Source organism: Gallaecimonas xiamenensis 3-C-1 (assembly GCF_000299915.1).
Classification (GTDB): domain Bacteria; phylum Pseudomonadota; class Gammaproteobacteria; order Enterobacterales; family Gallaecimonadaceae; genus Gallaecimonas; species Gallaecimonas xiamenensis.
Genome location: NZ_AMRI01000019.1, coordinates 1 through 53,852, shown reverse-complemented (window position 1 = coordinate 53,852; position 53,852 = coordinate 1). Strand labels below are relative to the sequence as shown.

The window sequence follows — 53,852 nt, the reverse complement described above, 5'->3', positions numbered from 1 at the left end:
TCAGTATCAGGTAGTTGTCTAGCACCTGCCGGCCGTCAAAGCCCTCTGCCCAGTAAAACCAGGCGGCCATGGCCAGCATATGGGCCACTAGGGCCAGGGCGGCATTGAAAAAACCGGTACAGAAGAAGTAGACGAACAGGTGGTGGGGCAGGTAGCGGGCCACCCCTTGTCTTACCGCTTCCGACACCAGCACCGGCAGGGCCAGGCCAAAGGCACAGTTGGGCCCCAGGTGTTGCCACTGTTCCAGCCCCGTTAGGGTCAACAGCCCCAGGGGCAGGAGCCCGGCCAGCAGCGCCAGGCGCCAGCCAAGCACCAGGGTGACCGTGGTTAGCCCTAGAAAGTGGACCTCCAGGCCGTCTTCGATGCCGGCCTGGAGTAACCAAAGGGCCAGCAGCGCCAGGCCCGATCCAAAAAAGAGCCCCTGTAGCCAACTGCGGCTTCGCAGCAGCCGCAGCTCGGCTCCCTGCTGCGCCCAGGCGCTAAAACACAGGAAGCCGACCAGGAGCCCCCAGGGGATCATGGGGCAAAGGTGGTCCAGATCGGGGCGTGGTCGGACGGCTTTTCGATACCGCGCAGTTCGTAGTCGATACCGGTTTCCACCGCCTTATCGGCCAGGTTCTGGGTGGCCAGTACCAGGTCGATGCGCAGGCCTCGGTTGTCGTCAAAGCCTTTGGAGCGGTAGTCGAACCAGGAGAAGCGATCGCTCACGTCCGGGTGCTGGGCGCGGAAGGTGTCTACCAGGCCCCAGCCCAGCAGCTTGTCCATCCATTGGCGCTCTTCGGGCAGGAAGGAACACTTGCCTTCCTTGAGCCAGCGCTTGGCGTTGGCGTCGCCGATGCCGATGTCCAAGTCGGTGCTGGAGATGTTCATGTCCCCCATCAGCACCAGGGCTTCGTCCGGGTTGTGCTCGGTCTCGAGGTAGTGCATCAGGTCGGCGTAGAACTTTTCCTTGGCCGGGAACTTCACTTCGTGGCTGCGGTTCTCGCCCTGGGGAAAATAGCCGTTCATCACCGTCAAGGGGCGGCCATCGGCCAGGGTGAAGCGGCCGATGATCATGCGCCGCTGGGCTTCTTCACCGTCGCTGGGAAAGCCCTTTTGTACCGATTGGGCCGGCAGCTTGGACAGCAGGGCCACGCCGTAGTGGCCTTTTTGGCCGTGAAAGTGCACCTCGTAGCCCATGGCCTCTACGTCGGCCAGGGGAAACTGCTCGTCGTGGACCTTGGTTTCCTGCAGGCCGATGATGTCCGGCTGGTGCTTGTCGATAAGGGCTTGCAGTTGGTGAAGGCGGGCACGCAGGCCATTGATGTTAAAAGAGATGATTTTCATGGTCTGGAGAGTCCGGTTAACGATGCCGCTATGGTAGCACGGACACCAAGGCCCGGGGGCCGGCATCAAAAAAAGCGGCCTTGGCCGCTTTGTTGTTAGCCGCCGTAGGCGACCGCTTCCACTTCCACCAAGGCGTCCTTGGGCAGGCGGGCCACTTCGACACAGCTGCGGGCCGGCTTGTGGTCGTCAAAGAAGCGTTCGTAGACGCCGTTGATGGCGGCGAACTGGTTCATGTCCTTGATAAAGACCGTGGTCTTGACCACATGGTGCTTGTCAAAGCCGGCGGCCTTGAGGATGGCCAACAGGTTGCTCAAGGCCTGCTCGGTCTGGGCCTCGATACCCTGCACCATCTCGCCGGTTTTCGGGTCCAGCGGGATCTGCCCCGAGGTATAGAGGAAGGGACCAACCTGGCGGGCCTGTACATAGGGGCCGATGGCAGCAGGGGCGTCCTGGGTGTTGATAATGGTCTGGGTCATGAACAGTTCCTCCTTCACAATGGCCGCCAGAGTAGCAGCTACGGCTGCTGGCTGCGAGAGCGCAGCTCGCGCTTTTCTTCGCTGCTCAGGCACTTGAGTTCTTCGTTGGAAAAATCGTCCTGGTAGTAGAGGAAATCCACGCACTCGGCTTCATAGCGCTGCTTGGCGGCGCTGTAGAGTTGCGGGTTGGTTTTGAGCTTGTCCATGTTGCGCCGCATCATGTCGCAGCGGCGGGCCTGCTCTTTCATCTCGACGATGCGGTCACAGGGATCGGTGCTGGTACAGGCAAATTGCAGCAGGGCGCTGCAGACCACGGCGGTGCGAATGAGTCGTTTCATATTACCCCCTGGTTAAGTCCCTCTCATTGTTGGACTTTTAACCAGGGGGCGCAAGGGGACTTTAGTGCAGGCGACCCATGGGGGCTTTTTGGGGCTTGCCCATGGCTTCGGCCAGCATCTCCAGACGCTGGGCGGTGAGCAGGGGATTGCAGAACCGCTGGATAAAGGTCAGCAGGCGCTGGGCCACGTAATCCTGGTCCAGTACCGTCATTTCCACCAGCATGTCTTGAAGTATGGCGGTAGCGCCCAGGCTGGGTTGCATCAGGTCGGTGTTTTCCGCCACGTACTGGGCGGCAAAATCCACGGCCCCCGATTGCAGGGTGTCCATCAGGCAGACAAAGGAGTCGCCATGGTGCTGGTGGGGTTCGGGCACGGCGTCGGCCAGGCTTATCAGGGTGTCGATCATGTCCCGAGCTTCGTCGGGGATGAATTCGCGCAGCTCGTCCCCTTTGGGGTGGTCGAAGGTAAACCCCTGGGGCAGGGCACGGCTCAGGGCTGCGGTCATTTCCGACTCGCTGATAAGAGCCGCCACATCCATCTGGGTGCTTTCTGGCAATACGCTAAAACCGGGGAATTCAGAGGCCAGGCGCACCATGGCCGCCACTTCCAGGCAATAAACAAAGCATGCCAGCCAGCTACCTGGCTCGGTGGTGGTCAGGGTTTCCCAGTCACGGTGCACCAGAAAGCTGGCCTGGAACTGGCCGGCTTCGGTCTCGTGGTTGTCCTGCCAGATCTCCAGGCCTTCCTGGTAGCGGGCAATCAACTGATCGGTAAGTTCCTGCAGTTCCACGTGGCGGCGGCCTCAATAACAAAGGGCGGGAAGTATAACCCAAAAAAAAAGCCGCCTGAAAGGCGGCCGTATATGGTGGTGGGGGAAGGATTCGAACCTTCGCAGGCTGAGCCGTCAGATTTACAGTCTGATCCCTTTGGCCACTCGGGAACCCCACCGGGTTCGGTATATAGAAAGCCGCGCTAGGCCACTTTCGTTGTAAAGGATGGTGGTGGGGGAAGGATTCGAACCTTCGAAGGCTGAGCCGTCAGATTTACAGTCTGATCCCTTTGGCCACTCGGGAACCCCACCAGCGATGCGGCGCCATAATACCAAAATCCGATCTCGTGTAAAGGAAGAAATTTGCTAAAAATCTGGCTTAAGCTGCCGATAAAGGTCTTAAGCTACTTAATTGATGGTTTTCTGTGCAGATTAAAGGCCTTGCTTTCCTAGATGAACTCGAGCTCTCCCCCCGACTGTCGTCGGCGGTGGCGGCCGGCCAGCGCTCGGACTTTGCGCTGCTGTTGGCCATGCTCGGTAACGATCTCTTGGAAAAACCCGGCCTGGCCAGTCCTGAACCCGGTAAAGGCCTGGGCCCCGGCGCCATCAATACCCCCCCTAAGCGCCCCTGGGGGGCCGATGACCGCACCCCTGGCCGCTCCATCGCCCTGAGCCAGGCCTTTCATCAGGACGGCATCGTCGGTGCCCGCCTGATGGACTGCCTGGACCCGGAGCCGCAGCTGGGCCGCGAAGAAGATCCCAAATTCCTGCCGGAAACCGTATTGGGGGACATGGACCCCAAAGCGGCCTGGCAAGCCAAGGGCAAGGCCCTGCCCGGTTATAAGGGCCTGACCGCCAACGCCGACCTTGGGGACGTGCTCAGCCAGATGCGTCACATCTCCACCACCGCCTGATAAGCCAAGGGACAAAGTATGAAGGGCGCCACAGTCTGGCGCTGGACTTGCCCCTAACCCCTCATTACACTGGCGCCGCCTTGACGTTAACGGAAAGCCAGCTGTGAATATTGCCTCCCTGCGTGACCAGTTTCCTGCCCTGAACCAAGATCTCAACGGCCGTGCCCCCGTCTTTTTGGACGGCCCCGGCGGTTCCCAGGTGCCCCAGAGCGTGCTCGATGCCATGACCGGCTACCTGGGCCGTTTCAATGCCAATCTGGGGGGCGCCTATTTTTCCTCCCAGCGCACCACCGCCGTGATGCAGGCCGCCCGCGAGGCCGCCCGGGATCTGCTGGGGGCCAGGCGCGCCGAGGAAATCATCTTCGGTCCCAACATGACCACCCTGACTTTCGCCCTGTCCCGGGCCATCAGCCGCGACTGGCAAGCCGGGGACGAGGTCATCGTCACCGCCCTTGACCACTACTCCAATGTCTCTTCCTGGATGCAGGCCGCCGCCGACAAAGGGGTGACGGTGCACCAAATTCCCCTCAAGGCCGACGACTGCACCCTCGACTATGAGGCGCTCTTTGCCAAGCTGGGCCCCAAGACCCGGCTGGTGGCCCTGACCCATGCCTCCAACACCACCGGCTCCATGGTCGATGTAAAAAGGGTGGTAGACGCCGCGCACCAGGCCGGCGCCCTGGTGTGGGTGGACGCGGTGCACTTTACCCCCCACGAATTGGTGGATGTTCAGGCTATCGGCTGCGACTTTCTGGCCTGTAGCGCCTACAAGTTCTTCGGCCCGCACCTGGGCATGGTCTGCGGCCGCTACCAACTGCTGGAGGCGCTGACCCCTTATAAGGTGGAGCCGGCCACCGATCTGGTGCCGGGCAAGTTCGAGACCGGCACCCAGAGCTTTGAGGCCCTGGCTGGTTTTGTGGCAGCGGTGGACTACCTGGCCGGCGTGGCAGGGCAGGGCAGCGACTTGCCGCGCCGTGAGCGCTTAAAAGCCAGCTACCAGGCCATCAAGCAGCACGAGATGGCCCTTAGCCAATATTTCCTGGAAAGGGCCGCCACGGTGCCTGGCCTGACCCTCTACGGCATTACCGATCAAACGCGCCTTGCCGAGCGCACCCCTACCTTTGCCTTTACCCTCAAGGGGGTGGCCAATAGGGCGGTGTCAGAGGCCATGGCCAATGCCGGCGTCTGCCTGGGAGACGGCAACTTCTACGCCCTGGGGCTGGTACGCCAGCTGGGGCTGGAGGAGAGTGGCATAGTGCGGGTGGGCTGCATGCACTACAACAGCACCGAGGAACTGGGCCGCTTCTTTGATGTGCTACAAGACCTGGTGAAGTAACATAAGGCAGTCTGAGGACTGCCTTTTTTATTGGAGACACCATGAGCATCGACGCCATGCGCCGGGTATTTCGCCACGCGCCCCTGACCGAGCTGCATGCCGACCCATTGCAGCAATTTGCCCTCTGGTTTACCGAGGCCAAGGACAGCAGCCCGGTGGACTGGCTGGAAGTGAACGCCATGACCCTCTGCACCCAGGGCCTGGACGGCTTTCCCCAAAGCCGGGTGGTGCTGCTCAAGGGCCTGAGCGGCACCGGCCTGCAGTTCTTCACCAACTACGATTCCCAAAAAGGCCAGGAGCTGGCCGCCGATCCCAGGGCCAGCCTCAACTTCTACTGGCCGCACCTGGCGCGCCAGGTGCGGGTCAGCGGTGTGGTGCAAAAATTGCCCCGGCAGGACTCCGAAGCCTATTTTGCCTCCCGGCCCCGGGGTTCGCAGCTGGGGGCCTGGGCGTCCCAGCAATCGGCCCCCATCGCCAGTACCGCCGAGCTGGAGCAAGCCCTGGCGGACGCCGACGCCCGCTACCCAGGGGAGGTGCCCTGCCCCCCCCACTGGGGCGGCTATGAGCTGGCGCCCCAGATCATGGAATTTTGGGCCGGCCGGGAAAACCGCCTGCACCACAGGGTGCGCTATAGCCATGATGGCCAGCACTGGCAGCAACAATGGCTGGCTCCCTGACCTGAAAAAGGCGCCCCTGGGCGCCTTTTTTGATGGTGGCCGCCGGCAGGTGTGGACATTTAGACGTCTAGGCGCTTAAATATCCAGATTGCCCTGCCGGAGAGCCCTATGCCCATTCGTATTCCCGATGCCTTGCCCGCCGCCGAAGTGTTGCGGCGTGAAAACATCTTCGTGATGCACGAAAGCCGGGCCATCCACCAGGACATCAGGCCCATGGAAGTGGTGCTGCTGAACCTGATGCCAAAGAAGATCGACACCGAAAACCAGATCCTGCGGTTGCTGGCCAACACCCCCTTGCAGGTCAACGTCAAGCTGCTGCGCATCGACGCCCGGGAATCCCACAACACTCCCAACTCGCACCTGGAACGTTTTTACCGGGATTTTGACGACATCAAGGACCAGAACTTCGACGGCCTTATCGTCACTGGCGCTCCCCTGGGGCTGGTGCCGTTCGAAGAGGTCCATTACTGGGACGAAATTCGCACCGTCATCGACTGGTCCCGCACCCATGTCACCTCCACCCTGTTTTTGTGCTGGGCCGCCCAGGCCGCCCTCAATCACCTCTACGGGCTGCCCAAAAAAACCCTGGGCCAGAAGCTGTCCGGTGTCTATGAGCACCGCACCCTCTGTCAGGACAACCCCCTGGTGCGGGGCTTTGACGATTACTTCCTGGCGCCCCTGAGCCGCTATGCCGACTTTGACCGCGATGCCATCGCCAGCCAGACCGACTTGCAGATCCTGGCCGACCACCCCCAGGCCGGTGTTTACCTGGCCGCCAGCGAAGATCTCCGGCAGATTTTTGTGACCGGGCATCCGGAATACGACGCCGACACCCTGGCCCAGGAATACCAGCGCGACAGCAAGGCCGGCATCAACCCGGCTCTGCCGTGCAACTACTTCCCCGGCGACGACCCGGCCCAGGAGCCCAGGGCCCGCTGGCGCAGCCATGCCAACCTGCTCTATTCCAACTGGCTCAACTACTGCGTCTACCAGATCACCCCCTACGATCTGGCGGCCATGGAGCCCAAGACCACCCAGGCCAAGCTGGCCGGGTAATAAAAAAGGCCGCGACTGCGGCCTTTTTTGTGGGCGGCTGCCTTAGAGGAAGCTCAGGCCCAGGGCGATGATGACGCCGCTGGCCAGCAGCTGCACCAGGCAATAGCCCATGATGTCCCTGGCGCCAAGGCCGGCGATGGCCAGTACCGGCAGGGCCCAGAAGGGCTGGAGCAGGTTGGTCCAGGCGTCACCCCAGGCCACCGCCATGGCCACCTTGGCCACGTCCACATCCAGCATCTGCGCGGCCGGCAGCATCACCGGTGCCTGCACCGCCCACTGGCCACCACCGGAGGGCACAAACAGGTTGATAAGGCCGGCGGACAGGAAGCTCCACAGGGGCAGGGTGTCGGCGGTGGACACCTTGACGAAGAACTCGGCCAGGTGGGTGGCCAGGCCGGAGCTTTGCATCAGCGCCATGATACCGGCGTAGAAGGGGAACTGAATGAGGATACCGCCGGCGGTGGATACCGCCGGGGCCAGGGCCCCCAGGAAGCGGGCGGCGGTGCCGAACATCAGCAGCGCCAGGGCCAAAAAGCACAGGTTCAGCACATTGAGGTTCAGGCCGCCGCCACCGACAAAGTAGGGCACCAGCCAGGCCAGCATCAGGGCGGCGGTCAGGTACATGGGCCAGCGCTGGTTGAGCATGGGGCCGTGGCCGGCCACCAGGTTGTCCTGCTCTTGGCTCTGCACCTTGGCCAGCTTGCCCTTACTGTCGAGCATCAGCATGTTCAGCAGCGGCATCACCACCAGCAGTACCGCCACCAGGATCAGGTTAAAGGGGGCGAAAATAGTGTCGCTGGTGGGGATAAGGCCAATCTGGCCCTCGGAGAAATGCCCGGGGGTGTTGATGGTCAGGGGAATGGAGCCGGACAGGCCGGCGTGCCAGATCAAAAAGCCCGAATAGGCCGAGGCCACCAGCAGCTTGTAGTCGATGGCGATTTCCCGGGCGATGGCGCGGGCAAAGAAGGCCCCTACCACCAGGCCAAAGCCCCAGTTGAACCAGGAGGCCAACAGCGCCACCAGAGTGACGGCTACGATGGCGCTCTTGGGCCCCGGCAGGCGGCGGGCCAGGGCGGCCAGGGCCTTTTTCACCGGTGGCGTCGACGCCACCAGGTGGCCCAACACCAGGATCATGGCCATCTGCATGGCGAAGGTCAGAAGGTTCCAAAAGCCTTTGCCCCAGGCGTCGATGGCGGCCATGGGGGCCATGCCTTCCACGCCGATGGCCAGGCCGACCACAACCATGGTCAAAAGCATGACCAGGACGAAGGGATCAGGAAGATAGCGCTCAACCAGGCGCACCGCGCCCTTAACGAACCACCCCATAATGTTTTCCTTTTGCTGCTGTCGTTATAACGGCCGGGGTGAAGACCCACAGCCTTGTGGGTCTAGGGTAGCGGATCAGGGGCGGCAACAGCTCTTATACTTTCGTCCAGATCCGCAGGGGCAGGGGCCATTGCGTTCGGGCTCGGGATAGCTGCCGGAATGGAAGTACCAGCGCCCTTCTTCCTTGACGAAGCGGCTCTTTTCCAAGTGAAAGGCCAGCTTGTCGCCGTCCTGGTAGCGGGCCAGGAAGGTGACGAAGCTTTCGCTGGGGCCGGCCTGGTGGCCAAGGATGACCAAGTCGTGCCAGGGCAGGGCCACGAAGGGGGCGATATCCGCCAGGCTGGGCCTGCTGCTGCCATGCCAGCTGTCGAGGATGAACTGGGGCCGGTTCACCACATGGGCACAATAGCGGGCCCGCATCAGCGCCTCGGCATTGGCCGCCTCGGCCCCCTGGTGCAGGGGGCCGCAGCAGCGGTCATAGGGCAGGGCGCTGCCGCAGAGGCAATCAGGCTGCATGGGCGGTCAGTACCACCACGTCCCAGTAGCCAAGGGCCTGGCCCTGGGCTGGGATCACCGGCGCGGCGTTGTGGAAGTATCGGGCGTCGTTAAGGACAACGTACTGGCCGTCGGCAAAACGCTCACAGAAAAAGGGTGCGCTGTCCTTGGCCTCGTAGAGCATCACTTCACCGCCTTCGACGGTGCCAGAACCCATGACGTAGATACCCAGGTAGTCAAAGCCGTCCTGGTGCACCCCTTCCGGGGCCGGGGGGGTGGCGTCACGGGATTGGGTCTTGATGCGGATCTGGTGGATCTCGATCACTGCGTCGTCCCCCAGGCTGCATTGGGCCTGGAAATCCTTGAGCATGGTGGTCATGGCCTGGCTGTGCAGGCTTTGCTCGGGGATCTCCTGGTAGCGGCGTTCCACATCACCCAGGTACTGGTTGATGTTGCTCGACTGCATAAAGGTCTTGGTGGGCTGGCGCAGCACCTGGCCGCCTTGCACCTTGACGTTGGAATAGCAGCGGTAACGAAAATCCCCCTGGATATAGGGGTCGACCGGCAGGTCGGCAAAGCTCTGTGCCAGTTCGGCCACGGCCTGGGCGTTCAGCTGGCCATGGTGAAGGGTAAAGTCGGATGTGGGGGTCTGTAGGGAATGCATAGCCTCTCCAAATACCTCTGTCAGGCAACAGGGGCGGCATTATACAGAGGGGCCATGACAGTGTCATGGCGAAGGATGTGACGTAAACGTCAACTTTGACGTACGGGGAAGAATGAAAAAAACTAATGCGTGCACAGCTAAAATAACTCGTTAGTCCACCGTCTCCTTGCTGATTAGACTTGGCGCACCTTGAACAGACCAGGAGCAGCGCAGCGGTGGACTACGGCATTTACACCCAATTTTTTGTGGCCATGTTAGCCATCGTCAACCCCTTTGGGCTGCTGCCGGTCTTTATGGGCTTGACCTCCCACCAGGATCAGGCCGAGCGGCGCCGCACCGCCATGATGGCCGCCTTCGCCTCGGCGGTGATCCTCTGGGTGGTGCTGCTGCTGGGGGAAGACTTGCTGAAGTTCTTCTCCATCTCCGTGGCCTCTTTCCAGGTGGCTGGTGGCGTGCTGCTGAGCTTCACTGCCCTGTCCATGTTGCAAGGTAAACTGGGGGAAACCCGGCGCACCACAGAGGAAGGGCGGGAAGCGGCGCGCATGGAGTCGGTGACCCTGGTGCCCCTGGCCCTGCCCCTTATCGCCGGTCCGGCCGCCATCACCACCGTCATCGTCTTTACCCAGGCCCATCACAGCCTGGTGGACAAGGGCGCCCTGGGTCTTGCCATCGGCATACTGGCGCTGGTGACCTGGGGGGTGTTCCTGTGCGCCCCCATGCTGGCTCGCTGGCTGGGTACCACCGGTATCAACCTCATCACCCGGGTGATGGGCCTTATCATGATGGCCCTGGCGGTGGAGTTCATGGCCAAGGGCGTCAAGGGGCTGTTCCCGGCCCTGGCCGGTTAAGGCGCGGTTGGGCCCCAGGGCTTACACTTGTCGGGATAACACCTAAACGGAGCTAACCGATGAAAACCCGCTTGCTGCTTTGCCTTACCGCCCTGTCTTTGCTTGCCGGCTGCACCTTGCGTGGCCCAGAAGTGCGGGTCAAAGCCCCGGAAGTGGTGGTGGACGGCCAGGGCACCCATTGCCCCCCAGGCCAGGCCAAAAAAGGCCGCTGTTAAGAAAAAGGCGCCCGATGGGCGCCTTTTTCAATGGGGCTGGCGTTCAAACACCGTGCCTACCTTGGGCAGGAACAGGGTGCCGTAGAGGCGGCTGGCGTACTCGTCGGTCATGCCGGAGATATAGTCGGCGATGACCCTGGGGCTTTGCCCTGCCGCCTGCCAGCGGCCACGGGTGTTGTCTGGCAGCAGCCGGGCCGGATCCGAGGCCAGGGCTTCGAACAGGGCCATGACGATCTGCTGGCCCTTGTATTCCAGCAGCTGCAACTCCGGGCGTTGCACCACGTGCTTGTAGACAAAGTCCTTGAACACCTTGAGGGCGGCGCCGTGGGCGTCGGGCAGGCCGGCATTAACCGCCAGCAGTGGCGCTTCGAAGCCTTCCACCTGATGCAGGGACACGGCGGTAATAAGGCTGTTGACCAAAGCGCCTATGGCCTGTTTGCGAAGATGGTGCTGGCCGGAAAAAAGATGCTGGCTGAGGCTATCCAACTGCGGGCCTACATAGGGCAGGTCCAGGGCTTTTAGGTGCGCGGTGACGTCGCTGTCCCAGGCGTCGCGGCTCACCAGGCCCATGACGATGGCATCTTCCATGTCGTGGATGGCGTAGGCGATATCGTCCCCCAGTTCCATGATGGAACAATCCAGGGACTTGTAGCTGGCCTTGCGGTGGCGCCCGGCTGCCACCGAGGCGGTAAAGCGGTCCCGGTCGGCGGGACTGAGGGGAGCGAGGATCCAGTCCAGGCAGTCCTGGTCTTCGTCGTAGATGGCCTTGGCCGGGTACCAGTCGCCGGCCTTGAGCTGGCGGGCATTGGCTGGCGCCGCAGCCTGCTCGCCTCGCACCTGGCTTTGCAGCACCGGGTACTTCAACACCCCCAGCAGGGTGCGCCGGCATAAATCCATGCCGTGGCCTTCGGTGTAGGGTTCGAGCTTGGCGAGGATGCGCAGGGTCTGGGCATTGCCTTCGAAGTTACCGTCGCTGCGCATCAGGTAGTTAAGGGCCACTTCGCCGCCATGGCCAAAGGGCGGGTGGCCGATGTCGTGGGCCAGGCAAAGGGCGTCCAGCAGGGCGTCTTCCCCCAACAGCTCGCCGTAGGCCGGCTGCTTGCGCTTGAGTTGGCCGAGGATGCCGGTGCCTATCTGGGCCGCTTCCAAGGAGTGGGTCAAGCGGGTGCGATAGAAATCACTCTGGCCCACCCCCAATACCTGGGTCTTGGCCTGCAGGCGGCGAAAGGCCGCCGAGTGCAGAATGCGGGCCCGGTCCCGCTGGAAGGGGGAGCGGTGGTCTTCTGCCCTTTGGGTTTGGGTCTCACTGGCCCTGGCGAGCCAGGCTGTGTTCTGGGTCATCGGCGATGTCATCCAAGGAAAGGGAGAAGCTGGGCACGAACTCGTCCAGGAAGTAGCGGATGGGGTCGTTCATGCGCTGGGCCAGCATGGCTTCCAGGCGACGCTTGGCCTGGCCGAATTCGTGGTTGCCAAAGTTCTGCTCTTGCAGGCATTTAAGGTAGGCGCAAAGGATGTCGGCGTCCTTGACCAGGCTGTGCAGTTCGGCTTCGTCGCTGGAGGCCACAAACAGGGCCTGGTAGGCCGCCTTGAGGGGCGGCGGGGCCATGGCCACCAGCCGCTGTTCCGCTACCGCCTCAATCTTCTTGTATTCGTCGGCGATGGCCGGGTTGTAGTACTTGACCGGGGTGGGCAGATCGCCGGTCAGCACCTCGGAGGCGTCATGAAAGAGGGCCAGGGTCGCTACCCTGTTGGGGTCGAGCTGGCCGCCGAAGCACTGGTTTTTGATAAGGGCCAGGGCGTGGGCCACCATGGCCACCTGCAGGCTGTGTTCGGCGACGTTTTCGGGGTGGACGTTGTACATCAGGGGCCAGCGGCGGATGAGCCGCAGGCGGGCGAGTTGGGCAAAGAGGTGACTGGCCAAAACAGGCTCCTAAGAACTGGCTCACACCAGAGGTAACACTAGTGGCGCCGGGGTGCAAGCTCCGATACCCTTAAGACCAGTATGCCGGCTTTGGCGGCAGGAGGCCCGGATGAGCACCAGTATCAGTACCCATTACGCCCCGTTGGACTTGGACGCCAAGGCGACCCCTAACCCAGCCCTGGCTGGCAACCCCCTGCTGGGGGACAAGGAACAGGAACGGTCCCAGAACCTCACCGCCCAGGCGGTGCCTTCTGCCGCGCAGGCCCAGCAGCTTGAACAGCTCAAGGCCCGGGACCAGGAAGTCCGCACCCACGAACAAGCCCACCAGAGTGCCGCCGGCCCTTATTCCCAAGGTATCTCCCTGCAATACGAGCGGGGCAGTGACGGGCGGCGCTATGCGGTAGAAGGAGAAACCGGTGTCGATACGGCGCCGGTGCCCGGCGATCCCCAGGCAACCCTGGAAAAGGCCCAGACCATATTGCGGGCCGCCCTGGCCCCGGCCGAACCCTCGGCCCAGGACAGGCGGGTGGCGGGGGAAGCCCAGCGCATGATGGCCGATGCCAGGGCCAGTATCGCCGCCCAGCAGCAGGAAGCGGTGCAACAAAAAGGCACGCCGCAGCGTGCCTATGAAAGTGTTGCCAATGTTAAAGGCTCACTGGGCCTGGATCTCCTGGCCTGACATCAGCGCCTTGATGTAGCGCACCGGCGATGAGCCGTAACTCAGGAACTGCTCGTTAAAGGCCTTCAGGTCGAACTTGTCCCCAAGGTCCTTTTTCTGGGCCTCGCGAAAATCGTAAATCTCCCGGTAGCCGGCGTAATAGCTGGTCAGCTGCACCTGTGACAGGCTGACCCGGCGCCACTTGCCACGGGCTTCGGCTTCTTCCTGGAAGGCGTCGTTCATCAACAGATCCAGAGCCTTGTCTTCGCTCATGTTCAGCACATGGACGCTGTAGTCGAGGATGGTGTTGCAGATGGTGCGCAGGTTCCACTTGTAGTACATCAGCCACAGTTCGGGCTCATTGTTGCCGTAACCGGCTTCCAGCATCATGCGCTCGGCGTACACCGCCCAACCTTCCACCATGGCACCGTTGCCAAACAGGCTTTTGACCAGGCTGGGTGACTGGTTGGAGTACACCAACTGGGCATAGTGGCCGGGAATGGCTTCGTGGATGTTCAGCACCTGCAGCATCCAGTGGTTGTACTCGCGCAGGTAGCTCTCGGCCTGGGCGTCGGTCATGCCGTCCAGCGGGGTGACGTTGTAGTAGGTGTTGCCGCCCTTGTCGTAGGGGCCAGGGGCGGAAATGGAGGCGCCGGCCACGCCGCGCATGTATTCGGGGGTTTCCCGCACCACCAGGGGTTTGTTGGGATCCAGGGTCAGCAGCTGGTGCTGGTTGACGAAGGCTTCAAGCTCGGGGATCTGGGCCTTGACCGCGTCGACGAAACCGTCCCGGGCCACGTGGCGTTTGGCCAGCTTGTCGATGAGCTTCTTGACGCCGGCATTGCCTGCCAGGCGCGGCTGGCCGGGGAAGTAGCGGCTCCACAGCTGGTCGGTGATGCGGTTCATTTCCTTGAGCACTGCTGCCTTGTCGGCCAGGGCCTTGTTGTACAGCTCTTTGGCGGTGAGGCCGGACTGGATGTCGAAGGCGAACTTCTTCTCGTAGAGATCTTCACCCAGGCGGAAGGAGCGGGCATTGCCTTGCTCTTCAAGGTCGCTCTCAAGGGCTTGCAGCCAGTCTATCTGGGCTTTGATGGCGGCCTTGGCCTTGTGGTAGGCCTTCTCGAACTGGGCCTTCTCGGCATCGCTAAGGGTACTGCTTTTGGCCTGGGCCAGCAGGTCGTCGTTGATAATGGAAAAAGCGCCCTGGTTCTGGACTACCGCCAATTGGGTGTGTTCCAGGGTGGGGTTTTGAATGTTGCTCCTGGCGGCGGCGTAATAAGCCGGGGTCTTGGCCAGGCGCTCACTGATGGCACGAAGGCGCACTTCCAGGGGGGCAAAGCTGCCGGTGGCCAGTTGGGCGATGCCGCCGGCCACATTGTACTCGGACGGGTCCCACTGCCAGGACTTGAGCTCTTCTATGCCAAAACGGATGCTGCCCAGTTGGTTCTTGATCAGCAGATAGTCGATTTGCTTGGGGGCAGCCAGGGCCTGGATATCGATGGCCGCCAGTTTTTGCTCCCAAAGGGCCACGAAAGCCAGGTCTTTGGCGCGAGCCTGGGCGGTGGGGATCTCCAGATCACCGGCGTGCTCAGCGTGGCCTACATAGAGGCCCCAGGTGGGGTATTGCTGCCAGAAGGCGGGAATGAAGTCATTGACCAGGGCGTCGAAGGCCTGCTGCTGGCCTTGGGTGGCCACGGCGGCGACGGGTTCATTGGCGCTGTGGCTGGCGCAGCCCAGCAGGGCGCTGGACAGGGCCAGGCAAAGGAGGGTTCTTTTCATTGATCGTTATCCCTAAATGAGTCGTCAAAAAGCATCCAGCAAGGCCAGCCCCTTGGCAAGCCTCAGCGGGACGAATGGCCGTTTCCCTGTTTTGAAACGCCACCGGCCACCACCAGGGGCAGCACTTCGGAAGCGGAAAGCGCCAGGGGCGTTACCTTGTCTTTGGCCACCAACACCAGGTTGCCGGCAAAGTTGAAAGACTGGGGCAGGTAAACGGCGACCCGGCCTTCCAGACCAAGCTCTTCCAGGCTGTCGCGGGTAACGAAGCCAATCACTTCGATATCGCCATTGATCCTGACCAGCACCGGCTTGGAAAAGCGCTTGTCCTGGCCCATCAGTGCTCCCAGTACGTCCTTGATGGCGCCATAGAGGAGTTTGACCCCGGGCAGTCGCTCCATCACCTTGTCCACCAGGTTGAACAGCTGGCGGCCAAGGAAGTTACCGGCCAGAAGACCTATGGCCATGATGATGGCAAGGGTCAGCACCAGGCCGACCGGCGCCACCAGCCAATGGGGCAGGGGGCCACCGGTCAAGGGCTCGAGCAGGGCGGCGATGGGCTTAAACAACGCCTCGTTGAAATACACATAAAGGGCCCAGACCAGGTAGACGGTCAGTAGCACGGGGGCGGTGATCAGGAAGCCCTGGATCAGCCAACGCAGGGGTTTGAACATGGTTTCTTCCCATAAAAAAGGGGAGCCTAAAGCCCCCCTTTTGGTCAGGTCAACTGACTTCGTTATTTGGTTTCCGGTACCCGTTTGGTGGCGGACAGCTTGGCTTCGATACGGCGGTTGGCCGCACGGGCTTCTTTGCTGGTGCCTTCCATGGTCGGGCGGCCTTCACCGTAACCCACTGTCTTGATGCGGGCGCGGTCGATACCAAACTGGCTGGCCAGGGCTTCACCGACGGAGGCGGCGCGGCGCTCTGACAGCTTGAGGTTATAGTCGGCGGCACCGGTGTCATCGGTGTGGCCTTCAATCACCACGTCCAGCTGCGGGAAGTCTTTCATAAAGGTGGCTACGCGCTGGAGCTCCGGGTAGTACTGGGGCTTGACGGTAGCGGAGTTGGTGTCGAAGTTCACCAGCAGCTTCTCGGTCACGGTTTCGGTTTCGTACTTGGTACAGCCGCGCTCGTCGACCTTGTAGTTGGCCGGGGTACCGGGGCAGGCATCGCTCTCATCCGGTACGCCGTCTTTGTCGGAATCCACTACCACGGGAGCCGGGGCCGGCTTGGGAGCCGGAGCGGCTTTTTGCGGCGCAGAGCCGAAGAAGTACTGGATACCGACGTTGGCCAGGTAGTCGGTGAAGTTGCTGTCGTCCTGCTGGGCGGCGGCTTCGACTTTAAAGGCCAGGTTATCGTCCAGGAAGGTACGGTAGCCGACGGTCAGGCGGGCGAAGGTGTCGTGCAGCTGCTCGACATTGGTGCGGTTGATACCCAGACCGGTGTAGAAGTTGTCGGTGATGTTGAACAGCACGTCGGCACCGAAAGACTCACCGTAACCGGAAGAGCCGGTGCCGCGCAGGTCGGCCTGCAGGTAGTCGTAGTAACCGCGCACTTCCCAGTTGGGGCTGATGCGGTAACCCAATTCCAGGCCAGGCACGAAGGTTTTGAAGTCTTGTGACGGCTCATAAACGCTGGAGCCTTTGCTCACCATGCGATCCGAGTCCAGATCCATGGCACCAATGTGGCCACCCAAATAAACTCGGCCGGCCAGATCCTCTTTAGTTGCGGACGCATGAGCGCCGAAAGTCAAAGCCAACAGAGTGGCAGCAGCAGACAAACGAAAAGCGCTAACCTTTTTCATAATCACTCCCTGCAAAAAGGAAAAAGCAAAAATATCGTGACTCGGGGTAGTCACGTCGGGGGAAAGTTTAGGCAAGAATTGAAAAAAGCGACAATCTGAAACTGGATAAGGGTTTAGCTGCGATTAAGCGAGCATGGTCTGCTACCCCTGTATCCTTAACGGCGCAGTAACAATAACTCTGACTGGTGCTTTTTTGGCAGGGTATAAAGCACTTCGGACTCGTCCGGTGAAATATCAAATTGTGCCTGGTAACCCTGAGGTAATTTTAATACTTCGGAAATGGTTCCACTGCTGAGATCGTAACGATGAATATGCTGTTCACCCCGGTCGGTTAAATAGTAAATACCGCTTCCGGCTAATTGCCAACCGTCGCAACGTTGCCAGGTGATATTGGTTCCCACCTCGGCCAAGCTACCGTCGGCCAGGTTCATGCGCCAAAGGCCGGGGGTGTGGACCCGGGTCAGGTATAAAAACTGCTCTTTGTCGTCCGGCTGGCCGCAATAGCCGCCAGAGCGGGTGATCTGGGTGGGTTGGTCGCTGGACCTGTCCCAGCGCCAGATCTGCCAGTCGCCGCTGGCATTGGAGGCAAAATAGAGGTGCTTGCCGTCCCGGCTCCAGCGGGGGTTGGCGCCGCCGTAATCGCTCAGCAGGTGGGTTTCACGCCAGCGCGACTCCTCGGTGTCGAACTGCAACAAATCCACGTTGCCGTTGGCCACAGCTACCTGCGGGTTGAAATGCAGCTGGCCGAGGCGATTGTCTTCGTCAAAGTCGGTAAGCTGCAACTGCAGGGTTTCGGTCATCCGCCAGTATTGGCTGCGGCCGGTACGCCTTGAGGCAAAATACAGGGTCTTGCCGTCCGGGCCGAAGCTGGGGGCATACTCTTCGGCGTCGGAATTCACCAGGGCCTGGGCCTTGGCGTCAGGGGTAAAGAAGGGGTTGGCGGTCTTGTAGATATCCAGCTCAGACTCCCCCTGCACCACCACCATTTGGTCGTGACTGGGTTCGTAGACGGGGCCATGAATGGGCAGATCCGAGAGAATGTTCTGGCTGAGCAGGTTGTTGTCGAGCCTTTCCAGGCGCCCGGGTTTCTCTATCAGGAAAAAGTGACTGATGTCTTCGCCCCAGCTGAAACTGTTGCGGTGCAGGCTGCCGGTCATATAGATGGCCAGCAGGTGGTAGCCGTGGGAGGCTTCCATGAACATCAGCACCTGGTTTTGCCAGCGGTTGTCTCTGACCACCATCAGCTGGCTGGCATCATGGGACAGGGCAAAGGCCACGTCACCGGCGCCCGGATCGATAGGGTTGGTCAAGGGCACGGCCTGGCCGGTGGACAGCCGCAGCCGGTATACTTGGTAGGGTTTTTCCGGGCTGGCCCTGTGGTTGTAATACAGGGTCAGGTCATCACCGCCGAAGCGGACCATGGTCTTGTCGTTTTCGTCCAGGCAGGGGGCTACCTTATGTTCCCCACTCAGGGTGGCACTGTCCTTATCTATCTGGGCTACCCGGATCTCGCAGCGGTGTTGTTGGCGCCAGACAAAGGCCAGGCTATTGCCGTCCGGTGACCAGGCCGGGGAGCGGCGATCCGCGTCCAGGCCGGTCAGTGCCTGGGGTTTGGACACAGAGCGGGTACCGGGGGTCGGCAGTCTTTGCAGGTAAAGCTGACGTGGCCCGTCATCCTCACTGTAGGTAAAGGCCAGGTATTGGCCGCCGGGGGAAAACTGCGGCTGGCTTTCTTCCCCGGGCTGGGCGGTCAGCTGCAGTCGCTCGGTGAAATTGGGACTAAAGGCCAGTTCGGCAAAGAGCTTGCCGATAAATGGGGACAGCAACAGCAACACCAGCAAAGTGCCGTATTTGAGGCTGCGATAGGTCTTGGGGCGCTCTTCACTGCCGGGCACCAGGGAAGGGGGCAGCCGGGGGGCTTCGAGCACCACGTCTTCCACCTGTGCCACCAGGCGGTAGCCTTTTTTGGGCACGGTGACAATGTAGCGGGGCTGTTTGGCGTCGTCCCCCAGGGCACGGCGCAGCTTGACGATAAACTGGTTGAGGGCGTTGTCGGAAACAATAACGTCTGACCAGGCTTCGTCCAGCAGCTGGTCACGGCTAACCACTTCCCCGGCGTGGCGGGCCAGCAGGGTCAGTATGGCCATGGCACGGGGTTCCAGGGTGATTTCCTGGCCGTCCTTACTGATGAGATGCAGGCCCGGACGGACCAACCACTCCCCAATCCGGAACGCTGTCTTCACCTCTGCAACCAGAGGAGGGGCACCGTTCGTCAATCTAAGTCCTTGATTTTTATTTTAAAATAAAAAGATCACAAAAATCTCACCTGTTTATCATGCCCTTCCTTGGTCAACAGGGCAACCTGAGATGGCGTTGGCATGAGGCGCCCCAAAGTTCCCGTGCAATTTGGCCGGCCGATTCGTCGGCAAGCCAGGCAAGGGAGAGGGAGACACGGGAACCCAAGGCACCCCAACCAATGTCGCATCGCTATATAACCCTGGACATCCAGCGGTTTTTTGGACGCACCTCGCGGCTTCCTTCGGGAAGCCGTTTTTTTTATCTGAAAAAGGCGCCTTGTGGCGCCTTTTTGCATTTACTTGATAAGGCCGATTTCCCGCAGCCTCTCCATCAGGTAGTCGTCAGAGCTGATGGCGGGGTCTTTCTTGGGCCTGTCTTCGCTGACGCAGCTGTCCAGGGCGTCGATGATGACGTCCGGGTTGAAGTGCAGGAAGAAGGGAATGGAATAGCGGGAGTTGGCGCTAAAGGGCATGGGCGGGTTCACTACCCTGTGGGTGGTGGAGGGCAGCAGGTAGTTGGTCATACGCTGCAGCATGTCGCCGATGTTGCAGATGATGGCCCCTTCGATGATGGACACTTCAATCCAGCTGCCGTCTTTGGCCAGCACTTCCAGGCCCGGCTCGCGAGAGCCTACCAGCAGGGTCAGCACGTTGATGTCTTCGTGGGCGGCGGCGCGCACCGAAGGGGTGCCTTCGTCGATGATGGGCGGATAGTGCAGGGGGCGCAGAATGGAGTTACCCAGGTTGACCTTGTCTCTGAAGAAGTCGCGGGGCTGTTTGAGGTAAACGGCCAGGGCGTCCAGCACCTTGTTGCCCAGGGCATCCAGGGCCTGGTAGAGGTCGAGCATGCGGGTTTTGAAAGCCGGCACTTCTTCGGGCCAGACGTTGGGAGTCAGCTGGGGGTAGGGGGCTTGGCCTTCCAGCTCACGGCCCACGTGCCAGAACTCTTTGAGGTCGACGTGCTTGGCGTCCTTGGCGATCTCGGTGCCAAAGGGAGTGTAGCCACGGGCGCCGCCCTTGCCTTTAAGGTGATATTTTTTCTTGGTTTCTTCCGGCAGGGCGAACAGCTCCCGGCTGATATCCAGGGCGCCGTGGATGATATCGTCGCTGATCCCGTGCTGGGTTAGGGCAACGAAGCCGAAAGACTCGTAACCCTTGCCGATATCCTGCACCAGGGCATCGAAATCGTTGTCATAACGACTCATGTCGATATGAGGAATGGAAGCCATTGTCTGTTCCTTATTATCAAATCGATTGCGTGAAGCCAAAAAAGCCCCGGGATCCTAGTCAGGGATGCGGGGGCTGGCAAGCGGTGTGGGCAGAAAAAAACCGCCTGACGACGGTTTCTTTGGCTTACAGGGCGGCGTTGAAGATGCCGCTGAATTCCTGGGCGTCTAGCGAGGCCCCACCGACCAGGGCGCCGTCTACGTCGTCCATCATGAACAGGGCCTGGGCATTGCTGGCCTTGACCGAGCCACCGTAGAGGATGCGCAGGGCCTGGGCACTGGCCGGATCCTGGGCTGCCACCTGGGCGCGGATAAACTCGTGCACCTTTTGGGCATCGACTGGGCTGGCGGCCTGGCCGGAGCCAATAGCCCAAACCGGCTCGTAGGCGACCACCGCATTGTCAAAGGCCTTGCGGCCACAGCGCTTGACCACGGCTTGCAGTTGGTGGCCGATGACATCTTTGGTTTCGCCGTTGTTGCGCTCGGCCTGGGTTTCGCCAACACAGAGCACCGGGATAAGGCCGGCGGCCTTGACCGCTTCAAACTTGCGGGCCACTAGGTCGTCGTTCTCATGGTGCATGGCGCGGCGCTCGGAATGGCCAACCAGCACATAACGTACCCCAAACTCACCGAGCATGTCGGCGGCAACTTCACCGGTGAAGGCACCCTGGCGGTTGACGTCGATGTTCTGGGCGCCCAGGGCTATTTGACTGTAGCGCAGCAGGCGTTCGGCCTGGCCCACAAACACCAAGGGCGGGCAGACGGCTATCTCTACCCCTTCGACTTCATTGGCCTTGACCATCAGCTCGACGAGCAGTTTTTCCACAGAAGCCTTGCTGCCGTGCAGCTTCCAGTTTCCCATCACCAGTGGACGTCGCATCCTGAGTGATCTCCTTAGCTTGTAGGGTCTTGGTCTTTATTATGGCGCGAGAGGATACCACAGCTTAAAGCAGGGCTTGGCGCCATTGGCCGTTTTTGAGGCTTGCCGCAAAACTGTCGGCCAAACGATTGCCTGCATCGATCACCTCCTGCCAATAACGGATACGGCTGTCATCATCCAACTGCTCGAAATCCTTGCGGTCGCTGATCTTGCCATAGGGCAGTTCGGCCACCAGGGCCGGCGACGGCGCCACCATCACCACGTTGTCGTAATGGGCGGCTTTGGGCTTGCGCCACTTGAGGCCCTTGTCGAACCAGCCTGGAATGGCCTGGGGATAGAAATGGGGGTAGAGCACCAGGCCTTGGGTGTGAAAGGGCAGGTCGAAGTGGTAGTCGATGATGCCACCGTCCCGGTGCACCTTATGACGGCTGCCATCCAAGGCGACCCCTTCCAGCACCAGGGGGATGGCGCCGGTGGCTTCCAGGGCCTTGGGCAAATTGCGTTGGGTCAGGGGCAGGTATTCGGTGGGCAGATCGCCGGTGCCAAACCAATGGGGCTGGCTGCCGGTGTGGAAGATACTGCGGCTAAAAAAAGCCCCCAGGCTACGCCTGTGCAGCACATTGCCAAGGGCTGCCAGGCCCAGGCCCAGCATCTGCGGACCTTTGCGCTCGCTTTGCAGCAAGCCTTTGCAACCGGCAGTCACCAGGTGCAATTGTTTGAGGGGGTTGGCGACGATCTCCTCGGCGCCACGGCTGCCCAGCAAGGTGGTCACCATGGCCCGGCTCGAATCGGAGATATGGCGGGGTGTGGCACCTTGTGCGTAGGACAGGTGATGGTAAAAGTCGCGAAAGCGCACTATGGCTGCCACCGGATCGGCGCTGGCATGGGCTGCCATGCGCCAGCCTCCCACCGAACTGCCCAGCAGGTCCAGGGATCTGCCCGCCAAAAACTCCCCACCTAGAAACTGGTCAAGGCCGGACAGCACAAACCATTTGGGGCCCCCGGAGGCCCCCAGCATGGCGCTGAAAAGTTCAGGGGCAAAGTCCTGCTCCAGCAGGCGCTGACGGGCGCTGGCGCCAGCTTTGATGACAAAAGGAAGGCTCATGGAATGTACAGGCCGGTAATGACAAAGGCCCAAGAATGCCAAAGGCCGACGACAGGGACAACGGCTTGACGGGGTGATAAAGTTCATATAGATATCTAATTGATATCAATTTGGAGGATTCTAGGATGAAAGAACAACGTCGCAAGGTTGCGTCCGGTTACCTGATGCTGGTGGTACTGCCCCTTTTGATACTGCTGTCCTTTTTGGCAGCGGCGGCTATGCCAGGCCTGGCCTGGAAGCTGTTGTCGGCCCTGGTGGGCCTTTGTGCCATCGTCAGCCTGTTCGGCTTTTTCATGGTGGCTCCCAACGAGGCCAAGGTATTGCAGCTGTTTGGCAGCTATGCCGGCACTGCCATAACCCCTGGGCTGCGCTGGGCCAATCCCTTCTACAGCAAGCAGCGGGTGTCCCAGCGGATCCGCAACTTCGAGAGCGACAAGCTCAAGGTCAATGACGCCGCCGGCAACCCCATTGAGATCGCCGCCGTTGTGGTATGGCGGGTGGTGGATACCTACGAAGCGGTGTTCGAAGTGGACGACTTTGAGGACTTTGTGTCCATCCAATCGGAAGCGGCGGTGCGCAACCTGGCCAGCTCCTACCCCTATGACCAGCACGAAGAAGGGGAGGTGGCCCTTCGCAGCCACACCCAGGACATTGCCGAGCAGCTCAGAACCGAGATCCAAGACCGGCTGGACAAGGCCGGAGTGGAGGTTATAGAAGCCCGCATCTCCCACCTGGCCTATGCCCCGGAAATCGCCTCGGCCATGCTCAAGCGCCAACAGGCCGCTGCCGTGGTGGCCGCCAGGGCCAAAGTGGTAGAAGGAGCCGTGTCCATGGTGCAGATGGCGCTGGAGCAGCTGAAAAGCCAGGGGATAGTAGAGCTGGACGACGAGCGCCGTGCCCAGATGGTGTCAAACCTGTTGGTGGTGCTGTGCGGTGAGAGCCACACCCAGCCGGTGGTCAACGCCGGTAGCCTGTACTGAGTCATGGCCAAGAAAGCCTATCCCTTACGGATTGACGACAAGGTGTTGGCGGCCCTGCAAGGCTGGGCGGACGACGAGCTGCGCTCCATGAACGCCCAGATTGAATACCTGTTGCGCCAGGCCTTGTACCAGCAGGGGCGACTAAAGCCGCCCCTGCCAAAGGTGGTGCAGGAAGGGGACGATTAAAGGGGCAGCACTTGCGGTGCTGGCAGGCCCAGGGCCTTGGCCAACTGGGCCGTGCTTTCTTTGAGATCCACCTTGCCTTGGCGCTGGGCCAGCACCAGCCGGCTGGCCTGCCAGGGAATACCGGCCATGGCCGCCTGGATAAGGGCCCCTTGCAAAGGCGGCAGGGAAGGATTGTAGGCGGCATTTTCAAGATAGGTGCCGGTCACTACCTGACTGCCCATCTGCAATGCCACTCCGGCCAGGGTGCCGGTGTAAGGGGCATGGCTTTGGCTGGCGGCTTTGGCGGCGGCTTGGTGCAGGGGATCGGTACTGGTGGTGGCCAGGCTGTGCTGGCGTGGCGCCAGCAGCCGCTCTTCCTTGTCCAGGTCCCAGGGCCCGAAGGCGTCCGGCAGGTAATCGGCCAGGGTCAGGGCCGGGCGGCCGGGCAGCAATACCCGCAGGCTCAGATCCTGGGATATCTCGCTCATAAATTGCCGGCAATAACCGCAGGGGCTGTAGTTGACTGCCAGGGTCACCAACTGCTGCTCACCTTGCTGACGGGCATGATTGATGGCGCATTGTTCGGCGTGAATGGTCATGCCCAGGGTGGCCCCGGCAAATTCCTGGTTGGCCCCGAAATACCAGATACCGCTTTGGCCCTCGACTATGGCCCCCACGTAGAAGTCGGAGATGCTGGCATGGGCAAAGCAGCGGGCCAGGGGCAGCAGGGCCAGCATCAGCTGATCTTTGTCCAGGCCGCTGAGGGCGCACCAATGCTGGACCTGTTCTGGAGCCAGGCGGGCAGCGAAGGGGCGGGTGGCCAGCCAGTCGGTTGCCGGCTGTTGCAGGGCCGACGGCAAAAGCGGCAATGAAGCCGCTAGCAGTGTGTTGTTCATCCAATTAAGCCTTGGTCAGTTCGTTGCCGCTGCGTTTGTTCTGCCCAAAGGCGTCGAGGTTGTCGACAGTGGTAGACGCGATGGCACTTAAGGCTTCCTGTGTGAAATAGCCCTGGTGTCCCGTGATCACCACATTGGGGAAGGTCAGCAGCCGCTGGAACACATCATCCGGGATGATGCGGTTGGAGAGATCCTCAAAAAACAGGTCTCCCTCTTGTTCATACACATCCAGTCCCAGGTACCCCAATTGCCCCGTCTTCAGAGCATTGATGGCCGCCTGGGTATCCAGTAGAGCACCCCTGCTGGTGTTAATCAACATCAAACCCGGCTTCATCAGCCCCAGGCGCCGGGCGTTGATCAGGTGGTAGCTGTCCGGGGTCAAGGGGCAATGGAGGCTGATGACATCGGCCTGGGCGAGGGCTTCATCCAGGGGCATGAACTGACCCCCAAGGGCGGTGAAGGCCGGGTTGGGTTTGGGATCAGAGGCCAGCAGCTTGCAGCCGAAGCCGGCCAGGATACGGGCAGTGGCCAGGCCAATGGCCCCAACCCCGACAAGGGCCACGGTCTTGCCGTGCAGGTTAAAGCCCAACAGGCCGTCCAGGCTGAAATTGTCTTCCCTAACCCTGTTGTAGGCCTTGTGCAGGTGGCGGTTGAGCATCAGCATCAGGCCCACGGCATGTTCGGCTACGGCCTCGGGGCTGTAAGCCGGCACCCTGGCCACCCGGATGCCGAGGGTGTCGGCGGCGGCCAGATCCAGATTGTTAAAGCCGGCGCAGCGCAGCGCTACCATGGTCACCCCCAGGGCCTTAAGGGCGGTCAATACCGGGGCGCTGAGGTCGTCGTTGACGAAGGCCACCACCGCTTTGGCGCCCTTGGCCAGCTGGGCCGTGCCCTGGTCCAGCCTGGGTTCAAGGAAATCCCAGTGGTATTGGGGCCCAGCTTTGGCCAGGGCGGCCTGGTCATAGGCTTTGGCAGAAAATACAGCAACCTTCATGGCATCCACTCCGTCAGTAAGGGCAGTAACCAGGGAGCCACCAGGGCCGTTATCAGCCCGCACAGGCTAAGGGCCAGGCCGGAAAAAGCGGCCGCTTCAGGTCCTTCGTCCACCATTCGGGCCGTGCCTATGGCATGGGCGGCGCAGCCCATGGCAAGGCCCCTGGCTTGGGGGCTGTTGACCTTGGCCTTATCCAGCAACCAGGGCCCCAGCACGGCGCCAGCGATACCGGCGATGATCACCAAGACGGCGGTCAGGGAGGCGATACCCCCCACTTGCTGGCTAATGCCCATGGCAATGGGGGTGGTCACCGCCTTGGGGGCCATGGACAGGGCCACTGCCTTGTCGGCGCCAAGGGCCCAGGCCAGTGCCAGGGTCAAGGTCAGGGCCAGCAGCACTCCCAGAACACAGGTTGTCAGAAGGGCCCGCCATTGGGCCCGAATAAGATCGAGCTGCTGATACATAGGGTAGGCCAAGGCCACCACCGCCGGTTCCAGCAAAGCATTGAGGACCTGGCCACCGACCATGTAACGCTCATAGGGAATGTCCAGCCACAGCAGCAGCGGCACCAACAGGGCAACGGCCAGCAGCACCGGGTTGACCAAGGGACTTTGGACTCTGGCCTGGAGCAGGCGAAAGGCCCAGTAGAGCCCCAGGGTCAACATCAGCAGCAGGGCCGGTTCAATCATGGGCCTGCCTCTTTTGGTGAAACCAGCCCACCAGCAGGATAAGGGCCCAGGTCGACAACAAGGTGGCCCCCACCAGCACCAGAACATGGCTGCCCAGCAGCCCCAGGTGGTCCATCAACCCCACCCCGGCCGGGATAAACAGCAAGGTCATATGGCGGATAAGGGGGATGGTCACCGGGCTGACCCAAGCGGGGGGCAAGCGCCCCGAAGAAAGCAGCACAAACAGCAGCAACATGCCAAGGATGCTGCCGGGAATGGGGATATGGGTCAGGGCCACCAGGCCCTTGCCGACATAAAGGCAAGCCAACAGGACCAGGGCGGCGCGGATAAAATGCATCAGCGTGTTGATATAGGGCGACTTTTACAGGCATGTTATCACCCATTCCGCTGCCTTGATGCAAGGCGCTGCCAAGGTAAAAGACCCTGCCATGACCCCCTCCTACCTGTTGGCCTTGGACAACGGCACCCAGTCGGTGCGGGCCCTGCTCTTTGACGCCAAGGGCCAGCTGCACTTCAAGACCCAACATATTCTGAACCCGCCTTTCGAGCAGGGGCCGGACGGCCGCGCCGAACTGGACCCGGAGCGCTTCTGGCAGGCCCTGTGCCAGGCCAGCCGCCAGCTGATGGCAAAAAGCGGCGTAGCCCCAAGCGACATCGCCGCCGTGGCCCTCACTACCCAGCGCAGCACCGTGCTGCACCTGGATGCACAAGGTGTACCCCTGCGCCCGGCCATGGTTTGGCCCGACCGGCGCCGGGCCCAGCATATACCGGCGCTACCCTGGTATTGGCGGCTGGCCCTTGGGGCCATAGGGCAGCTGAAAACGGTGCGCCATTTCCAGCGGGAAGCTGAGCTCAACTGGGTGGCGGCCAACCAGCCCAAGGTTCATGGCCAGGCTGCCAAGGTGGGGTTGCTGTCAGCCTGGCTGACCTTGCGACTCACCGGCCAATACCGCGATTCGGTGGCCGGGCAGGTGGGCTTTTTACCCTTTTCCTACCGGCGCCAGCGCTGGGCTTCGTTCTGGGACTGGAAATGGCGGGCCTTGGCGGTGCGCCCAGAGCAGCTGCCCGAATTGGTGCCCCCTAGCGGCTTGCTGGGTTGTTTGTCGGAGGACGCGGCGGCGCAAACCGGCCTGCCGGCAGGGTTGCCCCTTTACGCGGCGGGGGGTGACAAGCAGGCGGAAGTGGCGGGCTGCGGCGTGGTGGACCCCTCGGCCCTTGCCATCAGCCTTGGCACCACCGCCACCATTGCCGGCCTCAGTGACCGTTACCGCGAAGCGGTATCCTTCCTGCCCCCTTATCCGTCGTTGACGCCGGGGCAATATTGCCTGGAGATCCAGCTCAACCGGGGTTTTTGGCTATTGCGCTGGCTGCTGGCCGAGTTTGGCCAGGCCGAAACCGATGCCGCCCAAAGCCAGGACCGTTCCCCAGAAGAGCTGGTGGAAGAGCTGATCCGCGCCGTCCCCCCAGGGGCCGACGGCCTGGTGTTCGATCCCCACCTGGCACCGGGGGTTATCTATCCCGGTCCCGAGGCCAGGGGTGCCCTGGTGGGGCTCACCGACAGCCACAGCCGTGCCCACCTCTACCGGGCCCTTATCGAGGGCATCGCCTACGCGCTTAAAAGCGGCCTGGAGCGGATCGAGCAGGCCAAGGGCCAGCGCCATCAGCTGATCCGGGTGGCCGGGGGCGGCAGCCAGTCCGATACCGTGATGCAAATTCTGGCCGACGTGCTGGGCCGCCCGGTCAGCCGCCCTCACACCTTCGAGGCCTCCGGCCTGGGGGCGGCCATGGCGGCGGCGGTGGGGCTGGGCTGGTATCCAAACCTTGGGGAGGCCGCTCAGGCCATGTGCCATCAGGGGGAGGTGTTTTGGCCTCAGCCGGCGCACCAGTCGGCGTATCAGCGGCTGTACCGGGAGATTTACCGGCCGCTTTATGGCAAGCTCAGGCCTTTGTACCGGCGGCTGTTAAATTGGAAGGAAGACGCATGAAAGTGGCATTTCTGGGGCTGGGCGTTATGGGCTATCCCATGGCCGGGCATCTGCAAGCGGCGGGCTTTGAGGTCTGCGTTTATAACCGCACCACCAGCAAGGCCGAGCAATGGGTCGCCCAGCACGGCGGCACCCTGGGAGCAACCCCGGCCGAGGCGGCCAAGGGCGCCATACTGGTGATGATGTGCGTGGGCAATGACGACGACGTGCGGGCCGTGGCCTATGAAGCCATCACCACCATGGCCCCGGGCGCCATTCTGGTGGACCACACCACCGCCAGCGCCGAAGTGGCCCGTGAGCTGCACCAGGCCCTTAAGGCCAAACAACTGGGCTTTCTGGACGCCCCCGTCTCCGGTGGCCAGGCTGGCGCCGAGAACGGCCAGCTGACCATCATGGTGGGCGGCGACGCCGGCATCTATGCCAAGGCCGAAGGGGTTTTGAAAACCTACGCCAAGCAAATCAAGCGGTTGGGCGAAGCCGGTTCTGGCCAGCTGTGCAAGATGGTCAACCAAATCTGTATCGCCGGTGTGGTGCAGGGCCTGGCCGAAGCGGTCAACTTTGCCCAGCAGGCGGGGCTGAACGTGGTCGACGTGGTGGAGGTTATCTCCAAAGGGGCCGCCCAGAGCTGGCAGATGGAAAACCGCGCCTTGACCATGGACAAGGGCCAATACGACTTTGGCTTTGCGGTGGACTGGATGCGTAAAGATCTGGCCATCGCCCTTGCTGAGGCCCGCAAGAACGGCAGCCCCTTGCCCCTGACCGCCCTGGTAGATCAGTTCTACGCCGACGTGCAGCGCCTAGGCGGCAGCCGCTGGGACACCTCCAGCCTGCTGGCCAGGCTGCAAAACCAGAAATGAAAAAACGCGGCCTTGGCCGCGTTTTTTTATCAGGGCAGCACCTTTTTAAAGGGCTTGACCAAGACCTTGGCGTAAACGCCGGCGGCCACATAGGGATCGGCGTCGGCCCAGGCCTGTGCCGCTTCCAGGCTGTCGAACTCGGCCACAATCAAAGAACCGCTAAAGCCCGCATCACCGGGGTTGTCGCTGTCGATAGCGGGGTTAGGGCCGGCCAGCACCAGCCGGCCCTGGGCCTGCAAGGCGTCCAGCCGGGCCAAGTGGTCGGGACGGGCCTGCTGGCGTTTGCTCATGGACTGGGCAACGTCTTCGCCGACAATCATGTAAAGCATCGAGGGATCCTCTGCTGGGCGCCGGAAAGAAAAAGCCCCGGGCCATGGCCAGGGGCAAAAGTATCAGGATGTCTCTGAGAAGGACAGACACTGTATCGCAATGTCGTGGCCGGCATTGTGCCCGCAGGGCGTGACACTTTGATGACTGGCGCCCCGGGCGTTTGCGGCTAAGCTGGATGGGACAACGGAGGTGACAGATGGCAAAAATTCAGGCCCTTGGGGGCGTCTTCTTTAAAACTGCCGATCCCGATTCCCTGGCGGCCTGGTACCAGCAGCACCTGGGGCTGGGGGTGGCCGAAGACTACTGCGGCGCCAATTTCTCACCGTCCCAGTACCCCCAAGGGGGCTTTACCCTCTGGAGCCTCTTTCCCAAGGACAGCACTTACTTTGCCGAAGACTTTATCGTCAACTTCATCGTCGATGATGTGGCCGGTGCCCTGGTCCAGGTGAAGCTGGGGGACGCCACCGACATCAAGGGCCCGGTGCTGGACCCTTGCGGCAGCTTCGGCTGGTTTACCGATCCGGCCGGCCACCGGGTCGAGCTTTGGCAACCGCCAACGGATAATTGACTGGTCAGTGTTGAGTTTTTGACGCTGCGGCCGATAACATCTTCGAGCCTACCTGCCGAGATGTTGTATGAACCTGTCCCTGGCCAATAAGATCCGTTTCCCCCTCTTTGTGTTGACCCTGCTGGTACTGGTGTTGGCTGCCTTGGCCCATTTCGGCAGCCGCGCCTTGCAGGAACATAACAACAGCACCGCCACCCGGCTGTTGCCCGCCATCAACGCCGTGCTCCAGGCCGACCGGGATTTCTACCAGGCCCTGGTTGCCCAGCGTGACGCCCTGTTGGCCAAGCAGCAGGGCCAAGACCCCAGCTCTTTTGCCAAGGTACGTGATGAAAACGTGCAGCAAGCCAGGGACAGGGCTCAGAAAGCGGCGGATCTGACGCCGCTGCCGAGGGTGGACGACTGGATAAAGCGCTTTGACCGCGATATCGACCAGTGGCAACGGGCGTCCCAGCAGCGCTTGGCTGGCTCTGTCAGCCTCGACCTGATGGGCACAGACGATGCCTTCGAGTCCATCAGGGGCTATTTGGACCAGAGCACCGAAGCCATCGAAAACCATATCCAGGCCATGACCCAGCAGGCTCACAACGATGCCGATGTGCGCCTGGTGGAATTGTGGGTGGCCACCGGCGTTATTCTGGTGATCTTCGTGCTGATCGGTTGGCTGGTACCGGCCTCTGTGGCCAAGGCCACGGCCCGTATCGAGCAGCGCATCAAGGATATATCCCAGGGGGATGGCGACTTGACCGCCAGGGTCAAGGTCACCAGCGATGACGAACTGGGCCAACTGGCGACCCATTTCAATCACCTGATGGAGCAGCTCCAGCAGCAGATGACGGCGGTGACCGCCGTGGTCACCGAGATGGACCGCCACGCCCAGCAGGTGGAAGGGGCAGGGGATGCTACCCTCAAGGCCATCAACGAGCAGGTCGGTGCCCTGGAAATGGTGGTGACCGCCACCGAGGAGATCACCGCCTCCATCCGGGAAGTGGCTCAAAGCGCCGCTGACTCCGCCCAGGAAACCCGCGCCGCCAGTACCGAGGCCGAACACGGCAGCCAACTGGCCGGCAAGTCGGTGCGCCAGACCCGGGCATTGTCCGGCACCATGAGCCAGGCCTCGGAGGCGGTGGCTTTGCTGGAAAAAGAAGCCGGCAACATCGTTACCGTGCTGGATGTGATTGGCTCCATCGCCGAGCAGACCAACCTGCTGGCCCTGAACGCAGCCATCGAGGCGGCCAGGGCCGGGGATTCAGGCCGGGGCTTTGCGGTGGTGGCCGATGAGGTGCGTACCCTGGCCGGTCGTACCCAGGAGTCCACCCAGAACATTCAACAGATGATCACCCGCCTGCAGCAGGGGGTGAAAGGGGCGGTAGACGCCATGGATAGCGGCCTTAGGGAAGTGGACGAAACCCTGCTGGCGGTAGAAGAGGCCACCCAGGCCTTTGCCGACATTCAGGGCCGCCTGGGGACCGTCAGCGACCGGGCCCACCAGATAGCCGCCGCCACCGAGCAGCAATCCCTGGTGGTGGGGGAGATCAACGAAAACCTCAGCCGCATCGACGGCCAGGCCAAACTCAGCGCGTCCCATGCCAAGGACGGAGCCAGTGAGGGTAAGGCGGTGGAAGAGACGGCCAAACGCCTCAAGCAGGTGGTTGGCAGATTCAAGGTATAAAAAAGCCGCCCCAGGGGCGGCTTTTTGCTGGCTTAGGATTTTTCTTCTTCAGGCAGGTGCTTGTAGACCACCATGCCGGTGACCACACAGGCCACCAGGGTCAGGGCCGTGGTGCCAAACAGCTTGAAGTTGACCCAGGTGTCTTGGGAGAAGTGGTAGGCCACCACCAGGTTGAGGCCGGCCATCAGGGCGAAAAAGCCGCTCCAGCCAAAGCTCATGCGCCGCCAGACGGCTTCGGGCAGGGTCATCTGGCTGCCCAGCAGGGATTTGAGCAGGCTTTTGCCGCTCAGTTGGGCCAGCAACAGGGCCAGGGCAAAAGCGCCGTAGACCACCGTCACTTTCCACTTGATAAAGAGATCCGAGCGAAAGGCCAGGGTCAGGCCACCGAACAGCACCACGGCAGCAAACAGCCACCATTGCTGTTTGCTGATGTTTTTCTTGATGACTTTGATCACCACCAGCATCAGGGCGCTGGCGGCAATGAGCGCCCAGGTAGCGGTGTAAATGTCGGTCAGTTTATAGACCACGAAAAAGACGATAAGCGGCAGGTAATCGAGAATGGCCATTTATTCCTCCAAACAACTGCCGCCCAGTCTACGTCAACTCATGCGCTTGACCAATTCCTGCATTATGGTCAGGTACAGCTGGTCACCGAGGATCTTGTCCTCCACGCCGCTGTCCACGTTGGGGTTGTCGTTCACCTCTATTACCACCGCCTTGCCGTTCACCACCTTAAGATCGACCCCAAAGAGGCTGTCACCCATCAGGTTGGCGGCCTTGACGGCGGTGTCCACCACGTTTTTGGGGGCGGCTGCTATCGGCAGGGTCTCAAAACCGCCGGACTGGGTTTTCTTGCCCGAGTGGTTGTAGATCTGCCAGTGGCCCCGGCTCATAAAGTACTTGCTGACAAAGAGCGGTTCCTTATTGAGCACCCCCACCCGCCAGTCGAACTCGGTGTAGCAGTATTCCTGCAACAAGATCATCGCCGATTGCTTGAAGAAGGCGCCGGCATGCTTACGCACCTCCTCAATACTCTGGGCCTTGACCACCCCCCGGGAGAAAGACCCGTCGGGGATCTTCATCACCAGGGGATAACCCAGGTCGGCGGCGGCCGCTTCCAGGGCGTCGTCGTCACCCCGCTGTACCACCCGGGTCTTGGGGATAGCCACTTTGGCCTGTTCCATGCGCTCGGCCAGATAAATCTTGTTGGTGCAGCGCAGTATGGCTTCCGGAGTATCTATTACCGCCAGGCCCAGATTTTCGGCGCGCCTGGCCATCTGGAAACTGGGGCCGTGGATACTGGTGGTCTCGCGGATAAAAAGGCCGTCGTATTCGGCAAGGCGCGCCGCCTGCTTGTGGGTAATAAGGTCAACCTGCACCCCCAGGGTGCGCCCGGCGCGGATAAAGCGCTTAAGGGCCCCGGTATCGGAGGGGGGCAGCTTTTCCTCCGGGTCCACCAGCATGGCAAGGTCAAAGCGGTACTTGCGCTTGGGCTTTTTGACCCGCCAAATCTTGTGGGAGAAGGCGTCCAGGGCTTCGGCAAAGACGGTTTCCTCGGCGTCGGACAGGTCCGACAGCCCCTTGGGTTTGAGCTTGGTGATAAGACCGTCTTTGAGGCTGGCTTCCAGTATGGGGGCCGGGAAGCGGTCAAAGAGTTGCAGGCCCAGTTCGGCAAACTGGGGGTCTAACGTGCGGCCAAAGAAGATGCGAAAGGTCAGATCCGCTTCCTTGGGGGCCTTCATGGTCTTGAGCTCGGGGCCATAGAGGCCACGGCTGGCCAGATCGTTCAAGGTGGCCACCGACGGCAGCACCCGATGGCCCCGGGCTTCGGCCAGCAAAGAGCAATAGTAACCTTCACCCAGGTAGCGGTAGCTGCCGGTGAGGTTAAGCACCTGCACCTTGTCGCCGTCCTTGATGGGGGAAAGCTTGAGGTATTGGCGGGCGGTCAGCAGATCGTCGGAAGGGTAGAGGCCTCCCCACTGTTTCTTGTCCTTGAGGAGGATGTAAAGCCGGGTCATGGGTCACTCCTGTGTCGATAGGCGCTCAGCATGCGCCCAAGGGTTGTCCTTCGCAAATGAGCTTTTCTTGTTCTAAAGACAAATAACCTTCGCTGTAAGATGCCGTTAATTATGGCTATTGTGCAGCATCCTGTTATGAGGCTTTGCCATGAAACTGCGCCTGGCCACCCTAGCCGACCTTGACGACCTGCACGACCTGGAACAAAAGGCCTTTACCCACGACCGCCTGGACCGGCGCCGCTGGCGCCATCTGCTCAAAGAAGCCCACGGCCAGGTATGGGTGGCCGAAGACAAAACCAAGCTGCTGGGGGCGGCGGTATTGCTGCTGAAAAAGGGCACCGCCCTGGCCCGCCTCTATTCGTTGGCGGTTGACCCCGCAGCCCGAGGCCGGGGCCTTGCCAAGGCCTTGATGGAAAAAATCGAGGCGGCGGCCCTGGGGGAGGGCTCAGTGGCCATTCGCCTCGAGGTGCAGCAGGGCAATGTGCCGGCCATCGGCCTTTATGAAAGGTTTGGCTTTAAGGCCATAGCGCCGCTTTTTGCCTACTACGAAGACGGCGGCGACGGCCTGCGTATGGAAAAGCGCCTCAAGGGCAAGTTGCCAAGGGGCAGCCTCAAGGTGCCGTTCTACGCCCAGCAGACCTCCTTTACCTGCGGCCCGGCCTGCTTGCTGATGGCCATGTCGGCCCTGAAGAAAAAGCACAAGCCCAGCATCAGCGAAGAGCTCAACCTGTGGCGCGCTTCCACCACTATCTATATGACCTCAGGCCACGGCGGCTGCTCCGGTGAGGGCCTGGCCCTGGCGGCCCACGATCAGGGCCTAGAGGTGGGCCTGTGCGTGTCGGACCGGGAAGTCCCTTTTGTGGAAGGGGTGCGCAACAGCGAGAAGAAACGCATCATCGCCGTGGTGCACGAGGATTTTTCCAAGCGGCTGAAAAAGGCCAGCATCCAGCGCATCCACCAGCGCCTGGAGCTGGACGGCCTTAAACGGCACCTCGAATGCGGTGGCCTGGCCTTGGTATTGATCTCCACCTACCAAATGCATAACGAGAAAGCGCCGCACTGGGTGCTGGTGGTGGCCATGGACCAACGTTTTGTCTACCTGCACGACCCGGATCTGGACGACGGCCAGAGCGCCACCGACAACATTGCCATGCCGGTTCCCCTGGACAGTTTCGGCCGTATGGCCCGGTTGGGGCGGCGCCAATACTCGGCTGCGCTGCTGCTGCGTTGACGCGGGCGGAAATTTCATGGGGAAGTTCGGAAAATAACGCTGTATCTGGGTAGCGACTGTGCTACTATGCGTGTCGGTCGCAAGCTGCGGCTTTACTTCATGTAACAGTCAAGATTTGAATACTTCGCTACACATTCGTTTTACAGTAATGTTGTCCTGAAGCTTCACTAACTGTTTGTAATCATAAGTAATTGTTTTAACGCGCTCAGCGCACAGTCAACTTCAGGAGACATTCAATGTCCAAGTCTACCGGCACCGTTAAGTGGTTCAACGAAGAAAAAGGTTTCGGCTTCATCACCCCTGAAAACGGTGGTTCCGACGTATTCGTTCACTTCCGCGCCATCCAAGGCACCGGCTTCAAAGTTCTGAAAGAAGGCCAAAAGGTTTCTTTCGACGTTGAGCAAGGCCAGAAAGGCCCTCAGGCTGCCAACGTAGTAGTTATCTAAACTACACGTACACAGTTTCCAGAAAGGACGCCCTAGGGCGTCCTTTTTTATTGCCTGAGCAAAGGGTCCAGCAGCCGGTCCAGCCCTTCTACCTTCAGGGCCAGCGCCAGGGCCATCAGCTCCCCCAGCTGGCCCTGGGGAAAGCCCTTGTGCTGAAACCACAGCAGGTATTCCTCCGGCAGCTGCATCAAAGGCCGGCCCTGGTATTTGCCAAAGGGCATGCGGGTATTGGCCAGTTTCAAAACCTGTTCTTTATCTAACATGGGCGCCTCAACATGAGGGGCCTAGCCTAACAAAAAAGGGCCGCTCGGGCCCTTTTTCGGTATCAGCGGCTGGCCGCCTTCATCCCTTCCACAAAGCGGGCCAGGGCCTGGGGGCTGCGCTCGGCGGCCTTGACCGTGGCACTGCCACTGATGGCACCGTCACAACCGGCGGCCAGGGCCGCCCTGACCTGGGACGGCTCACCAATGCCAAAGCCCAGTACCACCGGGGCCGACTCAAAGCGCTTGAGGGTGTCGATGATATGGCCAAGGGGCTTGCCGGCTGCCGTTTCGGTGCCGGTGACCCCGGCGCGGGACACCAGGTAGACATAGCCTTCGCTGAGCTCGGCTACCGCTTTTAAGGTGGCCTCCGAGGCGTTGGGGGGCGCTATCATCACCGGCGCCACCCCGGCGGCTTTGGCGGCGGCCACAAAGGGGGCGGACTCCTTGATGGGCACGTCCGCCACCAGCACCGAGTCCACCCCGGCGGCCTTGGCGTCCTGGTAGAACTGGTCGATACCGGCGGCAAACACCAGGTTGGCATAGGTGAGCAGGCCCACCGGCAGCTGCGGGTATTTGTCTTTTAGGCGGCGAATAAGGGCCAGGGCCTTGGTGGGGGTGGTGCCAGCTCCAAGGGCGCGCAGGGTAGCGGCCTGGATGGTGGGGCCGTCCGCCACCGGATCGGAAAAGGGCATGCCCAGTTCCAAGGCGTCGGCGCCGTTTTCCACCATCAGGCACAGGTGTTCGAAGCTGGTCTCCAGATCCGGGTCGCCCAGGGTCAAAAAGGGAATGAAGGCCCCTTCGTTGTTGGCTTTGAGGCGGGCAAACAGGGCGTTATAGAGGCTCATTGCAGGCCCTCCAGCGTCATGATGGTGTTGAGATCCTTGTCGCCACGGCCGGACAGGTTGACCAGCAGCACTTCTTCTTTGGTGGCCTCGGCGGCCCGTTTAAGGGCATAGGCCAGGGCGTGGGACGACTCGATGGCCGGGATGATGCCCTCGGCGCGGCACAGGGTCTTGAAGGCCTCGATGGCTTCATCGTCGGTCACCGCCACGTACTGGGCGCGGCCGGTCTGGGCGAGATAAGCGTGCTGGGGGCCCACCGCCGGGTAGTCGAGGCCGGCGGAGATGGAGTGGGACTCTTCCACCTGGCCGTCGCTGTCCTGCATCAGGTAGCTCTTCATGCCGTGCAGTATGCCGGTGCGGGCCAGGTGAATGGGGGCGCCGTGCTTGCCGGTATCCAGGCCTTCGCCGCCGGGTTCAACCCCCACCAGCTCCACATCCTTTTCCTCGATAAAGTCGGCAAAAAGGCCGATGGCATTGGAGCCGCCGCCGACACAGGCGATGGCGGCGTCAGGCAGGCGGCCTATGGCCTCGAGCATCTGGGCCTTGGCTTCCTTGCCGATAATGCGCTGGAACTCGCGCACCAGGTGCGGGAAGGGGTGGGGGCCAGCGGCGGTGCCCAGCAGGTAGTGGGCGCTGTCGTAGTTGGCGGCCCAATCGCGCAGGGCTTCGTTGACGGCGTCCTTCAAGGTGCCTGACCCCGAATGCACCGGGATCACCTCGGCGCCCATCAGCTTCATGCGATAGACATTGGGCTGCTGGCGTTCGCAGTCCTTGGCGCCCATGTAGATACGGGCCTTCAGGCCCAGCATGGCCGCCACCATGGCGGTAGCCACACCGTGCTGGCCGGCGCCGGTCTCGGCGATGATCTCCTTTTTCCCCATGCGCTGGGTCAACAGCCCCTGGGCCAACACCTGGTTGGTCTTGTGGGCGCCGCCGTGCACCAGATCTTCACGTTTGAGGAAGATCCGCACCAGGGGGTTGGGGCTCAGGTGAGTGGCCTCGAACAGCGGGGTGGGGCGGCCGGCATAGTGCTTCAGTAGCTTGCCCAGCTCCTGGTGAAACTCCGGGTCATCCAGGGCGCTTTCAAAGGCCTCGGTGAGCTGGTCCAGGGCCGGGACCAGGATCTCGGGGACATAGGTACCGCCGAATTCACCGAAATAGGGGGAGAAACGACTCATGCTTGCCTCACTAATTGGAAAATCTGTTGGATAAGGGCCGGATCTTTAACGCCGGGGGCCCGCTCGAGCTTGGAGTTGAGATCCAGGCCGGTCACCCCGGGCACCTTAAGGGCGCTTTGCACGTTGTCCGGGCCCAGGCCGCCGGCCAGCATCAGCGGCAGGGCGGCGGGGTTTTGAATTTGGGTCCAATCGAAGGTCTGGCCGGTGCCGCCAAACTGGCCGTCGTGCTGTGAGTCCAGCACCAGGCGGTCCACCGCCAGGGTGCAGGGGCGCTCGGCGGTGCAGGCCTTCCAAATTTGTACCTGGGTCTTTTGGCGAAGGGCGGCCACATAGCCGGCATCTTCATGGCCGTGCAGCTGCACCGCATAAAGGCCGAGGCTGTCGGCCAGGGCCGCAACCTGGTCCACCGGGGCGTCTACAAAGACCCCCACAAAGGCCAGGGGCGCTGCTTGGGTTATCACCTTGGCTTCCTCGCTGCTGACGCAGCGGGGGCTCTTGGGGGCGAAGATAAGGCCACCGTAGGTGGCGCCCGCGTCATAGGCGGCCTTGGCATCGGCCGGGGCGGTCAGGCCGCAGACCTTGTGTTCGCCGAGGATAAGCTGGCGGCAAGCCAGGTCCAGGTTGTCCTTGCGCATCAGCTCCGAGCCCACCAAAAAGCCCTTGGCTACCCCTTTGAGGCGCTGCACGTCGCCGTGGGTTTTTATGCCGGACTCGCTGATCACCACCCTGTCCTGGGGAATGGCCTTGGCCAGCTGCTCGGTGCGGCCAAGATCCACCGACAGATCGTGCAGGTCACGGTTGTTGATGCCGATGATACGGGCCCCCAGCTTGACGGCGCGGTCCCGCTCTGCAGGGCTTGCCACCTCAGTGAGGATATCGAGGTTGTACTTGCGGGCTTCTTCGGCCAGCAGCAGGTAGCTGGCGTCGTCCAGCACCGACAGCATCAGCAGTATGGCGTCGGCTCCCAGGTAGCGGGCCAGGCGTACTTGGAAGGGGTCGATGAAGAAGTCCTTCATCAGCACCGGCACCTTGACGCTGTTGGCCACCGCCGACAGGTAGTCCGGGTGGCCCTGGAAGAAGGGCTCGTCGGTGAGTACCGAGATACCGCTGGCATAGGGGGCGTAAATGGCGGCCAGGGCTTTGGGGTCAAAGTCGGGGCGGATAAGGCCTTTGGAGGGGCTGGCCTTCTTGCACTCGAGGATAAAGCCGCTGCCATAGCGCAGGCTGTGTTCCAAGGAGCGGGTCGACAGCCCCAGAGGCTGGCTGGCGGCCCTGGGATAACGGGCTTTTAAGGCCGGCAGGTCGGCCTTTTTGCGCTCAACGATTTTCTCAAGCACTGTCGCCACGCAGGATCTCCTTTAGTAGGTTGAGGGTGGCCTGGGCCTGGCCACTGCGGATGATGTCGCCGGCTTTGGCCACCCCTTCTTTGAGGGTATGGGTCAGATCGGCCAGGTACAACAGGGCGCCGGCGTTGGCAGCCACCGCATCAAAGTACGGGCCCGGCTCGCCCCTTGCCAGCAGTTTTTCAAGGGCCCTGGCGTTAAAGGCGGCGTCGCCCCCGGCCAGCTGGTCGAGGGTGGCGGGGGTCAGGTCCAAGTCTTCCGGGGTCAGCTGGTAGTGGATCAGGGCGCCGTCGCGGATCTCCACCACCTGGGTGGGGCCGTGCAGGGCCAGCTCGTCCAGGCCGCTGCCATGGACCACTAGGCCCCTTTCCACCCCCAGGGCCAACAGGGCCTGGGCCACCATTTCCAGCAGCGCCGGATCATAGACCCCCATCAGCTGGAAGTTGGGCCGGGCCGGGTTGACCAGGGGCCCCACCAGGTTAAAGAGGGTACGGGTTTTCAGGGCCTTTCGCACTGGCATGGCATGGGCAATGCCCGGGTGATATTGGGGGGCAGCCAGGAAGCAGAGGTTGGCCTGCTCCAGGGCGCGCAGGGCCAGCGGCGGCGGTACTTGCACCGGTATGCCAAGGGCCCCCAGCACGTCGGTGCTGCCCGACTGGGAAGACACGGCGCGGTTGCCGTGCTTGGCCACCTTGACCCCGGCTGCGGCGGCCACAAAGGCGGCGGTGGTGGAAATATTGAGGGTATTGGCGCCGTCACCGCCGGTGCCGCAGCAATCGACGATGTCCCCGTGGGGCCTGGGGAAGGGGTTGGCGGCGGCCAACAGGGCCTGGGCTAGGCCTTGCAGCTCTTCGCTGGTCTCACCCCTTATCTTCATGGCGGTCAGGGCGGCAGCCAGCTCCACCGGTTCCAGGCGGCCGGCGGCCATTTCGGCAAAAAAGGCCTGGGCCTGGTCGGCGCTCAGGGTCTGGCCTTTGAACAGTAATGGCAGGCTCATCGGGCACCTCGCAGCAGGGCAAGGGCGTTGGTCAGCAGCCGGTGGCCGTCGCGGGTCAACAGGGACTCGGGATGAAATTGCAGGCCAATGGCCGGGGCGCTCTGGTGGCTGACGGCCATCACCTGCTGTTCGCTTTCGGCTAGCACCTGCAGGCAGGCCGGCACCTGATCTGCCACCAGGCTGTGGTAGCGGCCCACCATGGGGGCGTCGCCCATGCCGGCAAAGAGGGCGTGCTGGGCTATGGCCAGGCGAAAGGCCTTGCCGTGGCGGGGCAGTGGCGAGCGCTTGAGGCTACCGCCACAGACCTCCACCAGGGCCTGGTGGCCAAGGCAGATGCCAAGCACAGGGTAGCGGCCCAGGGCCTGTTTGAGCACCGCCAGCAGGTTGCCGGCCTGGCCCGGGTTGCCGGGGCCGGGGGATAGGAGCAGCACGGCGCCGGGGTTGGCGGCCAGCTTGCCAAGGACGGTGTCGGCAGAGACGGTATTGCGGTAGACCACCACTTCTTCGCCCAGGCGCCGACAATCGTCCACCAGGTTGTAGGTAAAGGAATCGAGGTTATCGAGCAGCACTATCATTGGTCGGCCTCCTTGGCGCCCAGGGCTCGCAGCACGGAAGCGGCCTTGTGGCGGGTTTCGTCCGCTTCAAACTGGGGGGTGGAGTCAAACACCACGCCGGCGCCGGCCTGGACACAGGCTTGGCCGTCTTGCACCACGGCCGAGCGGATCACGATGGCGGTATCCAGATCGCCCCTGGCGGTGAGGTAGCCGATGGCGCCGCCATAGGCGCCACGGCGGCGGCCTTCGGTCTGGCGGATAAGCTGGGTGGCCATGATTTTCGGCGCCCCGGTAAGGGTGCCCATGTTCAGGGCCGACTGGTAGGCGTGCAGGGCGTCCAAGTCGGCGCGCAAGGTGCCCTTGACCCTGGACACCAGGTGCATCACCCGCTCGTAACGGTCCACTTTCAACAGATCGGTAACGGTGCGGCTGGCGGGCTCGGCCACCCGGGCGACGTCGTTACGGGCCAGGTCCACCAGCATCAGGTGTTCGGCCTGTTCCTTCTCGTCCAGGCGCATTTCCAGCTCGAAGCGGCCGTCTTCGTCGGCATCCATACCCCTGGGGCGGGTGCCGGCTATGGGGTAAACCGCCAATTCGCGGCTCTGGCTGTCGACGGTCAGGGCGCTTTCCGGGCTGGCTCCAAAGAGGGTGAAGCTGCCGGCGTCCATATAGAACATGTAGGGGCTGGGGTTTTGGGCCCGCAGTGCCTGGTAGCTGATCAGGGGCGCCGGGCAAGGGGCGTAGAAGCGCCGGGACGGCACCACCTGGAAGCAGTCACCGGCCAGGATATGCTCCTTGAGCGCCGCCACCTGGGCTTTGAAGCGCTCGTCATCGGGTTCAACCTGGGCGCTGGCGGGGCCGGCCAGGGTTAAGGCGGGCAGGGCGGCTGGCGCCTTGAGGCGCTGCTGGTAGTCGGCCAGGCGCCGGGACAGCTCAAAATAGCTGGCGGACTGGGTACCGCCCAAAGCCAGCCCCAGCAGGGTGGCGCTCTGGTTGCGGTGGTTCATGTAAAGCACGGTTTCGGCCAGGTACAGGCACAGATCCGGCACCGCCTCGTCCCCTGCCACTTCGGGCAGATCCTCAAGGCTGGCCACCAAGTCAAAACCGAACAGCCCCGCCACCAGGCTGCCAAAGGGCAGATCCAAGTCTTTGGGCAGCAGTGCCAGCAGTTCCCGCACCAGGCTGAACACCGAAGGGGCCTTGAGGCGGCTGTCTTCGTCCAGCTCCGGGTCGGGTTTAGGCACGGTCAGGGTCAGGCTGTCGCCCGCTACCGCCAGGCCCAGGCGCTCGGCCAGCACCGGCAACAGGCTCTGGCCGTTGGCGGTCAGGGCCTGGGCGCTGAGGGTGCGGCCCTTGGCGCTGATCTTCAGGGCCGCGTCGGTGATGATAAGGCTCTGGGTGGCGCGCCCGGCACTGGGCTCGGCGGACTCCAGCAGCAGGCTATGGGGCTTGGCGGCCAGGGCCCGGTAGGCCACCAGCGGGTCCGGGCAGTTACCCAGGCGCAGTCTTAGCAGGGCCGGTTTCACAGGGTCCTCCCGGCGGCGGCTACGAAGGGCGCCAGTTCACGCATCAGCTGCTCGAACAGATCTTCGGTCAGGGCCTGGTGGCCGTCGGACAGGGCCTCTTTGGGATTGAGGTGGGCCTCGACTATGATACCGTCGGCGCCCACGGCGGCAGCGGCACGGGACAGGGGGATCACCAGTTCACGGATACCGGTGCCGTGGGAGGGGTCCACCACCACCGGCAGATGGGTTTTTTGCTTCAACAGCGCCACGGCGTTCAGATCCAGGGTGTTGCGGGTGGCGGTTTCGAAGGTGCGGATGCCGCGTTCGCACAGCACCACCTGGGGGTTGCCCTGGGCGACGATGTACTCGGCGGCCAGCAGGAATTCCTCGATGGTGGCCGACAGGCCCCGTTTGAGCATTACCGGCTTGCCGGACTGGCCCACCGCTTCCAAGAGCCGGTAGTTGTACATGTTACGGGCGCCGATCTGCAGCATGTCCACGTACTGGGCCATCATCGGCACGTCTTCGGGGCTGATGACTTCAGAGACCGTCGGCAGCCCCAGCTGATCGTTGGCTTCCTTGAGCAGTTTGAGCCCTTCCAGGCCCAAGCCCTGGAAGGCATAGGGGCTGGTGCGGGGTTTGAAGGCGCCGCCGCGAAGGCCAATGGCGCCTTTGGCCTTGACCATCTCGGCCACTGCCAGCAGCTGCTCGCGAGATTCCACCGAGCAGGGGCCTGCGATCACCGCAAAGCGCTCACCACCAATTTGGGTGTTGCCAAGGGGCACCTGGGTGTCGTGGGGGTGCAGCTCCCGGGACACCAGCTTGTGCTTGGAGAGGATGGGTTTGACTTCCTCGACTATGGGGTCAGCCTCGATGTTGAGGTCGGCCAGCACCCGTTCGTCGCCGATGGCGCCAAGGACGATGCGCTCGACCCCGGGCATGTACAGGGGCTTGAGGTTTTTGGCTTCGATACGCGCCAAAATGGCTTGGGCGTCGGCTTCGGTGGCATGGGGTTTGAGTACGATGATCATGAAGTTAGTCTCTTTGATTTGAAAATAAAAAAGCCCGCTTTCTCAGCGGGCTCTGGATGTTTGGTTCACAAACAACAAGGTGCAGCTAGCCCGCCTGACGCCAGGAATGCCACCACCACCAAAGTTTCATGTTGTTTGCGATGCGATTCATAAAAAAGTCTCTAAAACGAAAAAGGGCCCGCGTTGTGCGGGCCCTTGGAATGCTTTGACGGATACGACCAAGCACACAGCCCGCTTAAGGGTTGTGCCACCACCAAATGAGGTTGAAAGCTTGGTTTTGCATGGGTTTGCTCTTGGTCTTAATCCGGTTCAGTGTTTTCAAACTAAAGCGCTTTTTTCCCGCTGTCAACGTCTGCTTTCAGGTAGAATGGCGCCATGCATCCAGATCTCCATAGCCATACCCACTTTTCCGACGGCCGCCTGAGTCCCCAAGCCCTGGTGGCTAGGGCCCTTGAGCGCCGGGTGACCCACCTGGCCATTACCGACCACGACACTGTGGCGGGGCTGGCCGAAGCCCAGGCGGCAGCGGCCGGCACGGCGCTGACCGTCATCAACGGCATCGAGTTTTCGACTTGCTGGAAAAACAAAGAAATACATATAGTTGGTCTTTGGGTTGACCCGGCCAATCCGGCCCTGCGGGGGCTGATCGCCGAGCAGGCCGAGCGCCGTGAACAAAGGGCCGCCGAAATTGCCCGGCGCCTGGAAAAGGCCCATATCCCCGACGCCCTCAATGGGGCCAGGCGCTTTGCCGGTGACGGCACCCTGACCCGTGCCCACTTTGCCCAGTACATACTGAGCCAGGGCAAGGCCACCACCATGCAAGGCGTCTTTAAGAAATACATGACCCGGGGTAACCCCGGCTACGTACCGCCCCCCTGGCCGGAAATGGCGGTGGCCATCCAGGCCGTTAGCGCTGCCGGCGGGGTGGCGGTGCTGGCCCACCCGGGCCGTTACCAGCTGAGCGGCAAATGGCTGCGCCAGCTGGTGGCGGATTTTGCACAAGAGGGCGGCGGGGCCATTGAAGTGGCCCAATGCCAGCAGCCCCAGAACGAACGACGCCTGATGGCCGAGCTGGCCGCCGAGAACGGCCTGGCCGGGTCCCAGGGGTCGGATTTTCATTACCCAAGCCCCTATGCCGAGCTTGGGCGCAACCTTTATCTGCCGGCCGGTTGCCGCGCAGTTTGGGAAAGGGAGCCTACATGAGCCAGTTTTTTTACGTCCACCCGGAAAACCCCCAGGCCAGGCTGATCAGCCAGGCCGTGGCCATTATCCGCAGCGGTGGCGTCATCATCTACCCCACCGATTCGGGCTATGCCCTGGGTTGCCACCAGGGGGACAAGGGCGCCCTGGAGCGCATCATCCGCATCCGCAAATTGCAGGACGATCACAACTTCACCCTGGTCTGTAAGGACCTGTCGGAATTGTCGTTGTATGCGCGGGTGGACAACCAGGCCTTTCGCCTGATCCGCAACAATACCCCTGGGCCCTACACCTTTATCCTCAAGGGCACCAAGGAAGTCCCCAAAAGGCTGCTCAATCCCAAGCGCAAGACCATAGGCCTCAGGGTGCCGGACAACGTCATTGCCCTGGCGCTCCTCGACGCCCTGGGTGAGCCGCTGATGTCCACCTCCCTTATCCTGCCTGGCAACGATTTTACCGAGGCCGACCCGGAAGAATTCCGCTATGGCCTGGAAAACCAGGTGGATCTCATCATCAATGGTGGCGTACTGGGGGAAAAACCCACCTCCGTCATCGACATGAGCGAAGAAGCCGTTGAGGTGCTCAGGGTCGGCTCAGGCGACGTCAGCCCCTTCCAATGACCCAGGACACCGCCACCCAGCCGGTGCAGCAACCGCTGCCACTGGCCTTTGTCCACGGGCAGCCCTTTACCGAGCTGCCCGAGGACCTCTATATCCCCCCCGAGGCCCTGGAAGTCTTCCTGGAAGCCTTTGAAGGCCCCCTGGACTTGCTGCTCTACCTTATCCGCCGCGACAAGGTGGATATCGTCGACATGCCCATCGCCCGCATCACCGCCCAGTACATGGAATACGTGGAGTTGATGCAGGAGCTGAAACTGGAGCTGGCGGCCGAGTACCTGGTGATGGCGGCCATCCTTGCCGAGATAAAGTCCCGACTGCTGCTGCCCAAGCGGCGCAGCGAAGACGGCGAAGAGGAAATCGACCCCAGGGCCGAACTGATCCGCCGCTTGCAGGAATACGAGATAATCAAGCAGGCCGCACAGGACATCGACGCCCTGCCCAGGGTGGAGCGGGATATCTTCCTGGCCGATGCCGACACCGGCCCCAGTTGCGCCCCTATCAAGCTGCTGCCGGACGTGGAGCTGGACGAACTGGTGATGGCCCTGGCCGGGGTGCTGAAACGGGCCGCCATGTTTGAAAAGCACCAGATCAGCAAGGAAAAGCTGTCCACCCGCGAACGCATGGCGCGGGTGCTGGAGATCTTGGCCGAGGCCAAACACCTGCCTTTTGTGGCCCTGTTCAGCCCCGAAGAGGGCCGGGCCGGTGTGGTGGTCACCTTCGTGGCTATCCTTGAATTACAGAAGCTGGCGGCGATACGCATCATCCAGCCAGAACCCTTGACCCCCATCCGCGTGGAGATCCGTCATGGCGAAAATCAGTGACGAGCAGCTCAAGCAGGTGCTGGAGGCGGCGCTGCTGGTAGCAGGGCGGCCCATGAGCCCGCAAGAACTGCTGGACAGCGTTTTCCAAGGCTATACAATCTCGCGGCCCAAACTGGTGCAGGCCTTAAAGGCCCTGGAGCTGGACTACCGGCCCCGTGGCATTCACCTGGTGGAAGTGGCCAGCGGCTGGCGTTTCCAGGCCGATGACGCCCTGAGCCCGCTACTGTCTAGGCTGTGGGTGGAAAAGGCCCCCAAGTATTCCAGGGCCACCCTGGAAACCCTCGCCCTTATCGCCTATCGCCAACCCGTTACCCGGGGTGAGATAGAAGAAGTGCGGGGGGTGGCGGTCAGCACCCAGATCATCCGCTCTCTCGAAGAGCGCGGCTGGATCAAGGTGGTGGGCACCAAGGAAGTACCGGGCCGACCGTCCCTGTTCGGTACCACTCGCCAGTTTTTGGACGACATGAATTTAAAGAGCTTGAGCAACCTGCCTGAGCTTATGGAAATGACCAACCCAGCCGAGAGGCTCGAAGAGGCAACAAATGACTGAAAAATTGCAAAAAGTCCTGGCCCGCGCCGGCCACGGTTCCCGCCGCCAACTGGAAGCCCTGATCTCTGCCGGTCGCATCAGCGTCAACGGCAAGGTGGCCACCCTGGGCGACCGTATCGACAGCCACGCCGAGGTGCGCATCGACGGCCATATCGTCGCCATTGCCAGCCAGGAAGAGGTGGTGTGCCGGGTGCTGATGTACAACAAGCCGGAAGGGGAGTTGTGTTCACGCAAGGACCCCGAAGGCCGCCCCACCGTCTTTGACCGTCTGCCGCGCCTGAAGCAGGGTCGTTGGGTGGCGGTGGGCCGTTTGGACATCAACACCTCGGGGTTGCTGCTGTTCACCACCGACGGTGAACTGGCCAACCGCCTGATGCACCCCAGCCACCAGGTGGAGCGGGAATACCAGGTCCGCGTCTTCGGTGAAGTCAACGAGTCCATGCTCCATAAGCTGCGCAAAGGGGTGCAGTTGGAAGATGGGCCGGCCAGCTTCAACAGCATCAAGCGCAGCGGCGGCGAAGGCATGAACCAATGGTTTGCCGTGACCCTGTCTGAAGGGCGCAACCGCGAAGTGCGTCGCCTTTGGGAATCCCAGGAAGTGAAGGTGTCCCGCCTTATCCGTACCCAGTACGGCAAGATGGAGCTGGACCGCAAGCTGCCCCAGGGTGGCTGGAAGGAACTGGGCAAGGAAGAGGTGAACTACCTGCGCAATCTGGTCGGCCTGGCGCCGGAAACCCGCACCATGCTCGACGAGCGGGCGGTGGCTCAGGAAAACCCCTACGTCAAGGCGGCCCGTATCCGCCGTGCCGTCAAGCGCGACCGGGCCAGGGAAAACAGCGGTACCCAGGCTCGCCGGGCCCGCAAGCCCACCTGAAAAAAGCGCCCCTGGGGCGCTTTTTTTATGGCGCTGGTCAGGCAAGGAGGCGGCCGGAGCCGGGGTGCGCTATGGTAGTGTCTCAGCCCCGGCATCAAGGATGACACCGTGAAATTTGGCCGCCTCATTGCACTGACCCTGGTCGCCTTTGGCACTGTTCACTTGTTGAAATACCACAGTCCGCTGGTGTTGCCCTCGGCCCTGGCCGATAGCCCCCCTTCAGCCAACGCGCCCGCCGCCTTACCTGCTTCCGCCCCGGCAAAGCCCTCTGCACTCGAGGCCCCGGCCTTTCGCTGCGAAGGCAAACGCTATTGCAGCCAAATGGGCTCGCGGGCCGAGGCCGAGTTCTATCTGGCCCAGTGCCCTGGCACCCGCATGGATGGCGACGGTGACGGCATTCCCTGCGAGAACGACAGCCGCTGGTAACAGCTAAGTTATTGTTAACCTGAGATGTTATTGTTAGGTTAGCAACTTCTTTACAAAAGGAGTTGTTGATGAAAAGTCCTCTGTGCCTGGCAGCCCTGCTGCTGGCTTTTAGCCTGCAGGCCAAAGAACAGTTGCCCGACTGGCGCTCCAGTGACCAGGCTCTCTTGGAAGCCCGTAAGGAATTTGCCCGCTCTAACGCCGAGATCCTGTTCCTTATCATGGTGGACAGGGAAGGCAAGGTGGTGAAGGTGAAGATGCTCAAGACCAAACTCGACAGCGACCGGGCGACCATGATGTTCAAAAAGCACGTGTTTAGCTTTGAGTTCAAGCCAGCCACCCCCACCGAGCCGGACTTTCGCGAATTTATCTACCCCATGGACGTGACCACCAGCGTCGACTACTAAAAAGCCGCCCGAGGGCGGCTTTTTACTGGGTGTATTAAGGTCAGAAGCGGTAACTGACCTTGGCATAGGCGAAGCGGCCCTGGGCGGAGTGGGTTTCCACGTCGTAGCCCATAAAGTCGCTGCCGGAGAAGGGCGGCTCTTCGTCGAAGAGGTTGTTGGCCCCCAGGGTGAAGCGCCAGTCTTTAACGCCGGCATAGGTGACACTGCCGTCGAAGGTGACGAAGCTGTCCACTGTACCGGTGGCCCCGGCATCGACGTTGTCGGTGTATTCGCCGATGTAGTTGACCCGGCCGGTGGCGGCCCAATCATCCAGGCTCCAGTCCAGGGTGGCATTCCAGCGCCATTCCGGGTGGCGCCATTCGCCGGCCAGTTTGCGCTTGGTGCCGTCAGCCTTGATCTCGTCAAAGCTGTTGACCCAGGTCAGCAGGTAATTGAACTGGAAGGCGCCATAGTTGCTGTCCAGGCTATAGCGCAGATCCAAATCGACACCGTCGGTCTTCTGACCGCCCAGGTTCTGGTATTGGTCGACGATTTGGAAGATGCGGCCGGGCACGCCGCCGGCGGACGGCTCACGAATGACTTCGAAGCCTTCCTGGGCAACACCGGCACTGAATTGGGTCAGGCGGTACTGGGTGTCGGTACTGATCAGGTTGTCCTGGTCGTAGTTCCAGTAATCGATGACCACTTCCAGGTTGGTCATGGGCTGCCAGACCATACCGATGTTATATGACTCGGACTCCTCGGGCTGCAGATCCGGGTTACCGGACAGCACTATGGTGCGCTCCAGTGGATCGCAGTCTTCGGATGCACCGGTCAGGGGGCAGCGCAGGGGGTCAATCAGGTTGGGAGACTCCTGGGTTGGGCCTAGGCCCAGCTGCACCAGGGAAGGGGCCCTAAAGGCTTCACCCCAGGAGGCGCGCAGCATCAGGCTGTCCAGAGGACGGTATTGCAGGCCGATTTTGGGGTTGGTGTCGGAGCCGAAATCCGAATAGTGCTCATAGCGAAGGGCCAATTGGGCGTCGAACTGGCTGGTGATGGGCAACGCTAGTTCGGTGTAGACCGAGTACTGCTCACGGCTGCCAAAGGCGGTGGTGGCCTCGGTGCCGAACACTTCCCCGCGCAGGAACAACTCGTCCGGCACGTCTTCAATTTCCTCTTCCCGGTATTCGACGCCGATGGCGTACTGGCTGTCACCGCCTGGCAGGGCGAAGGCGTAGCCACTGATCTGGCCGTCCCAGGCTTCGGTCACGGAGCGGCCGTTACGGGTGGTCAGCACGCTGATGTCGTCGATGACATCCGGGTCTTGGGTGGTGGAGAAAGGATTGAAGTCACCGGCGTTGATGGCGTCCTGGAAGCGGCTGGACTGCACAAAGCCGGACTTGCCGTATTCGTGGTTGCGGGAGCGCGAATAGGTGTAGGACAGCTCCCAGTCGAAGGCTTCCTGCTGGCCTTCCAGGCCCAGTACCAGGCGATGGTTGTCCGACTCCATCTGTTTGTGGCGGGCGCCGGCTTCGGTGGTGCGCCGGCGCATGGTGAGATCTTCACCTGGGAAGGGGTTAACCGCCTCACCCGACAGGAACAGGGGGTTGTCCGCCAGCATATAGAACTCCCCGAAGGAGGGGCTGGGAGCGCCGTGCACGTCGGTGCGCGAATGCTGGACGTTGGCTTCCACAAAACCGGTGATGCCGTCGCTCAGCTGGCGCTGGTGGGTCAGCAGCAGGCCGGTGCGCTCTGTGGCCGGGTTCAGGGTCATAAAGGGGGCGAAGTTGAAGCGGCAGAAGGTACCGACGCTGTCCCCCGCCGGGCAGTTAGCGTCCGGCTGCCAATCATAGAGGTCCGATTTGGGGATGATGGAGCCGTCGGCGCCAACGGTGGCCGGGATATAGGAGCCGGGATTACCGGAGGAGGAGCGGAAATCACCGCCGCCTCGGCTGGTCTGGTTGGCATTTTTGGAATAGCTGCGATCGGCGTATAAGGTCTCGTCGCGCTTGAAGTAATCGAGGATGACAGTGGTATGGGCCTTGTCATCGCCGTGGCCCCAGAGCAGTGAGGCCGATTTCTCGGCGCCGCCACCGTCACTGGTGTCGCCGATGCTGAAGTTGAACTCGGTGCCGTCGAAGTTTTTCTTGAGGATGACGTTGACCACACCGGCGATGGCGTCGGAGCCGTAGATGGCGGAGGCGCCGTCTTTTAAGACGTCAATGCGCTCCACCGCCGCCACCGGGATGGAGTTGATGTCCACAAAGGCGGTGTCTATGCCCTGGGCAAAGGCGTTGACGGCGATGCGCCGGCCATTGAGCAGCACCAGGGTAGAGTCGGCGCCAAGGCCGCGCAGGGAGATGCCGGCGCCGCCGTTGGCGGTGGAATCGGAGTCGTTACCTTGGGGGCTGAAGCTGCCGCTGCCGCTCACCGGCAGTTTTTGCAGCAATTCACCCAGGTCGCGGGCGCCAGAGCGGGCGATTTGCTCGGCGTCGATATAGAGCACGGGGGATGGGCCTTCCAGATCGGCCCGGCGGATATGGGAGCCGGTAACTTCGATACGCTCGACATTGTCTTCGTCGGCGGCCAGGGCAACGGGGGCCATGGTCAGGCTGCTGAGCACAGCCGTGGCCAGTAGTGATTTGCGATACATGGATGTCCTCTCCGGTTGTTTCGTTCTATGTTTTTGTTTTGTTGCCAATGGCAACAAGCTTCAACATATAGTCGGCCAGACGACAACCGGAAAGGCATACGGATGTTTTAAAATTGTTAAATTGCCAAAGTGTTACATTAATCCCAGTAGTGGCCACCAGGTGGCTGCCAGCACCAGCATCAATCCATAACCGACCAGGGTGACCGCCAGGCCGACCTTGATGAACTGCTTGCTGGTAAAGGTCTCAGTACCGATACAGACCATGTTCTGGGGGGCGTTGATTGGCAGGATAAAGCCAAAGCTGATGGCAAAGCCCAGCAGCAAGGCCATGCCGGGCACATTGACGGCGCTGCTGATGGCCGTCAGCAGGGACAGCAATATGGGCATCATGGTGGAGGTCAGGGCGGTGGCGCTGGCAAATCCCAGGTGCACCAGGATCAAAAACAGGCTGAGCAGTGCAAACAGCCAGAAGGGTGCCAGGGACTCAAGGCCTGTGCCTTTCACCACGGTGTTACCCAGCCATTGCCCGGCCTGGGTCTGCAACAGGGCAGAGCCCAGGGAGATCCCCACCCCGAACACCAGCAGGGTTCCCCAGGGAATGCGGCTTTGCACGTCCTTCCAGTTCATTACCCCAACCCCAGGCAGCAACAGGAAGGCCAGGCCTGCCGAGGTCACAGTCGCAGTGTCCAACGGGTGCAGCTTGCCGCCGGTAGCCCACAGCACCAACAGCACCAGAACCGTGCCAAGCAGGGTCTTTTCCTGACGGGACATGGGGCCCAGTTCGGCCAGAGCCTGGCGGATGCTGTCCTGGCCCCCTTGTATGGACACTGATTTGGCCGGCATCAACCTGTGTACTAGGTAATAAAGAGCAACGGACATCAGCAGGGCCCAAGGCGCGCCTGCCAGCAGCCAGGTCGTCCAACCTATGCTTTGCCCCGTGACCTGGTGGATGAAGTCGGTGGTGAGCAGGTTCTGGGCGGCGGCGGTCTGGATCCCCACGTTCCAGACGCTGGTGGCCTGGGCCACCATGATCATCACTCCAGCGGCAAAAGGGGAATCCTTACTCACCCCAAAGGCGGCGATCATCCCCATCATGATGGGGACCACACAGGCCACCCTGGCGGTGGCACTGGGCACCAGCAGGCTCAGCACCACTGTGACCACCAAGGTGCCGAGCAGGATACGGCCATAGCCGACACCCAACTTGGACAACGTCACCAGGGCGATGCGCCTGTCCAGGCCTGTGATGGTCATGGCGGCGGCGATGAACAGGGCGGCCGCTACCAACACCAGGCCGGCGCTGGTAAAGCCGCCCATGGCCATGGCCAACGCCTTGGAGGTGCCAAGGCTGTGGCTGGGGTCGGCCACCGAAGGGGCCATACCGACCAGGAATGCCATCAAGGTGATGATCAGTAGGGCCGACACTTCGTAGCTCACCGCTTCGGTCAGCCACAGCACCACGGCAAAGGCCAGTATTGCCAGCAACCGCTGGCCGGCCAGAGGCAGATCGGCAGGGCCGGGCAGGGCCAGCACTGCCAGCAAAACCGCAATGGCGATGAAAAATCCAAGAGGGGGTAAACGTAAAGGGGTGGACATCCTCGTCTCCTTGGTCAGGGCGCCTGGCTACTGTGCCCCTTGGCAGGGTCCGTTGCCTGATACAGATCAACAATAGAGAAGAGACATAAAAAAACGCCGGCAAGCCGGCGTTTTTTCAGAAGCCGCGCGGACGGCGGCAGTGATGGTTGCGCTGTTCCAGGAGATCTTCCCAGTAGGCTTTGGGCAGCAGGCCGCCGTTGCTGGCAGTGACCTTGGGTTTGCTGGCCTTGGCCGGCGCCTTGGCTGCGGCCTTAGGAGCCGCTTTGGCCGGGGCCTTTTTAGGCTCGGCTTTGGGGGCAGCAGCGCCGCCGGTCAGCTCTGCGGTCATGTCGGCGATGTCTGCCAGGCGGACGCTTTTGCCGCCGTCGATGGCATACCAGCTGCCTTTCTGCTCGATCTCGGGATTTTTACCGTTCTTCGCGTGATAAGCAGCAGTGAAGTCTGCCAATACCTGGTCTTTATCCAAAGTGGCCATGGCCGTTTCCTTTCTTCTTCGGTGTCTTGGAGTAACCTTAGCGGCAGATTTTATACTTATTTTAACCCCGTCTGTCTAATTACCTGGCTTTTCTCTGGCGTTACCCTCATTTAACCTAGGCTGAAAAAGGAGGAACAATGGAACGTCAGCAATTGCTTACCTATCTGGATGGCCTGCTCAAAACGGGGCTCTTTCGCGATTACGCCCCCAACGGCCTGCAGGTGGAAGGCAGCGAAGAAATCACCAAAGTCATGACCGGGGTCACCGCCAGCCAGGCCCTTATCGATGAAGCCATCTCCTGGGGTGCCCAACTGCTGCTGGTGCACCACGGCTACTTTTGGAAAAACGAATCCCAGACCATCACCGGCATCAAGGCCAAGCGCATCAAAAGCCTGCTGATGCACGACATCAACCTGGCCGGCTACCATCTGCCCCTGGATGCCCACCCGGCCCTCGGTAACAACGCCCAACTGGCACGGTTGCTGGAATTGGATGTGCAAAGCGGCTTGGATGACGACCTTGGCAAGGCCCTGGTATTCAAAGGCCGTTTGCCGGTGCCCATGAGCAGCATCGATTTTGCCGCTTTCCTGGAGGCCAAACTGGGGCGCAGGCCCCTGCATCTGCCAGGGGGCCCCGAACGCATCGAGACGGTGGCCTGGTGCACGGGGGGCGCCCAGGATTACATCGACCTGGCGGCCGACGCCGGGGTGGACGCTTTTATTTCAGGGGAAGTGTCGGAGCGCACCACCCATATCGCCGCCGAGCGCGGCATCCACTACTTTGCTGCCGGCCACCACGCCACGGAGCGCTACGGCATCAAGGCCCTGGGGGAACACCTGGCTGGGGAATTCGGCCTGGAGGTCAGGTTTGTGGATGTGCCCAACCCCGTATGAAGACAGACCGCATCTTTGATGGCACCCTGGCGGCCAAGTTCGGCCGCCGCATTTACGACAACTACAAAGGCGCCTTGCGCCAGCACCTGGTACTGCGTGACCTGGCTGCGCTGCTGACGGCGCCCCAGGCGGTGCTGGATATCGGCGGCGGCAATGGTGATTTCAGCCTGCTGTTGGCCCGCCAAGGCCACCAGGTGACCTTTACCGAGCCATCGGCACAGATGCTGGCCAAGGCCCAGGCCGCCTTTGCCGAGGCCGGGGTCAACATCGACTGTCGCCAGCAAAGCTTGCAAGAAGTGAATGGCCAGTATCCCCTGGTGCTGTTTCATGCGGTGCTGGAGTGGCTTGGAGACCAACAGGGCTCCCTGGCCCAGGTCATGGACAGGGTCGAGCCCGGCGGCCACCTGTCCTTGCTGTTCTATAACCGCCACAGCATCGACTTTAACCACCTTATTCGCGGCAACTTCAGGCATCTGGAAAAGGGCCGTTACGGCGGCCACAACAGCCTGACACCCCACAGCCCGCTGTGGCCTGAGACTGTCTATGGCTGGCTGGAAGAGGCAGGCTGGACCCTGCAAGCCAAGACCGGCATCCGCTGCTTTTCCGATTACTTTCAGCGGGGTGAGCTGGAGCCCGACCTGGCCACCCGTATCCAATGGGAAGAATGGGTGGCCCAGCGCGAGCCCTATCGCAGCCTGGCCCGCTATATCCAC

At 61.7% G+C, this 53,852-nt stretch carries 59 protein-coding genes, 2 tRNA genes and 1 other annotated feature (1 of these 62 running past the window's edge); of the genes, 24 read left to right on the top strand and 37 right to left on the bottom strand.

Annotation, left to right across the window (positions count from 1 at the left end):
• The 7 genes from B3C1_RS13400 to B3C1_RS13370 all read right to left on the bottom strand — a co-directional run.
• A protein-coding gene (locus B3C1_RS13400) for an energy-coupling factor ABC transporter permease (protein ID WP_008485461.1) crosses the window boundary here: on the bottom strand, positions 1-520 show its 5' portion. 113 nt of this gene lie to the left of the window's left edge; 520 of the gene's 633 nt are visible here — the first part of the coding sequence; the start codon lies at positions 518-520; its stop codon lies off the left edge, out of view.
• On the bottom strand, positions 517-1,326 hold the full coding sequence (gene xthA / locus B3C1_RS13395; RefSeq protein ID WP_008485460.1) for an exodeoxyribonuclease III: 810 nt from the start codon (positions 1,324-1,326) through the stop codon (positions 517-519). Before xthA ends, B3C1_RS13400 begins: the two co-directional genes overlap by 4 nt.
• Before the next feature lie 95 nt (positions 1,327-1,421).
• Complete coding sequence (locus tag B3C1_RS13390; RefSeq protein ID WP_008485458.1) at positions 1,422-1,802, bottom strand: RidA family protein; 381 nt, start codon at positions 1,800-1,802, stop codon at positions 1,422-1,424.
• Positions 1,803-1,840: 38 nt separating this feature from the next.
• On the bottom strand, positions 1,841-2,140 hold the full coding sequence (locus B3C1_RS13385) for a hypothetical protein (protein WP_008485456.1): 300 nt from the start codon (positions 2,138-2,140) through the stop codon (positions 1,841-1,843).
• Positions 2,141-2,201: 61 nt separating this feature from the next.
• Positions 2,202-2,930 carry a hypothetical protein gene (locus B3C1_RS13380; protein ID WP_008485455.1) on the bottom strand — a complete coding sequence of 243 codons (729 nt, stop codon included), beginning with the start codon at positions 2,928-2,930 and terminating at the stop codon, positions 2,202-2,204.
• A 73-nt stretch (positions 2,931-3,003) separates the two neighbouring features.
• Positions 3,004-3,088, bottom strand: a tRNA-Tyr gene (locus tag B3C1_RS13375).
• A gap of 48 nt (positions 3,089-3,136) precedes the next feature.
• Positions 3,137-3,221: transfer RNA gene (locus tag B3C1_RS13370), tRNA-Tyr, on the bottom strand.
• A 113-nt stretch (positions 3,222-3,334) separates the two neighbouring features.
• Between B3C1_RS13370 and B3C1_RS13365 the strand changes: the two genes are divergently transcribed.
• The 4 genes from B3C1_RS13365 to metA all read left to right on the top strand — a co-directional run bounded on the left by B3C1_RS13365 (position 3,335) and on the right by metA (position 6,892).
• Complete coding sequence (locus tag B3C1_RS13365; protein WP_008485454.1) at positions 3,335-3,823, top strand: VC2046/SO_2500 family protein; 489 nt, start codon at positions 3,335-3,337, stop codon at positions 3,821-3,823.
• A gap of 103 nt (positions 3,824-3,926) precedes the next feature.
• Positions 3,927-5,159 (top strand): cysteine desulfurase-like protein, encoded by a 1,233-nt coding sequence (locus B3C1_RS13360; RefSeq protein WP_008485453.1) that lies wholly within the window; start codon positions 3,927-3,929, stop codon positions 5,157-5,159.
• 41 nt (positions 5,160-5,200) lie between these two features.
• Entirely contained in the window at positions 5,201-5,836 is a 636-nt protein-coding gene (pdxH, locus tag B3C1_RS13355) for a pyridoxamine 5'-phosphate oxidase (protein WP_008485452.1), read from the top strand.
• A 108-nt stretch (positions 5,837-5,944) separates the two neighbouring features.
• Positions 5,945-6,892, top strand: coding sequence for a homoserine O-acetyltransferase MetA (gene metA / locus B3C1_RS13350; protein WP_008485450.1), 948 nt, complete (start codon positions 5,945-5,947; stop codon positions 6,890-6,892).
• A gap of 42 nt (positions 6,893-6,934) precedes the next feature.
• On the opposite strand, the gene B3C1_RS13345 is transcribed toward metA, so the two are convergent.
• The 3 genes from B3C1_RS13345 to B3C1_RS13335 form a co-directional block, all read right to left on the bottom strand.
• Positions 6,935-8,218 (bottom strand): short-chain fatty acid transporter, encoded by a 1,284-nt coding sequence (locus B3C1_RS13345; RefSeq protein ID WP_008485449.1) that lies wholly within the window; start codon positions 8,216-8,218, stop codon positions 6,935-6,937.
• 75 nt (positions 8,219-8,293) lie between these two features.
• Positions 8,294-8,734: a YchJ family protein gene (locus B3C1_RS13340; RefSeq protein WP_008485445.1), complete on the bottom strand. Its 441-nt coding sequence runs from the start codon at positions 8,732-8,734 to the stop codon at positions 8,294-8,296.
• Complete coding sequence (locus tag B3C1_RS13335) at positions 8,724-9,377, bottom strand: 2OG-Fe dioxygenase family protein (RefSeq protein ID WP_008485443.1); 654 nt, start codon at positions 9,375-9,377, stop codon at positions 8,724-8,726. Before B3C1_RS13335 ends, B3C1_RS13340 begins: the two co-directional genes overlap by 11 nt.
• A gap of 215 nt (positions 9,378-9,592) precedes the next feature.
• On the opposite strand from B3C1_RS13335, the gene B3C1_RS13330 reads away from it, so the two are divergent.
• The gene (locus tag B3C1_RS13330) at positions 9,593-10,225 is read left to right on the top strand and encodes a YchE family NAAT transporter (RefSeq protein ID WP_008485442.1); all 633 of its coding nucleotides are present in this window, start codon (positions 9,593-9,595) and stop codon (positions 10,223-10,225) included.
• 59 nt (positions 10,226-10,284) lie between these two features.
• On the top strand, positions 10,285-10,440 hold the full coding sequence (locus B3C1_RS20455; RefSeq protein WP_008485441.1) for a hypothetical protein: 156 nt from the start codon (positions 10,285-10,287) through the stop codon (positions 10,438-10,440).
• A gap of 27 nt (positions 10,441-10,467) precedes the next feature.
• Here B3C1_RS20455 and B3C1_RS13325 read toward each other — a convergent pair whose 3' ends face one another.
• Both B3C1_RS13325 and yfbR read right to left on the bottom strand, forming a co-directional pair.
• Positions 10,468-11,781, bottom strand: a complete 1,314-nt coding sequence (locus B3C1_RS13325; protein WP_008485440.1) for an anti-phage deoxyguanosine triphosphatase — start codon at positions 11,779-11,781, stop codon at positions 10,468-10,470.
• Positions 11,744-12,301, bottom strand: a complete 558-nt coding sequence (gene yfbR, locus B3C1_RS13320) for a 5'-deoxynucleotidase (RefSeq protein WP_237750997.1) — start codon at positions 12,299-12,301, stop codon at positions 11,744-11,746. The genes B3C1_RS13325 and yfbR overlap by 38 nt, the downstream gene beginning before the upstream one ends.
• A 169-nt stretch (positions 12,302-12,470) precedes the next feature.
• Between yfbR and B3C1_RS19455 the strand changes: the two genes are divergently transcribed.
• The gene (locus B3C1_RS19455; protein WP_008485438.1) at positions 12,471-13,040 is read left to right on the top strand and encodes a putative metalloprotease CJM1_0395 family protein; all 570 of its coding nucleotides are present in this window, start codon (positions 12,471-12,473) and stop codon (positions 13,038-13,040) included.
• Here the strand turns inward: B3C1_RS19455 and B3C1_RS13310 are convergent.
• The 7 genes from B3C1_RS13310 to B3C1_RS13280 form a co-directional block, all read right to left on the bottom strand.
• The gene (locus tag B3C1_RS13310) at positions 13,014-14,798 is read right to left on the bottom strand and encodes a DUF885 domain-containing protein (RefSeq protein WP_008485436.1); all 1,785 of its coding nucleotides are present in this window, start codon (positions 14,796-14,798) and stop codon (positions 13,014-13,016) included. The two genes, B3C1_RS19455 and B3C1_RS13310, sit on opposite strands and share 27 nt — an antisense overlap.
• 62 nt (positions 14,799-14,860) lie before the next feature.
• Entirely contained in the window at positions 14,861-15,469 is a 609-nt protein-coding gene (locus tag B3C1_RS13305) for a DUF502 domain-containing protein (RefSeq protein ID WP_008485434.1), read from the bottom strand.
• Between the two features lie 62 nt (positions 15,470-15,531).
• The gene (locus B3C1_RS13300; protein WP_083858336.1) at positions 15,532-16,599 is read right to left on the bottom strand and encodes an OmpA family protein; all 1,068 of its coding nucleotides are present in this window, start codon (positions 16,597-16,599) and stop codon (positions 15,532-15,534) included.
• A gap of 155 nt (positions 16,600-16,754) precedes the next feature.
• Positions 16,755-18,842: a winged helix-turn-helix domain-containing protein gene (locus tag B3C1_RS13295; RefSeq protein ID WP_156804544.1), complete on the bottom strand. Its 2,088-nt coding sequence runs from the start codon at positions 18,840-18,842 to the stop codon at positions 16,755-16,757.
• Between the two features lie 350 nt (positions 18,843-19,192).
• Complete coding sequence (locus tag B3C1_RS13290) at positions 19,193-20,125, bottom strand: isopenicillin N synthase family dioxygenase (RefSeq protein ID WP_008485429.1); 933 nt, start codon at positions 20,123-20,125, stop codon at positions 19,193-19,195.
• 124 nt (positions 20,126-20,249) lie between these two features.
• Entirely contained in the window at positions 20,250-21,002 is a 753-nt protein-coding gene (gene tpiA, locus B3C1_RS13285) for a triose-phosphate isomerase (RefSeq protein ID WP_008485428.1), read from the bottom strand.
• 64 nt (positions 21,003-21,066) lie between these two features.
• On the bottom strand, positions 21,067-22,107 hold the full coding sequence (locus B3C1_RS13280; protein WP_008485427.1) for a hypothetical protein: 1,041 nt from the start codon (positions 22,105-22,107) through the stop codon (positions 21,067-21,069).
• Positions 22,108-22,232: 125 nt separating this feature from the next.
• On the opposite strand from B3C1_RS13280, the gene B3C1_RS13275 reads away from it, so the two are divergent.
• Together B3C1_RS13275 and B3C1_RS13270 are read left to right on the top strand one after the other, a co-directional pair.
• The gene (locus tag B3C1_RS13275) at positions 22,233-23,087 is read left to right on the top strand and encodes an SPFH domain-containing protein (protein ID WP_008485426.1); all 855 of its coding nucleotides are present in this window, start codon (positions 22,233-22,235) and stop codon (positions 23,085-23,087) included.
• A 3-nt stretch (positions 23,088-23,090) separates the two neighbouring features.
• Entirely contained in the window at positions 23,091-23,273 is a 183-nt protein-coding gene (locus tag B3C1_RS13270) for a type II toxin-antitoxin system antitoxin (RefSeq protein WP_008485425.1), read from the top strand.
• On the opposite strand, the gene cdd is transcribed toward B3C1_RS13270, so the two are convergent.
• Genes cdd through B3C1_RS13250 form a run of 4 tightly spaced genes read right to left on the bottom strand, consistent with a single transcriptional unit; the run spans position 23,270 to position 26,168 of the window.
• A complete protein-coding gene (cdd, locus tag B3C1_RS13265) occupies positions 23,270-24,148 on the bottom strand; it encodes a cytidine deaminase (RefSeq protein WP_008485423.1) in 879 nt (292 codons plus the stop codon). The two genes, B3C1_RS13270 and cdd, sit on opposite strands and share 4 nt — an antisense overlap.
• Positions 24,149-24,152: 4 nt before the next feature.
• Positions 24,153-25,142: a 2-hydroxyacid dehydrogenase gene (locus tag B3C1_RS13260; RefSeq protein WP_008485421.1), complete on the bottom strand. Its 990-nt coding sequence runs from the start codon at positions 25,140-25,142 to the stop codon at positions 24,153-24,155.
• The gene (locus B3C1_RS13255; protein ID WP_008485420.1) at positions 25,139-25,831 is read right to left on the bottom strand and encodes an LrgB family protein; all 693 of its coding nucleotides are present in this window, start codon (positions 25,829-25,831) and stop codon (positions 25,139-25,141) included. Before B3C1_RS13255 ends, B3C1_RS13260 begins: the two co-directional genes overlap by 4 nt.
• Entirely contained in the window at positions 25,824-26,168 is a 345-nt protein-coding gene (locus tag B3C1_RS13250) for a CidA/LrgA family protein (RefSeq protein WP_008485419.1), read from the bottom strand. The genes B3C1_RS13255 and B3C1_RS13250 overlap by 8 nt, the downstream gene beginning before the upstream one ends.
• Positions 26,169-26,259: 91 nt before the next feature.
• On the opposite strand from B3C1_RS13250, the gene B3C1_RS13245 reads away from it, so the two are divergent.
• A complete protein-coding gene (locus tag B3C1_RS13245; RefSeq protein WP_008485418.1) occupies positions 26,260-27,816 on the top strand; it encodes an FGGY-family carbohydrate kinase in 1,557 nt (518 codons plus the stop codon).
• Entirely contained in the window at positions 27,813-28,673 is an 861-nt protein-coding gene (locus B3C1_RS13240; protein WP_008485417.1) for an NAD(P)-dependent oxidoreductase, read from the top strand. Before B3C1_RS13245 ends, B3C1_RS13240 begins: the two co-directional genes overlap by 4 nt.
• A gap of 29 nt (positions 28,674-28,702) precedes the next feature.
• Here B3C1_RS13240 and B3C1_RS13235 read toward each other — a convergent pair whose 3' ends face one another.
• The gene (locus B3C1_RS13235) at positions 28,703-29,002 is read right to left on the bottom strand and encodes a YciI family protein (RefSeq protein WP_008485415.1); all 300 of its coding nucleotides are present in this window, start codon (positions 29,000-29,002) and stop codon (positions 28,703-28,705) included.
• 197 nt (positions 29,003-29,199) lie between these two features.
• Here B3C1_RS13235 and B3C1_RS13230 point away from each other — a divergent pair, with 197 nt between their 5' ends.
• Positions 29,200-29,571, top strand: a complete 372-nt coding sequence (locus B3C1_RS13230; protein WP_008485414.1) for a VOC family protein — start codon at positions 29,200-29,202, stop codon at positions 29,569-29,571.
• A gap of 67 nt (positions 29,572-29,638) precedes the next feature.
• Positions 29,639-31,240: a methyl-accepting chemotaxis protein gene (locus B3C1_RS13225; protein ID WP_008485413.1), complete on the top strand. Its 1,602-nt coding sequence runs from the start codon at positions 29,639-29,641 to the stop codon at positions 31,238-31,240.
• A gap of 32 nt (positions 31,241-31,272) precedes the next feature.
• On the opposite strand, the gene B3C1_RS13220 is transcribed toward B3C1_RS13225, so the two are convergent.
• Positions 31,273-31,806, bottom strand: a complete 534-nt coding sequence (locus B3C1_RS13220; protein WP_008485410.1) for a septation protein A — start codon at positions 31,804-31,806, stop codon at positions 31,273-31,275.
• 33 nt (positions 31,807-31,839) lie between these two features.
• Positions 31,840-33,258, bottom strand: a complete 1,419-nt coding sequence (locus tag B3C1_RS13215; RefSeq protein ID WP_008485409.1) for a RimK family alpha-L-glutamate ligase — start codon at positions 33,256-33,258, stop codon at positions 31,840-31,842.
• Between the two features lie 148 nt (positions 33,259-33,406).
• On the opposite strand from B3C1_RS13215, the gene B3C1_RS13210 reads away from it, so the two are divergent.
• Both B3C1_RS13210 and cspE read left to right on the top strand, forming a co-directional pair.
• Positions 33,407-34,489 (top strand): GNAT family N-acetyltransferase/peptidase C39 family protein, encoded by a 1,083-nt coding sequence (locus B3C1_RS13210; RefSeq protein ID WP_008485408.1) that lies wholly within the window; start codon positions 33,407-33,409, stop codon positions 34,487-34,489.
• A 236-nt stretch (positions 34,490-34,725) separates the two neighbouring features.
• Positions 34,726-34,935 (top strand): transcription antiterminator/RNA stability regulator CspE, encoded by a 210-nt coding sequence (gene cspE, locus B3C1_RS13205; RefSeq protein ID WP_008485405.1) that lies wholly within the window; start codon positions 34,726-34,728, stop codon positions 34,933-34,935.
• 47 nt (positions 34,936-34,982) lie between these two features.
• Here the strand turns inward: cspE and B3C1_RS13200 are convergent, their stop codons facing one another.
• The 8 genes from B3C1_RS13200 to aroF form a co-directional block, all read right to left on the bottom strand.
• Positions 34,983-35,198 carry a DUF3820 family protein gene (locus B3C1_RS13200; protein WP_008485404.1) on the bottom strand — a complete coding sequence of 72 codons (216 nt, stop codon included), beginning with the start codon at positions 35,196-35,198 and terminating at the stop codon, positions 34,983-34,985.
• Positions 35,199-35,260: 62 nt separating this feature from the next.
• The gene (gene trpA, locus B3C1_RS13195; protein WP_008485402.1) at positions 35,261-36,043 is read right to left on the bottom strand and encodes a tryptophan synthase subunit alpha; all 783 of its coding nucleotides are present in this window, start codon (positions 36,041-36,043) and stop codon (positions 35,261-35,263) included.
• Positions 36,040-37,218, bottom strand: coding sequence for a tryptophan synthase subunit beta (trpB, locus tag B3C1_RS13190; protein ID WP_008485401.1), 1,179 nt, complete (start codon positions 37,216-37,218; stop codon positions 36,040-36,042). The genes trpA and trpB overlap by 4 nt, the downstream gene beginning before the upstream one ends.
• Complete coding sequence (gene trpCF, locus B3C1_RS13185; RefSeq protein WP_008485400.1) at positions 37,215-38,555, bottom strand: bifunctional indole-3-glycerol-phosphate synthase TrpC/phosphoribosylanthranilate isomerase TrpF; 1,341 nt, start codon at positions 38,553-38,555, stop codon at positions 37,215-37,217. The genes trpB and trpCF overlap by 4 nt, the downstream gene beginning before the upstream one ends.
• Positions 38,548-39,558, bottom strand: a complete 1,011-nt coding sequence (trpD, locus tag B3C1_RS13180; RefSeq protein WP_008485399.1) for an anthranilate phosphoribosyltransferase — start codon at positions 39,556-39,558, stop codon at positions 38,548-38,550. The genes trpCF and trpD overlap by 8 nt, the downstream gene beginning before the upstream one ends.
• The gene (locus tag B3C1_RS13175; protein WP_008485398.1) at positions 39,555-40,133 is read right to left on the bottom strand and encodes an anthranilate synthase component II; all 579 of its coding nucleotides are present in this window, start codon (positions 40,131-40,133) and stop codon (positions 39,555-39,557) included. Before B3C1_RS13175 ends, trpD begins: the two co-directional genes overlap by 4 nt.
• Positions 40,130-41,638 (bottom strand): anthranilate synthase component 1, encoded by a 1,509-nt coding sequence (locus B3C1_RS13170; protein ID WP_008485397.1) that lies wholly within the window; start codon positions 41,636-41,638, stop codon positions 40,130-40,132. The genes B3C1_RS13175 and B3C1_RS13170 overlap by 4 nt, the downstream gene beginning before the upstream one ends.
• Positions 41,635-42,648, bottom strand: coding sequence for a 3-deoxy-7-phosphoheptulonate synthase (aroF, locus tag B3C1_RS13165; RefSeq protein ID WP_008485396.1), 1,014 nt, complete (start codon positions 42,646-42,648; stop codon positions 41,635-41,637). Before aroF ends, B3C1_RS13170 begins: the two co-directional genes overlap by 4 nt.
• A 24-nt stretch (positions 42,649-42,672) precedes the next feature.
• Positions 42,673-42,772: a sequence feature (Trp leader region), on the bottom strand.
• A gap of 251 nt (positions 42,773-43,023) precedes the next feature.
• Between aroF and rnm the strand changes: the two genes are divergently transcribed.
• The 7 genes from rnm to B3C1_RS13130 all read left to right on the top strand — a co-directional run bounded on the left by rnm (position 43,024) and on the right by B3C1_RS13130 (position 47,543).
• A complete protein-coding gene (rnm, locus tag B3C1_RS13160; RefSeq protein ID WP_008485394.1) occupies positions 43,024-43,851 on the top strand; it encodes an RNase RNM in 828 nt (275 codons plus the stop codon).
• Positions 43,848-44,468 (top strand): L-threonylcarbamoyladenylate synthase, encoded by a 621-nt coding sequence (locus tag B3C1_RS13155; RefSeq protein ID WP_008485393.1) that lies wholly within the window; start codon positions 43,848-43,850, stop codon positions 44,466-44,468. Before rnm ends, B3C1_RS13155 begins: the two co-directional genes overlap by 4 nt.
• A complete protein-coding gene (locus B3C1_RS13150; protein WP_008485391.1) occupies positions 44,465-45,289 on the top strand; it encodes a segregation and condensation protein A in 825 nt (274 codons plus the stop codon). Before B3C1_RS13155 ends, B3C1_RS13150 begins: the two co-directional genes overlap by 4 nt.
• Positions 45,273-45,839, top strand: coding sequence for an SMC-Scp complex subunit ScpB (scpB, locus tag B3C1_RS13145; protein ID WP_008485390.1), 567 nt, complete (start codon positions 45,273-45,275; stop codon positions 45,837-45,839). Before B3C1_RS13150 ends, scpB begins: the two co-directional genes overlap by 17 nt.
• Complete coding sequence (gene rluB, locus B3C1_RS13140; protein WP_008485389.1) at positions 45,832-46,713, top strand: 23S rRNA pseudouridine(2605) synthase RluB; 882 nt, start codon at positions 45,832-45,834, stop codon at positions 46,711-46,713. The genes scpB and rluB overlap by 8 nt, the downstream gene beginning before the upstream one ends.
• A 108-nt stretch (positions 46,714-46,821) precedes the next feature.
• The gene (locus B3C1_RS20645; protein ID WP_008485388.1) at positions 46,822-47,139 is read left to right on the top strand and encodes an excalibur calcium-binding domain-containing protein; all 318 of its coding nucleotides are present in this window, start codon (positions 46,822-46,824) and stop codon (positions 47,137-47,139) included.
• 68 nt (positions 47,140-47,207) lie between these two features.
• The gene (locus tag B3C1_RS13130; protein ID WP_008485387.1) at positions 47,208-47,543 is read left to right on the top strand and encodes a hypothetical protein; all 336 of its coding nucleotides are present in this window, start codon (positions 47,208-47,210) and stop codon (positions 47,541-47,543) included.
• Positions 47,544-47,583: 40 nt separating this feature from the next.
• On the opposite strand, the gene B3C1_RS13125 is transcribed toward B3C1_RS13130, so the two are convergent.
• The 3 genes from B3C1_RS13125 to B3C1_RS13115 form a co-directional block, all read right to left on the bottom strand.
• Positions 47,584-50,175, bottom strand: a complete 2,592-nt coding sequence (locus B3C1_RS13125; protein ID WP_008485386.1) for a TonB-dependent receptor — start codon at positions 50,173-50,175, stop codon at positions 47,584-47,586.
• A 132-nt stretch (positions 50,176-50,307) separates the two neighbouring features.
• The gene (locus B3C1_RS13120) at positions 50,308-51,771 is read right to left on the bottom strand and encodes a DASS family sodium-coupled anion symporter (protein WP_008485385.1); all 1,464 of its coding nucleotides are present in this window, start codon (positions 51,769-51,771) and stop codon (positions 50,308-50,310) included.
• Between the two features lie 115 nt (positions 51,772-51,886).
• Complete coding sequence (locus tag B3C1_RS13115) at positions 51,887-52,246, bottom strand: hypothetical protein (protein ID WP_008485383.1); 360 nt, start codon at positions 52,244-52,246, stop codon at positions 51,887-51,889.
• Between the two features lie 137 nt (positions 52,247-52,383).
• Between B3C1_RS13115 and B3C1_RS13110 the strand changes: the two genes are divergently transcribed.
• Both B3C1_RS13110 and B3C1_RS13105 read left to right on the top strand, forming a co-directional pair.
• Positions 52,384-53,139, top strand: coding sequence for a Nif3-like dinuclear metal center hexameric protein (locus tag B3C1_RS13110; protein ID WP_008485381.1), 756 nt, complete (start codon positions 52,384-52,386; stop codon positions 53,137-53,139).
• Positions 53,136-53,852, top strand: a 717-nt coding sequence (locus B3C1_RS13105; RefSeq protein ID WP_008485380.1) for a methyltransferase domain-containing protein, incomplete at its 3' end; no start/stop codon positions are given. The genes B3C1_RS13110 and B3C1_RS13105, both read left to right, overlap by 4 nt.

Coding starts and splice junctions, on each gene's coding strand:
- xthA (WP_008485460.1), bottom strand. CDS start 1,326: ATGAAAATCATCTCTTTTAACATCAATGGCCTGCGTGCCCGCCTTCAC.
- B3C1_RS13390 (WP_008485458.1), bottom strand. CDS start 1,802: ATGACCCAGACCATTATCAACACCCAGGACGCCCCTGCTGCCATCGGC.
- B3C1_RS13385 (WP_008485456.1), bottom strand. CDS start 2,140: ATGAAACGACTCATTCGCACCGCCGTGGTCTGCAGCGCCCTGCTGCAA.
- pdxH (WP_008485452.1), top strand. CDS start 5,201: ATGAGCATCGACGCCATGCGCCGGGTATTTCGCCACGCGCCCCTGACC.
- metA (WP_008485450.1), top strand. CDS start 5,945: ATGCCCATTCGTATTCCCGATGCCTTGCCCGCCGCCGAAGTGTTGCGG.
- B3C1_RS13345 (WP_008485449.1), bottom strand. CDS start 8,218: ATGGGGTGGTTCGTTAAGGGCGCGGTGCGCCTGGTTGAGCGCTATCTT.
- B3C1_RS13340 (WP_008485445.1), bottom strand. CDS start 8,734: ATGCAGCCTGATTGCCTCTGCGGCAGCGCCCTGCCCTATGACCGCTGC.
- B3C1_RS13335 (WP_008485443.1), bottom strand. CDS start 9,377: ATGCATTCCCTACAGACCCCCACATCCGACTTTACCCTTCACCATGGC.
- B3C1_RS20455 (WP_008485441.1), top strand. CDS start 10,285: ATGAAAACCCGCTTGCTGCTTTGCCTTACCGCCCTGTCTTTGCTTGCC.
- B3C1_RS13325 (WP_008485440.1), bottom strand. CDS start 11,781: ATGACCCAGAACACAGCCTGGCTCGCCAGGGCCAGTGAGACCCAAACC.
- yfbR (WP_237750997.1), bottom strand. CDS start 12,301: ATGTACAACGTCCACCCCGAAAACGTCGCCGAACACAGCCTGCAGGTG.
- B3C1_RS19455 (WP_008485438.1), top strand. CDS start 12,471: ATGAGCACCAGTATCAGTACCCATTACGCCCCGTTGGACTTGGACGCC.
- B3C1_RS13310 (WP_008485436.1), bottom strand. CDS start 14,798: ATGAAAAGAACCCTCCTTTGCCTGGCCCTGTCCAGCGCCCTGCTGGGC.
- B3C1_RS13305 (WP_008485434.1), bottom strand. CDS start 15,469: ATGTTCAAACCCCTGCGTTGGCTGATCCAGGGCTTCCTGATCACCGCC.
- B3C1_RS13300 (WP_083858336.1), bottom strand. CDS start 16,599: ATGAAAAAGGTTAGCGCTTTTCGTTTGTCTGCTGCTGCCACTCTGTTG.
- B3C1_RS13290 (WP_008485429.1), bottom strand. CDS start 20,125: ATGGCTTCCATTCCTCATATCGACATGAGTCGTTATGACAACGATTTC.
- tpiA (WP_008485428.1), bottom strand. CDS start 21,002: ATGCGACGTCCACTGGTGATGGGAAACTGGAAGCTGCACGGCAGCAAG.
- B3C1_RS13280 (WP_008485427.1), bottom strand. CDS start 22,107: ATGAGCCTTCCTTTTGTCATCAAAGCTGGCGCCAGCGCCCGTCAGCGC.
- B3C1_RS13275 (WP_008485426.1), top strand. CDS start 22,233: ATGAAAGAACAACGTCGCAAGGTTGCGTCCGGTTACCTGATGCTGGTG.
- B3C1_RS13270 (WP_008485425.1), top strand. CDS start 23,091: ATGGCCAAGAAAGCCTATCCCTTACGGATTGACGACAAGGTGTTGGCG.
- cdd (WP_008485423.1), bottom strand. CDS start 24,148: ATGAACAACACACTGCTAGCGGCTTCATTGCCGCTTTTGCCGTCGGCC.
- B3C1_RS13260 (WP_008485421.1), bottom strand. CDS start 25,142: ATGAAGGTTGCTGTATTTTCTGCCAAAGCCTATGACCAGGCCGCCCTG.
- B3C1_RS13255 (WP_008485420.1), bottom strand. CDS start 25,831: ATGATTGAACCGGCCCTGCTGCTGATGTTGACCCTGGGGCTCTACTGG.
- B3C1_RS13250 (WP_008485419.1), bottom strand. CDS start 26,168: ATGCATTTTATCCGCGCCGCCCTGGTCCTGTTGGCTTGCCTTTATGTC.
- B3C1_RS13245 (WP_008485418.1), top strand. CDS start 26,260: ATGACCCCCTCCTACCTGTTGGCCTTGGACAACGGCACCCAGTCGGTG.
- B3C1_RS13240 (WP_008485417.1), top strand. CDS start 27,813: ATGAAAGTGGCATTTCTGGGGCTGGGCGTTATGGGCTATCCCATGGCC.
- B3C1_RS13235 (WP_008485415.1), bottom strand. CDS start 29,002: ATGCTTTACATGATTGTCGGCGAAGACGTTGCCCAGTCCATGAGCAAA.
- B3C1_RS13230 (WP_008485414.1), top strand. CDS start 29,200: ATGGCAAAAATTCAGGCCCTTGGGGGCGTCTTCTTTAAAACTGCCGAT.
- B3C1_RS13225 (WP_008485413.1), top strand. CDS start 29,639: ATGAACCTGTCCCTGGCCAATAAGATCCGTTTCCCCCTCTTTGTGTTG.
- B3C1_RS13220 (WP_008485410.1), bottom strand. CDS start 31,806: ATGGCCATTCTCGATTACCTGCCGCTTATCGTCTTTTTCGTGGTCTAT.
- B3C1_RS13215 (WP_008485409.1), bottom strand. CDS start 33,258: ATGACCCGGCTTTACATCCTCCTCAAGGACAAGAAACAGTGGGGAGGC.
- B3C1_RS13210 (WP_008485408.1), top strand. CDS start 33,407: ATGAAACTGCGCCTGGCCACCCTAGCCGACCTTGACGACCTGCACGAC.
- cspE (WP_008485405.1), top strand. CDS start 34,726: ATGTCCAAGTCTACCGGCACCGTTAAGTGGTTCAACGAAGAAAAAGGT.
- B3C1_RS13200 (WP_008485404.1), bottom strand. CDS start 35,198: ATGTTAGATAAAGAACAGGTTTTGAAACTGGCCAATACCCGCATGCCC.
- trpA (WP_008485402.1), bottom strand. CDS start 36,043: ATGAGCCTCTATAACGCCCTGTTTGCCCGCCTCAAAGCCAACAACGAA.
- trpB (WP_008485401.1), bottom strand. CDS start 37,218: ATGAGTCGTTTCTCCCCCTATTTCGGTGAATTCGGCGGTACCTATGTC.
- trpD (WP_008485399.1), bottom strand. CDS start 39,558: ATGAGCCTGCCATTACTGTTCAAAGGCCAGACCCTGAGCGCCGACCAG.
- B3C1_RS13175 (WP_008485398.1), bottom strand. CDS start 40,133: ATGATAGTGCTGCTCGATAACCTCGATTCCTTTACCTACAACCTGGTG.
- aroF (WP_008485396.1), bottom strand. CDS start 42,648: ATGATCATCGTACTCAAACCCCATGCCACCGAAGCCGACGCCCAAGCC.
- rnm (WP_008485394.1), top strand. CDS start 43,024: ATGCATCCAGATCTCCATAGCCATACCCACTTTTCCGACGGCCGCCTG.
- B3C1_RS13155 (WP_008485393.1), top strand. CDS start 43,848: ATGAGCCAGTTTTTTTACGTCCACCCGGAAAACCCCCAGGCCAGGCTG.
- B3C1_RS13150 (WP_008485391.1), top strand. CDS start 44,465: ATGACCCAGGACACCGCCACCCAGCCGGTGCAGCAACCGCTGCCACTG.
- scpB (WP_008485390.1), top strand. CDS start 45,273: ATGGCGAAAATCAGTGACGAGCAGCTCAAGCAGGTGCTGGAGGCGGCG.
- rluB (WP_008485389.1), top strand. CDS start 45,832: ATGACTGAAAAATTGCAAAAAGTCCTGGCCCGCGCCGGCCACGGTTCC.
- B3C1_RS13130 (WP_008485387.1), top strand. CDS start 47,208: ATGAAAAGTCCTCTGTGCCTGGCAGCCCTGCTGCTGGCTTTTAGCCTG.
- B3C1_RS13125 (WP_008485386.1), bottom strand. CDS start 50,175: ATGTATCGCAAATCACTACTGGCCACGGCTGTGCTCAGCAGCCTGACC.
- B3C1_RS13120 (WP_008485385.1), bottom strand. CDS start 51,771: ATGTCCACCCCTTTACGTTTACCCCCTCTTGGATTTTTCATCGCCATT.
- B3C1_RS13115 (WP_008485383.1), bottom strand. CDS start 52,246: ATGGCCACTTTGGATAAAGACCAGGTATTGGCAGACTTCACTGCTGCT.
- B3C1_RS13110 (WP_008485381.1), top strand. CDS start 52,384: ATGGAACGTCAGCAATTGCTTACCTATCTGGATGGCCTGCTCAAAACG.